At 33.0% G+C, this 49,392-nt stretch carries 54 protein-coding genes and 2 pseudogenes (1 of these 56 running past the window's edge); 31 read left to right on the top strand and 25 right to left on the bottom strand.

The features are described 5' to 3' along the window. Positions 1–250: 250 nt before the first annotated feature. Genes ACLHDF_RS26555 through ACLHDF_RS26540 form a run of 4 tightly spaced genes read right to left on the bottom strand, consistent with a single transcriptional unit; the run spans position 251 to position 4,224 of the window. Positions 251–1,471: an MFS transporter gene (locus ACLHDF_RS26555; RefSeq protein ID WP_413921530.1), complete on the bottom strand. Its 1,221-nt coding sequence runs from the start codon at positions 1,469–1,471 to the stop codon at positions 251–253. Further along, complete coding sequence (locus tag ACLHDF_RS26550) at positions 1,461–2,756, bottom strand: ATP-grasp domain-containing protein (protein WP_413921529.1); 1,296 nt, start codon at positions 2,754–2,756, stop codon at positions 1,461–1,463. Before ACLHDF_RS26550 ends, ACLHDF_RS26555 begins: the two co-directional genes overlap by 11 nt. Beyond that, a complete protein-coding gene (locus ACLHDF_RS26545; RefSeq protein WP_413921528.1) occupies positions 2,753–3,151 on the bottom strand; it encodes a cupin domain-containing protein in 399 nt (132 codons plus the stop codon). Before ACLHDF_RS26545 ends, ACLHDF_RS26550 begins: the two co-directional genes overlap by 4 nt. Beyond that, entirely contained in the window at positions 3,148–4,224 is a 1,077-nt protein-coding gene (locus ACLHDF_RS26540; RefSeq protein ID WP_413921527.1) for a YqcI/YcgG family protein, read from the bottom strand. The genes ACLHDF_RS26545 and ACLHDF_RS26540 overlap by 4 nt, the downstream gene beginning before the upstream one ends. 374 nt (positions 4,225–4,598) lie before the next feature. On the opposite strand from ACLHDF_RS26540, the gene ACLHDF_RS26535 reads away from it, so the two are divergent. The 6 genes from ACLHDF_RS26535 (at position 4,599) to ACLHDF_RS26510 (ending at position 10,978) form a co-directional block, all read left to right on the top strand. Further along, positions 4,599–5,081: an Lrp/AsnC family transcriptional regulator gene (locus ACLHDF_RS26535; protein WP_413921526.1), complete on the top strand. Its 483-nt coding sequence runs from the start codon at positions 4,599–4,601 to the stop codon at positions 5,079–5,081. Positions 5,082–5,654: 573 nt separating this feature from the next. Continuing rightward, positions 5,655–6,299 carry a LysE family transporter gene (locus tag ACLHDF_RS26530; RefSeq protein ID WP_413921537.1) on the top strand — a complete coding sequence of 215 codons (645 nt, stop codon included), beginning with the start codon at positions 5,655–5,657 and terminating at the stop codon, positions 6,297–6,299. A 273-nt stretch (positions 6,300–6,572) separates the two neighbouring features. Beyond that, the gene (locus ACLHDF_RS26525) at positions 6,573–7,817 is read left to right on the top strand and encodes a glutamate-5-semialdehyde dehydrogenase (RefSeq protein ID WP_413921525.1); all 1,245 of its coding nucleotides are present in this window, start codon (positions 6,573–6,575) and stop codon (positions 7,815–7,817) included. A 471-nt stretch (positions 7,818–8,288) separates the two neighbouring features. Next, entirely contained in the window at positions 8,289–8,792 is a 504-nt protein-coding gene (locus tag ACLHDF_RS26520; protein ID WP_413921524.1) for a DinB family protein, read from the top strand. Positions 8,793–9,044: 252 nt separating this feature from the next. Beyond that, a protein-coding gene (locus ACLHDF_RS26515; RefSeq protein WP_413921523.1) for an IS3 family transposase occupies positions 9,045–10,195 on the top strand; the annotation gives its coding sequence in 2 pieces (ribosomal slippage) (positions 9,045–9,285 and positions 9,285–10,195; 1,152 coding nt in all). Positions 10,196–10,780: 585 nt separating this feature from the next. Beyond that, positions 10,781–10,978, top strand: a complete 198-nt coding sequence (locus ACLHDF_RS26510) for an IDEAL domain-containing protein (protein WP_413921522.1) — start codon at positions 10,781–10,783, stop codon at positions 10,976–10,978. Positions 10,979–11,099: 121 nt separating this feature from the next. Here ACLHDF_RS26510 and ACLHDF_RS26505 read toward each other — a convergent pair whose 3' ends face one another. The 5 genes from ACLHDF_RS26505 to speB all read right to left on the bottom strand — a co-directional run bounded on the left by ACLHDF_RS26505 (position 11,100) and on the right by speB (position 16,382). After that, positions 11,100–11,264: a Spo0E family sporulation regulatory protein-aspartic acid phosphatase gene (locus ACLHDF_RS26505; protein WP_413921521.1), complete on the bottom strand. Its 165-nt coding sequence runs from the start codon at positions 11,262–11,264 to the stop codon at positions 11,100–11,102. Between the two features lie 357 nt (positions 11,265–11,621). Further along, the gene (locus tag ACLHDF_RS26500) at positions 11,622–12,200 is read right to left on the bottom strand and encodes a TetR/AcrR family transcriptional regulator (protein WP_413921520.1); all 579 of its coding nucleotides are present in this window, start codon (positions 12,198–12,200) and stop codon (positions 11,622–11,624) included. A 132-nt stretch (positions 12,201–12,332) separates the two neighbouring features. Further along, positions 12,333–13,979 carry an amidohydrolase gene (locus ACLHDF_RS26495; protein ID WP_413921519.1) on the bottom strand — a complete coding sequence of 549 codons (1,647 nt, stop codon included), beginning with the start codon at positions 13,977–13,979 and terminating at the stop codon, positions 12,333–12,335. Between the two features lie 43 nt (positions 13,980–14,022). Next, on the bottom strand, positions 14,023–15,390 hold the full coding sequence (locus ACLHDF_RS26490) for an APC family permease (RefSeq protein ID WP_413921518.1): 1,368 nt from the start codon (positions 15,388–15,390) through the stop codon (positions 14,023–14,025). Positions 15,391–15,455: 65 nt separating this feature from the next. Then, on the bottom strand, positions 15,456–16,382 hold the full coding sequence (speB, locus tag ACLHDF_RS26485) for an agmatinase (protein ID WP_413921517.1): 927 nt from the start codon (positions 16,380–16,382) through the stop codon (positions 15,456–15,458). A gap of 786 nt (positions 16,383–17,168) precedes the next feature. Here speB and ACLHDF_RS26480 point away from each other — a divergent pair. The 12 genes from ACLHDF_RS26480 (at position 17,169) to ACLHDF_RS26425 (ending at position 29,838) form a co-directional block, all read left to right on the top strand. Then, a complete protein-coding gene (locus tag ACLHDF_RS26480; RefSeq protein ID WP_413921516.1) occupies positions 17,169–17,840 on the top strand; it encodes a GntR family transcriptional regulator in 672 nt (223 codons plus the stop codon). 578 nt (positions 17,841–18,418) lie between these two features. Then, complete coding sequence (locus ACLHDF_RS26475) at positions 18,419–19,885, top strand: 4-hydroxyphenylacetate 3-hydroxylase family protein (protein ID WP_413921515.1); 1,467 nt, start codon at positions 18,419–18,421, stop codon at positions 19,883–19,885. Between the two features lie 28 nt (positions 19,886–19,913). Then, positions 19,914–20,705, top strand: a complete 792-nt coding sequence (locus tag ACLHDF_RS26470; protein WP_413921514.1) for a carbon-nitrogen family hydrolase — start codon at positions 19,914–19,916, stop codon at positions 20,703–20,705. Next, positions 20,702–21,379, top strand: coding sequence for a DUF2848 family protein (locus ACLHDF_RS26465; RefSeq protein ID WP_413921513.1), 678 nt, complete (start codon positions 20,702–20,704; stop codon positions 21,377–21,379). Before ACLHDF_RS26470 ends, ACLHDF_RS26465 begins: the two co-directional genes overlap by 4 nt. 1 nt (position 21,380) lies before the next feature. Continuing rightward, positions 21,381–22,097 (top strand): hypothetical protein, encoded by a 717-nt coding sequence (locus tag ACLHDF_RS26460; RefSeq protein WP_413921512.1) that lies wholly within the window; start codon positions 21,381–21,383, stop codon positions 22,095–22,097. 201 nt (positions 22,098–22,298) lie between these two features. Then, the gene (locus tag ACLHDF_RS26455; protein WP_413921511.1) at positions 22,299–23,186 is read left to right on the top strand and encodes an adenylyltransferase/cytidyltransferase family protein; all 888 of its coding nucleotides are present in this window, start codon (positions 22,299–22,301) and stop codon (positions 23,184–23,186) included. Between the two features lie 61 nt (positions 23,187–23,247). Further along, on the top strand, positions 23,248–24,573 hold the full coding sequence (locus tag ACLHDF_RS26450) for an MFS transporter (protein WP_413921510.1): 1,326 nt from the start codon (positions 23,248–23,250) through the stop codon (positions 24,571–24,573). A 186-nt stretch (positions 24,574–24,759) separates the two neighbouring features. After that, positions 24,760–25,221, top strand: coding sequence for a flavin reductase family protein (locus ACLHDF_RS26445; RefSeq protein WP_413921536.1), 462 nt, complete (start codon positions 24,760–24,762; stop codon positions 25,219–25,221). Between the two features lie 258 nt (positions 25,222–25,479). Further along, positions 25,480–26,250 (top strand): IclR family transcriptional regulator, encoded by a 771-nt coding sequence (locus ACLHDF_RS26440; protein ID WP_413921509.1) that lies wholly within the window; start codon positions 25,480–25,482, stop codon positions 26,248–26,250. Positions 26,251–26,365: 115 nt separating this feature from the next. Continuing rightward, positions 26,366–27,721, top strand: a complete 1,356-nt coding sequence (locus ACLHDF_RS26435; RefSeq protein ID WP_413921508.1) for an APC family permease — start codon at positions 26,366–26,368, stop codon at positions 27,719–27,721. Positions 27,722–27,838: 117 nt separating this feature from the next. Further along, a complete protein-coding gene (locus tag ACLHDF_RS26430; protein WP_413921507.1) occupies positions 27,839–29,476 on the top strand; it encodes an amidohydrolase in 1,638 nt (545 codons plus the stop codon). 179 nt (positions 29,477–29,655) lie between these two features. After that, positions 29,656–29,838, top strand: a complete 183-nt coding sequence (locus ACLHDF_RS26425) for a YolD-like family protein (RefSeq protein WP_410904841.1) — start codon at positions 29,656–29,658, stop codon at positions 29,836–29,838. A gap of 87 nt (positions 29,839–29,925) precedes the next feature. Here the strand turns inward: ACLHDF_RS26425 and ACLHDF_RS26420 are convergent. Together ACLHDF_RS26420 and ACLHDF_RS26415 are read right to left on the bottom strand one after the other, a co-directional pair. After that, positions 29,926–30,287: pseudogene (locus ACLHDF_RS26420) on the bottom strand (DDE-type integrase/transposase/recombinase); the annotation flags it as partial. Between the two features lie 875 nt (positions 30,288–31,162). After that, complete coding sequence (locus ACLHDF_RS26415; RefSeq protein ID WP_413921506.1) at positions 31,163–31,303, bottom strand: hypothetical protein; 141 nt, start codon at positions 31,301–31,303, stop codon at positions 31,163–31,165. A gap of 584 nt (positions 31,304–31,887) precedes the next feature. Between ACLHDF_RS26415 and ACLHDF_RS26410 the strand changes: the two genes are divergently transcribed. Continuing rightward, positions 31,888–32,715 carry an STAS domain-containing protein gene (locus ACLHDF_RS26410; RefSeq protein ID WP_413921505.1) on the top strand — a complete coding sequence of 276 codons (828 nt, stop codon included), beginning with the start codon at positions 31,888–31,890 and terminating at the stop codon, positions 32,713–32,715. 555 nt (positions 32,716–33,270) lie between these two features. On the opposite strand, the gene ACLHDF_RS26405 is transcribed toward ACLHDF_RS26410, so the two are convergent. Further along, on the bottom strand, positions 33,271–33,675 hold the full coding sequence (locus ACLHDF_RS26405; protein ID WP_413921504.1) for an NUDIX hydrolase: 405 nt from the start codon (positions 33,673–33,675) through the stop codon (positions 33,271–33,273). 133 nt (positions 33,676–33,808) lie between these two features. After that, on the bottom strand, positions 33,809–34,141 hold the full coding sequence (locus ACLHDF_RS26400) for a hypothetical protein (protein WP_413921503.1): 333 nt from the start codon (positions 34,139–34,141) through the stop codon (positions 33,809–33,811). Between the two features lie 207 nt (positions 34,142–34,348). On the opposite strand from ACLHDF_RS26400, the gene ACLHDF_RS26395 reads away from it, so the two are divergent. Next, on the top strand, positions 34,349–34,516 hold the full coding sequence (locus ACLHDF_RS26395) for a hypothetical protein (RefSeq protein WP_413921502.1): 168 nt from the start codon (positions 34,349–34,351) through the stop codon (positions 34,514–34,516). Between the two features lie 36 nt (positions 34,517–34,552). Next, a complete protein-coding gene (locus ACLHDF_RS26390) occupies positions 34,553–34,975 on the top strand; it encodes a hypothetical protein (protein ID WP_413921501.1) in 423 nt (140 codons plus the stop codon). A gap of 287 nt (positions 34,976–35,262) precedes the next feature. On the opposite strand, the gene ACLHDF_RS26385 is transcribed toward ACLHDF_RS26390, so the two are convergent. Beyond that, positions 35,263–35,751, bottom strand: coding sequence for a hypothetical protein (locus ACLHDF_RS26385; RefSeq protein WP_413921500.1), 489 nt, complete (start codon positions 35,749–35,751; stop codon positions 35,263–35,265). Positions 35,752–35,917: 166 nt separating this feature from the next. Further along, on the bottom strand, positions 35,918–36,295 hold the full coding sequence (locus ACLHDF_RS26380; protein WP_413921535.1) for a class I SAM-dependent methyltransferase: 378 nt from the start codon (positions 36,293–36,295) through the stop codon (positions 35,918–35,920). A gap of 66 nt (positions 36,296–36,361) precedes the next feature. On the opposite strand from ACLHDF_RS26380, the pseudogene ACLHDF_RS26375 reads away from it, so the two are divergent. The 3 genes and pseudogenes from ACLHDF_RS26375 to ACLHDF_RS26365 all read left to right on the top strand — a co-directional run. Beyond that, a pseudogene (locus ACLHDF_RS26375) lies at positions 36,362–36,655 on the top strand (NUDIX domain-containing protein); the annotation flags it as partial. 200 nt (positions 36,656–36,855) lie between these two features. Then, positions 36,856–37,245 carry a hypothetical protein gene (locus tag ACLHDF_RS26370; protein ID WP_413921499.1) on the top strand — a complete coding sequence of 130 codons (390 nt, stop codon included), beginning with the start codon at positions 36,856–36,858 and terminating at the stop codon, positions 37,243–37,245. 54 nt (positions 37,246–37,299) lie between these two features. Further along, on the top strand, positions 37,300–37,476 hold the full coding sequence (locus ACLHDF_RS26365; protein ID WP_413921498.1) for a hypothetical protein: 177 nt from the start codon (positions 37,300–37,302) through the stop codon (positions 37,474–37,476). 396 nt (positions 37,477–37,872) lie between these two features. Here ACLHDF_RS26365 and ACLHDF_RS26360 read toward each other — a convergent pair whose 3' ends face one another. Then, positions 37,873–38,409, bottom strand: coding sequence for a hypothetical protein (locus tag ACLHDF_RS26360; protein WP_413921497.1), 537 nt, complete (start codon positions 38,407–38,409; stop codon positions 37,873–37,875). 121 nt (positions 38,410–38,530) lie between these two features. On the opposite strand from ACLHDF_RS26360, the gene ACLHDF_RS26355 reads away from it, so the two are divergent. Then, the gene (locus ACLHDF_RS26355) at positions 38,531–38,899 is read left to right on the top strand and encodes a DUF3888 domain-containing protein (protein ID WP_413921496.1); all 369 of its coding nucleotides are present in this window, start codon (positions 38,531–38,533) and stop codon (positions 38,897–38,899) included. Positions 38,900–38,995: 96 nt separating this feature from the next. On the opposite strand, the gene ACLHDF_RS26350 is transcribed toward ACLHDF_RS26355, so the two are convergent. Both ACLHDF_RS26350 and ACLHDF_RS26345 read right to left on the bottom strand, forming a co-directional pair. Then, positions 38,996–39,529 carry a GNAT family N-acetyltransferase gene (locus ACLHDF_RS26350; RefSeq protein WP_413921495.1) on the bottom strand — a complete coding sequence of 178 codons (534 nt, stop codon included), beginning with the start codon at positions 39,527–39,529 and terminating at the stop codon, positions 38,996–38,998. 48 nt (positions 39,530–39,577) lie between these two features. Continuing rightward, entirely contained in the window at positions 39,578–40,342 is a 765-nt protein-coding gene (locus ACLHDF_RS26345) for a uridine phosphorylase (protein WP_413921494.1), read from the bottom strand. 269 nt (positions 40,343–40,611) lie between these two features. Here ACLHDF_RS26345 and ACLHDF_RS26340 point away from each other — a divergent pair, with 269 nt between their 5' ends. Next, a complete protein-coding gene (locus tag ACLHDF_RS26340) occupies positions 40,612–40,896 on the top strand; it encodes a YesK family protein (RefSeq protein ID WP_413921534.1) in 285 nt (94 codons plus the stop codon). Between the two features lie 85 nt (positions 40,897–40,981). Further along, positions 40,982–41,212 (top strand): cold-shock protein, encoded by a 231-nt coding sequence (locus ACLHDF_RS26335; protein WP_413921493.1) that lies wholly within the window; start codon positions 40,982–40,984, stop codon positions 41,210–41,212. Positions 41,213–41,452: 240 nt separating this feature from the next. Here the strand turns inward: ACLHDF_RS26335 and ACLHDF_RS26330 are convergent, their stop codons facing one another. The 4 genes from ACLHDF_RS26330 to ACLHDF_RS26315 form a co-directional block, all read right to left on the bottom strand. Continuing rightward, complete coding sequence (locus ACLHDF_RS26330) at positions 41,453–41,896, bottom strand: hypothetical protein (protein ID WP_413921492.1); 444 nt, start codon at positions 41,894–41,896, stop codon at positions 41,453–41,455. Positions 41,897–42,145: 249 nt separating this feature from the next. Further along, on the bottom strand, positions 42,146–42,412 hold the full coding sequence (locus ACLHDF_RS26325; protein WP_413921491.1) for a hypothetical protein: 267 nt from the start codon (positions 42,410–42,412) through the stop codon (positions 42,146–42,148). Positions 42,413–42,828: 416 nt separating this feature from the next. After that, on the bottom strand, positions 42,829–43,482 hold the full coding sequence (locus tag ACLHDF_RS26320; protein ID WP_413921490.1) for a class D sortase: 654 nt from the start codon (positions 43,480–43,482) through the stop codon (positions 42,829–42,831). A 67-nt stretch (positions 43,483–43,549) separates the two neighbouring features. Further along, positions 43,550–44,074 carry an LPXTG cell wall anchor domain-containing protein gene (locus ACLHDF_RS26315; protein ID WP_413921489.1) on the bottom strand — a complete coding sequence of 175 codons (525 nt, stop codon included), beginning with the start codon at positions 44,072–44,074 and terminating at the stop codon, positions 43,550–43,552. Positions 44,075–44,551: 477 nt separating this feature from the next. On the opposite strand from ACLHDF_RS26315, the gene mutT reads away from it, so the two are divergent. Genes mutT through ACLHDF_RS26295 form a run of 4 tightly spaced genes read left to right on the top strand, consistent with a single transcriptional unit; the run spans position 44,552 to position 45,758 of the window. Then, positions 44,552–44,938 carry an 8-oxo-dGTP diphosphatase MutT gene (mutT, locus tag ACLHDF_RS26310; RefSeq protein ID WP_413921488.1) on the top strand — a complete coding sequence of 129 codons (387 nt, stop codon included), beginning with the start codon at positions 44,552–44,554 and terminating at the stop codon, positions 44,936–44,938. Further along, positions 44,935–45,096 carry a hypothetical protein gene (locus ACLHDF_RS26305; protein WP_413921487.1) on the top strand — a complete coding sequence of 54 codons (162 nt, stop codon included), beginning with the start codon at positions 44,935–44,937 and terminating at the stop codon, positions 45,094–45,096. Before mutT ends, ACLHDF_RS26305 begins: the two co-directional genes overlap by 4 nt. A 27-nt stretch (positions 45,097–45,123) precedes the next feature. Beyond that, positions 45,124–45,423, top strand: coding sequence for a hypothetical protein (locus ACLHDF_RS26300; protein WP_413921486.1), 300 nt, complete (start codon positions 45,124–45,126; stop codon positions 45,421–45,423). Positions 45,424–45,437: 14 nt separating this feature from the next. Further along, positions 45,438–45,758, top strand: a complete 321-nt coding sequence (locus tag ACLHDF_RS26295) for an HNH endonuclease (protein WP_413921485.1) — start codon at positions 45,438–45,440, stop codon at positions 45,756–45,758. A 109-nt stretch (positions 45,759–45,867) separates the two neighbouring features. On the opposite strand, the gene ACLHDF_RS26290 is transcribed toward ACLHDF_RS26295, so the two are convergent. From ACLHDF_RS26290 to ACLHDF_RS26280, 3 genes are all read right to left on the bottom strand, one after another. After that, positions 45,868–47,088, bottom strand: coding sequence for an aspartate aminotransferase family protein (locus tag ACLHDF_RS26290; RefSeq protein ID WP_413921484.1), 1,221 nt, complete (start codon positions 47,086–47,088; stop codon positions 45,868–45,870). Positions 47,089–47,184: 96 nt separating this feature from the next. Then, positions 47,185–48,099, bottom strand: a complete 915-nt coding sequence (locus ACLHDF_RS26285) for a D-alanine--D-alanine ligase (protein WP_413921483.1) — start codon at positions 48,097–48,099, stop codon at positions 47,185–47,187. After that, a protein-coding gene (locus ACLHDF_RS26280) for a PLP-dependent aminotransferase family protein (protein ID WP_413921482.1) crosses the window boundary here: on the bottom strand, positions 48,096–49,392 show its 3' portion. The gene runs 161 nt beyond the window's last position; 1,297 of the gene's 1,458 nt are visible here — the last part of the coding sequence; its start codon lies off the right edge, out of view; the stop codon is at positions 48,096–48,098. Before ACLHDF_RS26280 ends, ACLHDF_RS26285 begins: the two co-directional genes overlap by 4 nt.

The raw sequence follows: 49,392 nt of genomic DNA, 5'->3' as shown, positions 1-49,392 counted from the left end.
ATCAGCATTTTAGAAACTTTTGTTTTCTTGCTATCATTGATTCTTATTGTAAAAAGAAAAATCGCTTTGTAGGCACATTCAATTTAAAACTAAGGAAAGTTCTTTTAAATAGATGTAGCCTTTGTACCATAACCTCCAGTATCTATCCAAAGTCAGTTACCACAATAGATCTTAAAGGAACCAAGCAAGCGAAAGAACTCTTATGAAATAAGAGTTCTCGGAAGGGTTTTTTTATTGGATATGAAGCTTTTTATACATTCTTTAAAATTTCTATTTTTTCTTCAGTAATTTTACTATTTTTTCTTTGATATAAATATATAATACTTAATGATATAACTACAATTACACCAATACTTCCCAATAAAGCACTAGAGTGAATGGTTCCAAACCACCCAATAGGAAAAGCTAGAACTAAAGGAGAGGCAGCTTTAGTAACCTGTAGTACAACTGTAGAACGGCTTGTCCAAATAGATGTCTCTTCTTTCCGGTATATATGATCAAACATAACTTGTCTCTGAAATATTCTAGAACGATTAAATACAAACCCTAAACATAAAGCGCAGAAGATTGCTATATACCAAGAATTGATAAACCCTAAGCCCAGATCAATAAAGGCAATTAATATAAATATACGTGCTGGAATATATTTTTCAAATTTCCCAATAAGAGTTGCAATTAATGCTCCCACCCCAGCAGCTGAACTTACAATACCATATTGAGAAGGTTCCCATTGATGAACATCATGGAATATAATAGGGATAAGAAAATTAAAAGCAGACAATTGGATAGTTAATATACCTACTGCTATTATACTTAATGTTAAAACAAAAGAATTATTTTTTAGTTTTTGATTTTGTATATCATGTGATTTTCTCTTAGAGTCATTATTTCCTTCTTCTCCTTCTTCATTTAACTTTTTAGTAAAGAAGGGTATTGATATTCCTATACTTAATGATAAGAGCAAAGCATATAGAACATATGTGAAACCACCTAAGTTAAGCATAAAACCTGCGATAGCATTTCCCCCAAATGCTCCAATTTGTATAGAAGTTTGTAATAAATTTGATGCTTTTTTCGAAGGCATTTTTCCTTCAAGAACCAATTGTGACATAAACGTTTCTAAACTTTGAGTAGATAAAAATAAAATAATGGAGAAAATACCTGCAAAAATATATAAACTATTAAGGCTTAAGCTATCAGAATTTATTAAACTATAAACAACTACTGCAATACCTATACTCCGACAGATACTGAAAACCGAAAGAGGTGAGTTGGTAATTAATTTCCTTAAATCGGATGAATATTTCTGCATAAGAAAAGGCAGTACACTCATAATACATAAAATCCCACCTAATTGTGCGACAGAACCACCTTCATCTAATATTGTCCAAGTAAGAGTTACAGTCAGCATACCCTCCCCACACAAAGTTAAGGCTAACACAATTATAAAAATAAAATTTCTAAAGTGCATTAACTACCTCTTTCTCCAGCCTAGCCGATACCTTCAAGTTTAATTTCTTTTCTAATTCTTTAGATATGTTAATAGCTTCTGAGATACTTTCTAAAGAATTATATTTACATCTTACTGAAAGCAAACCTACTATATCAAAGCCATTCGGAGCACAAGATATATACTCTCCAATAGAAGCAGTAGGATAATAAGCGCGAAAATAAGGAGAATCTAGAGCTTTTCCAACATTATTTTTTTCAATATGCCCTTCTCTATAAATAAATTTGATGCACGTACTAACTTTTGGGTTAGTGAATCTTCTGCTAAATAGATCTTTCCCCTGCTCATCATGAAAGATACTTGAGATATGAACTCCTATTAAATCAATACCATAAACGTCACGAATATTACGATATACATGTCCTCCACTAACCCTAACACTAAATTCTACAATTTTAAAAACACCATTTTTATCTTTTCTTAACTCGACATTAAATAAAGTTTCCTTTAATTTCAGACATTCGCAAACTTTATTTACAATAGATAATATTTCTTTTTCACTATCTAAGCTACCGTTATAAGGAAGAGTATATTCATCCTCTTCAAAATATGGTCCATTCATTCTCTTTTTATTATGAATACCACCTAGATAAAATTCACTGTTTGCAACTACTCCATCAACAGTCACTTCGTCTCCACATAAAAATTCTTCAATCAATGCAAGCGATTGAGAAGAGTTGTTATAATAATAACCTTTCTTTGAATTTCGAAGTTCTTCTAGTTTCTCAAAAGCTTTAATTAACTGTTGTTCATTTTTCACCAATGAGACATTCGAACTTGAAGCTGCCAAAGTTGGTTTTAAAATAAAGGGATAACTAATTTTTTCAGACACTTTTATTGCTTCTTCTATAGTATCTACTTTAAAATAAGAAGGGGTTGGTAAATTATATTTTGACATAAATTCTCTTTGCTTGGATTTATCACGTGATATTTCGGCCACTTCAACGGATAAAAATTGATTTCTTAAAAGGTTATTTATTTTTGCAGTAAGAATGATATCTGTTTCTTGAAAAGTAATAAATTTATTAATACCATGTTGTATCGCTTCTTTATATATTTTATTTACTAAAGTTTCTTCATTATCTTCCTGAACAATATGGACATATTGGAATCTAGGATCATTTACTGCTTCTTTAATATTTGTCCAAATGTGGATATGATCTACTAGGCGTCCTAATGTTTCAATATGGTCCTCCTGAATTTTATACCCTTTACGCATAATTAGTCCTAATTTACGATTATTCATATTCTAGCGCCTACCTTTTCAATTTCTGGATTAACAAATTCTAATGCAATAATATATAAACAGCCATTAGGTCCTGCAATAGATGAATGTTTTGTATTGGCAGGAAGTAGAATTCTATCTCCTGACTTACATGGTATCTTTTGATTCTCTGCGTAAAAAGTAATCTCTCCTTCAATAATTAAGAGAGTTTCATTTGTAGGATGGGTATGTGTCTTATGTTCCCTTAAAGGTGTATCTCGTTGTACCTCTACTGACCCTGTTTCTGGCAATAGTTCAAATACAGCTTGCTCTAAGCTAATATTTTTTCCACTTACATACTTCACTTGTTCCAGTTCCATACTATTCTGATTTAACATTTGATGAAATGGACATTTTTCAATATTTTCATTATTCACAGTGCAGCCCCCACTTTTTCTTTTGTTTTTTCAATTTCAGGGTTAACAAATTCTAATGCAATAATATATAAACAGCCATTAGGTCCTGCAATAGATGAATGTTTTGTATTGGCAGGAAGTAAAATTCTATCTCCTGACTTACATGATATCTTTTGATTCTCTGCGTAGAAAGTAATCTCTCCTTCAATAATTAAGAGAGTTTCATTTGTAGGATGGGTATGTGTCTTATGTTCCCTTAAAGGTGTATCTCGTTGTACCTCTACTGACCCTGTTTCTGGCAATAGTTCAAATACAGCTTGTTCTAAGCTAATATTTTTTCCACTTACATACTTCACTTGTTCCAGTTCCATACTATTCTGATTTAACATTTGATGAAATGGACATTTTTCAATATTTGAAACTTCGTTTGTTTCAGAAATAAAATACTGTAACCATTCTTTATTTTCTGGATCCCCGTAAGAACCTAGATATGGATATTCAGAAATATCATCATACTTTTTCAATAGTTCTCTTACAACTTTCTTAGATTTTTCTCCTTTAGGGGTTAATAGTCCAATTTCGTCAAATACCCATCGTGGTTGAAAGGTAATCATAAAAGTACTAGCACTACGGCTTTTTCTCAGTTTATGTGCTGGTGTATTACATACTACAAAAATAGGTTCTCCCCCAAATGAAAATTCCCATTGAGGATTATTTGTATCTTTCGATATATCTTCTGGCCACGGGGACTCATCTATTCTATGTAACATATTTAATACTTGCCAAAAGTCTTTTTCATATTCCTCGACATCCTTATTAGTTTCAATATTAAAAAAAGCGACAAAGGAAGTATAACTACCTAATTTTTTTGCGATTTTCAAATATTCAATCAAAGATTGTCCTAAGAGCTTAATTGATTCAATGTCAATTCTTTGAAAGAAATCAAATCTTAGTTCATTTTTCTGATATCCACTTGTTCCAAAGATACAAGGAAATTTAGGGTTTTTACCTGTAAGATCTTCAGTGAAATTAATAAAAGCCTTCTTTTTCCAATCATTTTCATTCCAATTTAAAATTTCATTCTTTTCAAACATAAAATTCTCCTATTCCGTTGGTTATTTTAGAATAACTATTTTTTATCTTTTTATAACTAATTATCCTAATTATGTTAATCAAACACATTTATACCAAACGAAAAAGGTTGAAGTCAACGGTATTTACAATAAATTAATTAATAATTTAAAATTATTTAAATTATTAGGAATTAATAAAAACGCTTTCAAGGTATAATATTTATGTTAAATATCACCTTTTTAATTCAAATAATTTTAGTTAAATCATACTGAATTTTTAATTACTTTATTATTACCTATGATAAAATATAAATTACATATTTGGTATTTCATGTAACATGAATTTTATGGCTTTTATTAGCATTTAAAATTAATCTAAAGGAGTTTCTTAGCAAATGAAAATCGATGATACAGATAGAAAAATATTAAAATTATTGACAGAAGATTCTCGCTTATCCATGCGAGAAGTAGCAAAGCGAGTTCATCTTTCAGCCCCTTCTGTTACTGAACGTGTAAGGAGGCTTGAATCTCAAGGGATAATAAAAAATTACTCTATTGAAATTGATTATAAAAAATTAGGCTATGATATTGAATGCTTTGTAGAAGTTACGTTACGATACGGAGACTATCAAAAATTCAGAAACTTTATCTCAGATTACCCAGCTGCAGAGTTTTGCTATCGAATTGCAGGGGAAGCCTGTTATATTGTAAAGTTACGTTTAAAGCATCTTTCTGATACAGAAGAATTTATTAATGCTGTAACATCTTTTGCTGGAACTGTAACACACATTGTGTTATCTGAAATTGAAACAAATAATGATTTTTTATTTGAATCTGAGAATGAACAAGAGACCTTGCTTCATAATCTACATAACTAAAAAGATATTAATTTTTATATAAAAAAACCTTTGCTTAAACTGCAAAGGTTTTTTTGTGAATTTTATTAGTTTAATCAGGGGAAAGCATTGTTAATATGTTCTAAATTTAATGATCAATTAATAAAACCTAGTATTTCTTAAAATTTTAGATTTTTTAGTATTACAAATTACATCGTTTCCAAGAAGTCGGGAAAGCCAAAAAGTCTATCTCAATATAGACAACAGGTTTATTTTTCAATTGAAAGACAAAAAAAATAAATAAATTACAATTGAATAATATAATCCCCGAAAAGGTTATTTATAGAATGTGAATTTGATAATTTAACTTTTAAAATAAATATAAGTTTAAAATTTTAAAAAACTATTATTGGTGGAGGTGTCAAGAATGAATAAAAAAACCATTGAAACATGGAAAAAGTATTATTATGAGATTATAAAAGCTCTTCTTTTATATAAATAAATCTGTATAATATATACATAAATGTAATAATAATAATCCGATTAGTTTAATAACCACTAACGTCTTTTTGATTAATAATATTAAGATGGTTTGACAAAGAAATGGAGGAGGATATTATAGCTATTTTCTTTAGTTATATCTTACTAGGAATTTCACTATCTGCCCCCGTAGGACCTATAAATGTAGCTCAAATTAATAAGGGAATTAAAAATGGTTTTTGGAATGCTTGGTTTGTAGGAATAGGAGCTATGTTTGCAGACATTATCATGATGCTTCTTATTTATTTAGGAGTTGCTACTTATCTAACACATCCAATGGCTAAATTAATAATGTGGACCTTTGGTTTTTTCACCTTGATTTACTTAGGATATGAAAGTATTAAAGATGCCTCTAACGTAAAGATAGAAGAGAAAAACGAAAAGTCAAAAGAAAGTCCTTTTCAGTCCTTATTTTCGGGATTTTTAATAGCTATGTCTAATCCCCTTAACATTATATTTTGGGTTGGCATTTATGGATCGGCTCTAACTCAATCAATAAATACAATAGGGAAACAACAAGCATTATGGTATAGTGGAGCTATTTTTTTAGGAATTATGTTATGGGATTTAACAGTTGCTACTACTGTTCATTTTGGACGAAAACGGCTTAATCCTCATGGTTTAAGGTGGATAATGATTATAGCTGGAATTTGTTTGATTGGTTTTGGCTTAAATTTTGGATATCAGGCTATGCAAAGCTTTCTATACTTATTCAGGTAAACAATTAAACTAAGATAATAATTTCATAAAAAACATTTTAAAAATTCGGGTATTAACTATCTATTATAATCTGTAAAAAATTGTCAGTGGATGGGTAAATTTGATCTAATTTTCTATAATCCCTTATACAAGAGTTATTTTTCCTATGATTACATATTCTTTTATGTTTAGTAAAACTATTGATTTAAAATAATCTTTAGTAAAACAATTTTAAAAATACTATTGAAAAAGAAAAAATATATTTTTCGTTCAACTTAAGGAGAGTACTTCACAATGAATGAGTTAAAAATTAAAGGACAGCAGGCAAAAAAGGCAGCATATATCTTAGGCAGCATAAACAGTGAATACAAACAAAAGGCTATAATTAAGATGGCTGATTATTTAATTCAACATACTGAAGAAATTTTACAAGCTAATCAATTGGATGTAAAAAGCGCTATAGAAAAAGGGACATCGAAAACAATGTTAGATCGTTTAATGCTAAATAGTGATCGTATTAAAGATATGGCTAATGGTTTACGTCAAGTAGCTAATTTACAAGATCCTATCGGTGAGATACAAAACTCTTTTAAACGTCCAAATGGATTACAAATTGGTCAGCAACGGGTACCATTAGGAGTAATTGGAATCATCTATGAAGCTAGACCAAATGTAACCTGTGATGCAGTAGGGCTATGTTTAAAGACGGGTAATGCAGTTATTTTGCGTGGAGGTAGTGAAGCGATTCACTCAAATAAAGCTATTGTACATATATTATCCAAAGCTATCGCTGATACAAACTTACCTTTAGGTTCAATTCAACTAATTGAAGATACAAGACGTGAAACTGCACTCTCTTTAATGAAACTTAATGAATATATTGATGTACTTATTCCACGTGGGGGTGTAGGGCTAATTAAGGCAGTTGTAAAAAATGCAACGGTGCCAGTTATTGAAACTGGGACAGGTAATTGTCACATTTATGTAGATGAAGTTTGTGATCTTAATATGGCAAAATCGATTGTTGTTAATGCAAAAACATCACGTCCATCTGCATGTAATGCAGCAGAAAAACTACTAGTAAATGAAAATGTGGCAAAAGAATTTTTACCAACTATAGTTGAAGCATTACATGAAAAAGGGGTTGAAGTACGAGGAAATGAAATGGTAACTAGAATTGTGGATAGTGTAATATTAGCATCAGAAGAGGACTGGGAAAAAGAATACTTAGACTATGTGATAGCAATTAAAGTTGTGAAAGATATTGATGAGGCTATTTCACATATTAATCGCTACAGTTCGAGTCATTCTGAGGCTATTGTAACAAAAGACTATGATCATGCGCAGCGTTTTTTAAAACATGTGAACTCTGTAGCTGTATATGTTAATGCATCCACTCGTTTTACTGATGGAGAAGAATTTGGATTCGGTGCTGAAATCGGTATTAGTACTCAAAAATTACATGCACGTGGACCAATGGGCTTAAAAGAATTAACAACTATCAAATATATTATACAAGGAAATGGACAAATTCGATAATAAGAGGAAATAATAAAACTTTACCTTTTATAAGTTAGTTTATAGAATTACTTCAATTTCATTAACTCTCTCTGGATTGATTGAAATTATGCTATAAAAGCTACCTCATAGAATGAGATAGCTATTGTAGTAAGTAGTGATTAACTTACTAATCGACTCGTAAGACATAAATAATTTGTTAATAAATTAAAGTGTTTTTATACTATTGCGTATTTATAAAAGGTGCACTTTTTATGCACCTAATTAACCCTTAACTTCTGATAAAGTGTTGATCTATCAAGGATGTATAAAAAGATGCATAAAGAAGAAACAAGGCCTCATTGAGAACCCTACTGCCACAGGGGTTCTTTTTTGTGATGTGTTCCGGAAAGAGACTTTATGTAAATTAGGAATGAACGTCTTATATATAATGTTTTATAATAAAACTATTGTTAAAATGGAATTAAAAGGATAAACAAAAGGGGGATTTTTATGTTTCAAAGTTTAGATAGTTTTTTGAAATCTTGGGAATATGAAGCAAATGCTACCCAGAGACTACTAAAAAATTTAACTGATGGGTCTCTTAAACAGGAAATTACTTCGCAGAATTGGACTCTAGGACGTATTGCTTGGCATACAGTAGCTGCCATTCACATAATTGCTTCAAATACTAACTTAACGTTTGAGGCACCGTCTGAAGATTGGCCTGTTCCTAATACGGCTCAGTTTATAGCAGACAGCTATCAGCAAGCAAGTGACGCATTTGTACAAGCATTAAAAACTCAATGGATCGACAAAACGTTAGAAGAACGAATAGACTTTTTGGGTCAGAAAATACCAAATGGGTCACTTTTAATGTTTTTAATACAACATCAAGCCCACCACCGGGGACAAATGACCGTTCTTATGAGGCAGGCAGGTTTACCCGTTCCAGGTATTTATGGGCCATCAAAAGAAGAATGGGCGAATTTTGGTATGGAAGCTCCCAAAATGTAACATTAAATATATAAGAGTAAACAAGTGAAAGCCCTTAATAAAAGGGCTTTTTTACATGTGATTTCCGATAAATCACATTATGGTAACTACAGGTGTATATGATATTCATGATCCCTTAACTCAATTCTGATATATAATCAGATAGAAATAAAACTATAATAGTCTATCTGGATAGGAGTTTGGAGTTAGTATAGTTTCATGGACACCATTTAATTAAGTCCTTACAATGACTTTTGAGAGGATGTGTCCGAAATGGAACGTAAACGTGCAGGCAAAACATACAATGATGAGTTTAAGAAAACGATTGTGGATTTATATCATGCAGGAAACTCGGTTAAAGATTTAAGCAGCGAATATGGCGTATCAGAAGTAACAATCTATAAATGGGTGAAGGCCTTTACACCTATCAACTCAGAGGAAGGCTCTCTAACACCCAAAGAATTAGCTGAAATTCAGAAGGAAAACCTTCGGTTAAAACAAGAACTAGATATTCTAAAAAAGGCTATGGCCATATTCGCGAAAAAGTGACAGAAGCAGAGCTCAACCATTTTATCGAGAAATATAAAGGGCAATACAGCGTTCAGAAAATGTGCGAAGTGTTAACGATTCCAAGAAGTAGCTACTACCACTCGTTCAAGAAGACGGTATCAAACCGCGAACAGGAAAACCAGAAGCTGACGAAAGAAATCCAACGAATTCATGTGAAAAGTAGAGCACGTTATGGTGTCCCAAAAATTCATCAGACCTTAGTAAATAATGGGTGTTATCTAAGCCTAAAACACGTTCAACGCTTAATGAAAAAGGCAGGAATTCGTTCGATCACAAAGAAAAAATACCGTCCTTATCCGTCAAAAGAAAAGGTTATACAGCTAGATAATCTGTTAAAACGAGATTTCTCTACACAGACCATTAACGAGAAATGGGTGGCAGATATTACGTATATCCCTACAGTAAGAGACGGTTGGTGCTATTTGGCATCTGTATTAGATTTGCATTCTAAAAAAATCGTTGGCTATTCTTTTTCCCGTTCCATGACATCCGAACTGGTTATAGAAGCACTTAGGAACGCTTACACTGCTCAAAAGCCCGAAAAGGGCTTACTTCTTCATACGGATCTTGGCTCACAATACACCAGTAGTGAGTTTACTCAGCATGTCCACGAATACGAGATGAAGCAGTCTTTCAGCCAGAAAGGCTGCCCTTATGATAATGCCTGCATAGAGTCATTTCATGCCATATTAAAGAAAGAAGAAGTGTATCATACGCAATACACAGATTATTCAGCTGCAAAATTAGCCATATTTCAGTTTATAGAAGGATGGTATAACCGAAACAGAATCCATAGTAGCCTCGACTATCAAACCCCTCAAGCAATTGAGGATCAAATGAGAAAAATAGCTTAAGACTTAACTTTTTTGTGTCCAAATTATTGACTCAAATCCAATACAACCATTAAAAAGTCACTGATTAATTCAAGTGTTTGAATACTTTTCCTTATAAATAAACAACATTTACTTTTATATTGTTCATTAAAGTAAGTTATCTTAGGGAAACCCAGCTTTCAAAAAAGCTTCATTAGCTTTACAGTTATTCCATTATAGGGGACTTTAATAGAATAAGAACGGGAACCTCCAAATCGGACGTTCCCATATTTTATACCTGAAAAAACAATACTACTTAACAAAGCCAATTTAAAAAAGCCCTTACTTAGTAAAGGCATATTTATTAAAGTTTCTTTAATTGAGATTTATTTATAATAAATTCCTTCAATGCATTAAATTTCAACTCCCTATTTCGTTCATGATACCTTATAAAAATCTTATTTTTATTTGTGTAATACACAGTAGATGCATCAAAAGGAAATAGGGGCGTAATCATGTATATTACATATTATTCTATGTCTCAATTCATCTATCAACTTTGCATAAAAAGGGTGTAAAAGGGAATACTGTTTGCAAAAGAGAAAAAGATAAAGGGGTTGACGGTTTATGGAAAATAATGCACTTAATGAAATGGATCGAGTTGATCCAAATTTACGTGATGAAATGTTAGCTGAATTGTTTCTAGATCAAATGATGAATAACTTCAAAAAAAGTAAGATCCTTGAGGAAATTGATCAGTCCTTAAAAAATAAAGATAAAGAAGCTTTTTTCCGTTTAACAGAGCAACTTAAATCCGTGTCTTAATAAAAACAATATAATATAGAAGAAACTCATTAAAAGGGGGAGGTTGCTTAATAGAAGCAAATCTCCCTTTTTATTTGTCTTACTGTATAGGGGCAGTCTCGCAATGTAAGGGATTGCATTTTTAATAAGTCTCTTCTAATTTATTTAACATTATATCCAATACCTGACTTACTTTTACTGTGTTTTCACTTACAAGTCCTTCTTCTAAAGCTGTATATATCATAATTTCTCTAATACGTTCTATTTCTTCTGATAGGAGCTCCTGTGTTGCATCTTTAGTTGCCATTCAGATTACCACCCAATTAAATTCCTTCTTGATTTTTAATGGATTTTACATTAACTTCTTATACAGCATTTTTTCAACACACACTTTTTCTGGCTATTGGAACCTGAGTGTTTTTTAATTTGTCATTTTGGGAATGCGAGTACTATGAATTTTATAACAGGTACAGTAATATGTAATAAATAATTAACTATATACCTATGTTTACAATTAGACTTATAATAATCTTACATAACCAAAATGTTTTTCATTTCTAATTAGTAAATCAGATAAAACACCAAATTTGCTTACAAAGAACAAGTGAAAATAAATCTTTCCAATATAAAAGGTTTATTAAGTTATAAGAAAGGTTTGTGATACTTACCTATTTAGACCAAACCAAAAATTTTCCCATATATTCTGAATTCTAGGTTCCATTTTCTCTTTTCCATAATAAGAAAATTCCATAAATACCCCATCAATTAAGCAGAAATAAGACATAATTAAGTTCTCGATTTTTCCTTCGCGTATTTCTTTTTTTTCAATTCCTTCTATGAAGATAGTACGTAAAATAGAGGAAAAAGATTTTTCAGATCTAAGGAATTTTTCATTCAGTATATGTTTCAAATGCTCTGGTGGGAAGATCATTGCTCTCTTTAAAAAAGTTGCTTTATCTTCATGGTTTTTATAATAGTTACAAGTATTAAGAAGGATATACTTTAATTTTTCTTCAGAAGAAAGTTTATTTATTTCTTCTACCAGTTTTTTAATCTGATGTATATGTTCTTCTAAAATCTCGTCAAACAGACACAAGAAAATATCATCCTTATTTTTGAAATGGTTGTATATTGATGGTTTTTGTATACCTACCCTTTTGGCAATTTCGGATAGAGTAGTCCCCTCGTATCCATAATTAGTGAAAAGTGTTAAGGAAATGATTTTAATTTCATCTTTTGTCATGATGAGCCTCCAAACTATCTAACGTTAGTTAATGTAATTATAAACTCATTTCCCTTTTTCAGCTAAATATTTAAATATTTTTTATAAAAATATAGTTCTACTTTTCCGATATATAGGTGGAGTGGAACTATATTATGAAGAGACCTTTGGTAAAGAAGTTTCTTTGTTTTTATACACAATTTCCCCATCGTTTATTGTAAGTTCTACTTTGGTTTTGAGGATTTCATTTACAGGAATATCGAAAAGATTTCTGTCTAAAACCACAATATCGGCAAGTTTTCCTTCTTCTATCGTACCTAGCTCGTACTCCCTAAAACATCCATAGGCTGAACCCAATGTGTATGCTTTTAAAGCCTCTGCTAAAGTAAGCTTTTGTTCAGGATGCCATGCGCTTTTCGGATTTCCACTACTATCAACTCTTGTAACTGCTGTATATATTTGTCGCATTGGATTTAATGAGATAGAAACCGGGAAATCTGTTCCCAAAGCCAAATGTGCACCCGATTTTAAAAACGACTTCGTTAAAAAAACATTTTTTTCTCTTTCAGGACCTATAATTGAAGAATATACCTCTCTTGATGAAGCAGCCATGTGATCAGGTTGCATAGAGACAGTAACTCCTAGTTTAGAAAAACGTTCAATGTCATCCGGGGCAATTACTTCAATGTGCTCTATGGTATGCCTTGAATCTCTTTTCCCATTTTTACGTATAGCTTCTTCAAAAGCATCTAAGGCTAATCGAATTGCCGCATCTCCAATAGCATGAAAGCGAATTCTAAATCCAAGTTTATCTGCTTTCACAACTCGATCAATTAAGACTTCACGATCAAAAGCTGGATGACCGCAGATATCTAATTGGTCCGAGTATGGTTCCAGGAAGTAAGCTGTATGCCCTGTAACTGTTCCGTCAATAAACTGTTTTAACCCTGAAAATTGAAACTTCTTTGATTGGTACTTATTTCTTAGTATTTGGGCTTTCTCTAAATCTCCATCTAATTCTGGAGTGACATGGAGTCTAGTTGTTAATTGACCTTGTTTATCTAATTTCTCATAAAGGTCATAGTCCTGAATAAAATCATCCAATGGAGCATACAAATCGTTTACAGAAGTTATTCCGTATTGGGATAACAATCCTAAAAATTTTTTTAAAATCGATTCCTTTTTGAACGATGTTAATCTTAAAGCCTTTTTTAAAACTATCTGTTGAGCTTGTTCATATAAAATCCCAGTCAGTAAACCATCTTTATCTCTCTCATAACGACCAAAATCTGGATCACATATACCTTCAGTAATCCCTGCTAAATTCATAGCTTTACTGTTTACCCATACATAATGACCTTCCGCGTGAAAAAGAACAACAGGTCGATCTGGAATAACAGAGTCAAGTATTTTATAATGTGGTTCTTCTTCATCGTGCCAATAACCTGCATCCCATTGCATACCTATAATCCATTCTCCCTCAGAACAACCTTTTGAAAATTCAAGTACTTTGGTAGCTACTTCTTGAGCTGATCTGGCCTCAAATAAATTAACACTGTCTATGCTTAGTGCACTGAACATAATATGGAGATGAAAATCATGAAATCCAGGCATAATTAATTGATTTCCATAGTTAAATACTTTTGTCTTGCTTCCTATAAAAGGTTCAATTTCTGTTTTTGATCCTACACTCATAATTTTATTATCTAAGATAGCAATTGCACCAGATGTTGGTTTATTTGCAAGCCCTGTGAAAATAGCATTACTTGAAATAACAATATCTGCTTTTTTAATAGCCATAGAAGTTACCTCTTTTCTTTAAAAATAATGGAATATTGGCTGATTATTGCACTAATTTTACATCGAATTCGTCTTTTTGCTCTTCAAAATTTAGCTCAGGAGGACGTTCTTTAAACATTTTTGTTAAGTACAATAAGTAAATGAATCCTACTAGCAGCCAAGTAATTCCCAATACTAAAGAATGAATATTTAACTTTGTAATAAATAATAAAGTTATGCCAGTTCCTATCAATGGAATAAGTAAATTCAAAATGATACTTTTAGATGATATCTGCTTCTTTCTTACGATATAATGAACAATCACAGAAAAGTTAACAAATGTAAAAGCAAACAGGGCCCCAAAATTAATAAAAGAAGTGGCTGTTTCTATATCCAGAAACACAGCACTCATAGCAATACAAGCGATGATTAAGATATTATATATAGGCGTTTGGAATCTGGGAGAAATACACCCAAAAATCTTCTTAGGTAGAACATTATCTCTGCCCATTGCATATAATATCCTTGCACCACTACCTCCTGAAGCTATAGCAGAAGCAGTAGAAGCTATCACTACTACAGAAATAAACAAACTATTAAGAAAGTTACCGCCGGTATATATCATAATTTCCACTATAGCTGTATCCGGATTCTTAAAAATATTAAAATTCTGAAAAATTAATTGGGCAAAATAGGTAGATATTACAAATAATAATCCCCCAATCAATGTCGTAGCATAAATAGCTCTAGGGAGTGTTTGTTTTGGATTCTTGGTTTCTTCAGCTAACGTAGTAACTGCATCAAACCCTAGAAAACTAAAACATAACAGGGGTACAATTGATATTAGATTATTAAGATTCACATCGGGACTAAAAAAAGGATCCTTAGTAAACAATTCTCCCGTGCCTTTTCCTGATAAAAGTCCATTTATACAAAAAAGACAGAAAACAATAATAAAGAGAACTTGAAATACTACTAAAAAGGTATTTACATTCGCAGCAACCTTAATCCCTAAAATATTAATAGCAGTCACAACTATAATAAAAGAAACAATACATACAACGACAGGAATACTTGGAAAATAAGCATTCACCATAATTCCAAAAAGTAAAGCACTAATCATAGGACTAAACAGATAGTCTAATAAAATTACCCATCCTACCAGAAAACCAAGATGTGAATTAATTCCTTTCTGAACAAAGGTATAGGCTGAACCAGTACTAGGATATACTTGGACCATTTTAGCGTAACTATATGAAGTAAATAGCATAACAATTAAAGCAATAATATATGCTGTTGGAATCATCCCATGAGTCTGCTCCATAGCAATACCGTATGTGCTAAAGACTGTTACAGGCGCCATAAAAGAAAGTCCAAATAAAATAACATACCTTATATTTAGTGAACGCCTAAGCTCCGGTAATCCTTTCATCGTAAAGAGCTACCTCCTTTATACGTAATGACCCTTTAAAAGTTAACGTCTTATTAGTTAGCTTCTTACGTACCTAATGCTGCAAGGCTAGCAAATTCATGTACAAGCGTTGCTGCTAAAAGGGAAGTGATTTGACTAGGGTCATAGGAAGGTAGTACTTCAACTACGTCATAACCTATAAAGTTAAAGTCAGTTAGAGAACGAATCATTTTTAGTGTTTCAAAACTGCTAAAACCACCTGCTTCAGGTGTACCTGTTCCTGGAGCACAAGAAGGATCAACGAAATCTATATCAAATGTTAAGAAGCAAGGAGTGTTACCAATAGTTTTTCTAATCTCTTTCAGAACATCTTCAAACCCACGATTATGAAGTTCACTAGTTGTAACCACACTATAACCTAAATCATGACTTGCTTGTATGTCTCCAGGGTGATTTAACGTACCTCGAATTCCAACTTGAAATACTTTATCAGCCTGTAATAGCCCTTCTTCCTGTGCTCGAATAAAAGGAGATCCATGCCAATATTTTTCTTCATAATATGTATCCCAAGTATCTGTATGGGAATCAAAATGAATCATAGCTACAGGCCCATATACTTTTGCTGCAGCACGTAAACTAGCTAAAGTGACGGAATGATCTCCGCCTAATCCAATAGGTATGATTCCTTTGGACATCAATTCATATATGGATTCCTTCATTAAATCATAACTTCGGTGAATATTATGAGGGATAACAGGAATATCTCCAATATCAATTGCATTCATTTGTTCAAATGGATACACTTTATGAATAGGATGATAAGGAAATAGAGTCATAGATGCTTGACGAATAGCTTGTGGAGCAAACCTAGCTCCTACTCGAAAAGAAGCAGCTGTGTCAAAAGGCATACCTACAATGGCTAACTGTGCATTATCCTTTTGAGAAGGTAAACGCATAAAAGTACCTGTTGCACAAAATTCAGGCTTTACATCAGGGGAAAGTGGATATTTCATAAATATCATCTCCTAGTTTTAAATTAAAATTTTTAATACAGGTTTTACAAAAGTGCAATGTAAGCACTTACAAAATGTGATTAATTAAATTTTTTTTATTATAATACCTGTTTTCTGCATTTATTAACTAACGTTAGTTAGTCATAAACCAAATATAAACATAGCTACAAAAAAAGTCAAATTATTTTTAATAGTAAAATTATAATGAATGATCATTGGTTATTAATTTTTTAAAAGATAATTTAAATATAACGCAAAGATATATTTTGTTACCCCTAAGATGATATATGAATGCGTTAAAATCAGATGAATCCGATACCTTAATAACAATGTAGTAGAACAAAATCATCGTTTCATTTAGAAGTAGGCTTTATATGTTAGAAGTCACTCCTTTTAATTTTGGTTTTATTTTTTGTGATTATAATAAAGATTACACTCCTCTAATTCTCGTTTGAAGCGTTCTAAATTTCCGAAATTTAATAGGTAAAGTAACTTTAATTTTAATAAACTAAAAAATTTCCAATAACGTCGTTATCAAGAAATTAATCTTAAGATACACATTCTGGTGTTATTGTACTCTTTCAATTAATGTTGATGTCTTGCAAAGGGATATAACAAAGGTTAAAGGGGAGATTAAGATTAAAAATAGTTTTTGTTGCAAAAATATTGTTGACTTATGTTTTAAGTGTTGTGTATTATGTATACATAGAACACATAGAGCTTTTTTAATTTTAAGATTCAGAATATTAATATTATAAAGAATTACCAAAAAGGTGGATTAATATGATGGATATCATTCAATTAAAACCAATCGAAAAGGAAAAAACAACTCAAGATAAAGTTTATAAGGAAATTAAGAAAGCGATTTTATTTGGTGGTATTACCAGGGATGAAATCTTTACAGAAGTTCAACTTGCAGAAAGGTTAAATACTTCAAGAACACCAGTAAGGGCAGCTATCCAAGATTTAGTGAAGGAAGGTTTACTTGTTTCTATTCCAAGGAAGGGATTAGCTATAAAAAAGATTACACCAGAGGAACATGATGAAATCTTTTTACTAAGAAGTGCAATTGAAGTTGAAACTGTAAGAAAGCTAACAGAAGTAATTACATCACCTGAACAAATGAGATTACTAAAATTAATTCTGAAGCAACAAGAAGAAGCATTGAATAATGATGATGCTATTAGATTTATCGAATTAGATCACGAATTTCATTTGTCTCTGGCAAGACTTGCGAATTTCACTATAATAGAGCGAGTACTAAAAAATCTTCATAACCTTACTCAGCTTATGGGTTTAAAAGCAGTCAGTAGACAAGGGAGAATGAAAGATGTTTTGATGGAACATAATCAGATTATCCAAAGTATAGAGAAAAAAGACTCTAAACTAGCTTCGCAGGTGATTTTGAATCATTTAGAAAAAACAAAAGAAACATTACGTATTGTTGACAATTCCTGATTTTCTTACAAATGATTGAAAGGGGGGATTGCATCTCTTGGTCTTTTTTCACCTTTATAGTAAAAACCTTAGTAAAATTCTTTCTAGTGTTTTATCCTAGGTTTTTGCTATAGAGAGTAAAATAATAAAACTTACGGTAGATTGTAAATCAAGGATTTTTGAAGTGATAAGAGATCAATCAGCACTATATTCTACCGATTAAATGAAAGCGTTTCCTATCCACCTGGATATTAAATTTATAAAAGTAATTATGATGGTTTAAGCATAAAATTTTGATATAAAGTGTTCATAACTCACTTTAATTACATGATTGGAATCGACTTCATAGAAACTCCATCACTTTCAATTTTATATTGATAAGTATTACATCGAATTACAATTATAATTTTCGAAACAATGTGATAGTTTCTAACAAAAATCATTACAAGAAAATTAATATGTAGTACAGTAAAAATACAAAATTTCTATGTATACATAACACATAATACACAACACAGAATACAAATCCTTAGTTCTTTGTTAAATCACTTCTTGATTTTAAAACATATACTTATTTAATGTATTAGGAGGAATTGGATATGGTTAGAACAGGCAAAGAATATTTACATGCATTGAAAGATGATAGAGCGATCTACATAAACGGACAAAGGGTTCAAGATGTAACCACTCATCCAGCTTTTAAAGGAATCACACAAACTATTGCAGGGTTATACGATTTAGCATCAGATGAATCTCAGAAGATGACATACGAAACTGAGGAGGGGACTCTAGCAAATAAAATTTATATGATCCCAAAAAGCCGTGAAGAGCTAAAAGAGAGAAGAATGGCAATTTCTAAATGGTCTGAAGCAACTTGTGGATTTGTTGGAAGAAGTCCTGATCATGTTGCTAGCTTTTTAGCTGCATTTGCAAGTTCACCCGAAGTGTTTGATCGTGGAGGAGAAGGTTTTGGAAATAACGTTTTGAATTTCTATAAATATGTGCGAGATGAGGATTTATATGTAACATACGTTATTATCCCACCACAAATTGATCGAAGTAAAGCAGCTCATGAGCTAGAAGATAAGTTCCTCCCAGTTGGAGTATACGAAGAAAGAGAAGATGGCATTGTTGTTCGAGGCTCTCAGATGCTTGGTACAGCATCAGCAGTGTCAGATTACTTATTTGTAAGTTGCCTTACTCCACTTCGACCTGGCGATGAAGATTATGCTCTATCTTTTGTACTACCAATTCATGCTAAGGGACTAAAATTCTATGCGAGACCTAGTTATGCTGAAAAATCCCCAAGCACATTTGATTATCCGTTATCCTCTCGTTTTGATGAAAGTGATTCACTAGTTGTTTTTGATGATGTATTTATTCCATGGAAAGATATTTTTGCTTATAAAAATATTGACATCTTGAGAGCTCAGTTCCATGAAACACCAGCTCATGTATGGGGCAACAATCAAGCGCAAATAAGGTTTAGCAATAAATTGAAATTTTTGATTGGTGCAGCTCGAAAAGTTACTGCTATGAATGGAATAGATAAAATCCCTTCCGTTCAAGAGAAATTGGGTGAACTTGCATCTATTGCAGCTTCTGTAGAAGGTAATCTTTTAGCTTCTGAATATAATTGTACTATTGACAAAAACGGTGTGGCACGGCCTGATCCACGTTTCCTTTATGGTGTAGTTGGTCAACAGGAAACTATTTATACTTCCACCATTAAAATTTTAAGAGAGCTATGCGGTGGAGGGGTATTACAATTACCATCTTCATACAAAGAACTTATCAATCCTGAAACGAAAGATGATATGTATCAATATATCCGTTCTACGAGTGTTGGGGCTGAGGAAAAGATTAAATTATTTAAGTTAGTATGGGATATCATTGGTTCAGAATTCGGGGGTAGACATCAACAGTATGAATTATTCTATAATGGCGCGCCTTTTGTAACCAAAGGGTATTCATTTAGGAACTACGGATATGATGAGCCTGTTCAAATGGTTGATAAATTTTTAGAAAGTTATTCTCTTCCTTCTCAGGTTGAGGAACTAGTTTAAGAAATATAAATAAAAGGATGGTGAGAAAATGAAGATTGCATCAATACAATTAGAGATTAAAGATAGTGAATCTAAAAATGCTCGTATAGAGCGTGTGGAAGCAATGATTGATGGATTAAAAGGACAAGATTTAATAGTTTTACCTGAAACGTGGGCAACCGGGTACTTCTCATTTGATCGTTACATTGATGAAGCAGAAGATCTAAATGGAAATTTTGTACAGAGGTTCTCTTCAAAAGCGAAAGAAATTCATTCATATATATTTGCAGGTAGTTTTATAGAAAAAAACAATGGAAAATACTACAACACTAGTGTTCTATTCTCCCCTGATGGAACACTTAAAGGAACCTATCGAAAAATGCATCTATTTCGCTACGGTTCAAAAGAGGGTCAAATATTAACGAGAGGAAATGAAACAACTGTAGCGGATACGGATTTTGGGAAAGTTGGCTTATCAACTTGCTATGATTTACGATTTCCTGAACTGTATCGTGCAGAAGTAGATTTAGGAGCAGAATTACTTCTTGTAACATCTGCTTGGCCACATAGAAGACTGGAACATTGGAAATTATTCAACTCAGTTCGGGCATTAGAAAATCAATGTTTCTTGATATCGAGTAATTGTGTTGGTAATACGCATAACGTCCTTTTAGGTGGTCATAGTCAAGTGGTTGATCCGTGGGGAATTGTTGTTGCAGCCGGCGGAGAGGAAGAAGCTATTATAAAAACAGAAATTGATCCATCTGAAATTACTTATATTCGTAATGTATTTCCTAATTTAAAACATCGAGTCATAGAAAGACAGGAGGAATTCATTTGATAAATATCAATGTTGGTGGAAGAAATATTGTGGCAGATCCTAAACGGTTACTTATTGCTGGCTATACAGGAAAAGATCAAGAATCTGTAAAAAAACATATTGAGGAATTGAGGGAAATTGGAGTTCCAGCTCCTCCACAAGTTCCAATGATCTATGACCTTTCAACAAATCTTATTACGACAAGCCAGTCTATTTCAGTTATTCAAGAAAGCAGTAGTGGAGAAGCAGAGGTAGTAATCATGAAAATTAAAGGGAAATGGTATTTAGGACTCGGAAGTGACCACACGGATCGTGAGCTTGAAACAGTGTCTATTCAGAAATCTAAACAAGTATGTAGCAAACCTATTTCAACACATTTTTGGCCGTTAGATGACGTAGAAGATCGATGGGATGAAATTGAAATGAGGAGTTGGATGATCGTTGATGGGGTTAAAAAAGAGTACCAAACAGGAAAGCTAGGGGAATTTTTACAACCTAAAGAATTGCTCAAAATCATAGAAGAACGTGGATATAATAGTGAAGATATGATTGTGTTTTGTGGGACCTTACCGATTAAAGGTGGTGAATTTATTTACGGAGAAGCATTTTCAGCAGAATTGTATGATCGTTTAACACATAACAAAATTGAATTAAATTATCAGGTTCATATTTTAGTAGATGCGGAGGTAGTATGAAATGAGAAAATCAGAAATGAAAACTGTTAGAAAACCAGAAATTGAATTTGTTGATTATAAAACCTTTGAGACTGTTGCTTCAAAAACGGTAGAGGGTGCATCCCAAAGAATTATCGCACAGGTTCCAGGTACTAATGTGGCAACTCGTATTCTTGAACTAGAGGCAGGGACTGATACATCCCCAGATGGAGTCCAAGTCCATGATTTCTGGGAAGAATTATATATTATAGAAGGATCTTTAATCGATTTACGTCTAAATGAGGAATTTACAGCAGGGATGGTTGCTTGTCGTCCTCCTGGAATGGAGCATGGGCCATGGAAATCACCAAATGGTTGCAAGATTTTCGAAGTTCGCTATTATGCAGATCAGAAAAAAGAAGAACATGAATTTGTTGATTATCAGACTTTTGAGAAGCAGCCTTTTAGTAAGGTTGAGAGTCTTTCTGAAAGAGTAATTGCTTCTGATCCTACTACAGGAGTAGCTACGAGAATTCTTCATAATGCTCCAGGGACTGACACTACCCCTAATGGAGTCCAAATTCATGATTTCTGGGAGGAATTATATATTATAGAGGGATCCTTAATTGATTTACGTCTAAATGAAGAATTTACAGCAGGGATGGTTGCTTGTCGTCCCCCTGGGATGGAGCATGGACCATGGAAGTCACCAGACGGATGTAAAATTTTCGAGGTTCGTTACTACTCCAAAGACCAATAAACAGGTAAAATGATTGAGATTAATTGATCAATAGAAAGGGCTTCTCGTAATGTAAAAAAACGAGAAGCCTTTCAAACAGCCCTGACTAAGCCAGAAAATATTTGCTACTAAGTTTTGATGTATACACAATACAGTATTCACATAATAAGAGAGTTATCCTCTTTAAGTATCTTGATCATATTGTAAGGAAGGTGAGGCATATTGGAAATTCTACATTTAACACATCCATTGGATAAAGGTCTTGCTATTCAAGAACCTCATGTAATGGCTTTAGGCTTTTTTGACGGTGTCCATTTAGGTCATCAATATTTATTACAACAAGCAAAGGATATCGCCAAAAAGAAAAACCTAAAATTTGCTGTTATGACTTTCGATCCACATCCAAATGAAGTTATCAAATCAGATAACGATTGGAGATATTTAACTCCTTTACCCTCAAAGATTGAAAAAATGGCAGCTATGGGAGTGGACAAACTTTTTGTTATAAAGTTTAATTTATCATTTGCTTCCCTTCCACCATCTGATTTTATTAAACAATATGTTATAGATCTTCAAGCTAAACACATAGTAGTAGGGTTTGACTTCACCTTTGGTTATAAAGCTCAGGGCAACGTAGATTATTTACGAGATATCAGCATAAACAGTCCTTTTGAAATGACAGTCATCTCAAAAAGGATAATGAATGACCACAAAATAGGTTCAACGTTAATAAGAAAACTAATAAAAGACGGAGACGTTCACCTTGTACCGTATTACTTAGGAAAACATTATGAAATCAATGGGTGTGTTCATTTTTCACCTGATTTATATACACAAAAGAAGCTGAATAATGTTGAGTTTCATATTCAAAGCAAGTATATTTTACCAAAATATGGTGTGTATAGAGTGGAAATATCAAACGGATGCAGAACCATTCAAGGTTTTTTTAAATATTCTAATGCTTATGAAAAAAAGTATGAACTGAGCAGTAATAAAATAGATTGGTTGAAAGAAGGAAAACAAAAGAAAGTTACAGTCAAATTTTTGAACAAATTAGCTTATGTGAATACTATCTCTCTTTCAACTAAAGAATTTGTATTACCTGGTTAAACAGATTATTAGATGTCTATTAGGCAATTTAAAAATACAAATAGTTGGGGGAATATAAATAATGGGAAGAGAGAAATCAAAAGCAAGTTCCCAAAAAGTATTATTCGCTAGTTTAGTTGGTAGCACAATCGAATTTTACGATTTCTTTCTTTATGGTACTGTAGCTTCGCTAGTGTTTAATAAGTTGTTTTTTCCTAGCAATGATCCATTTGTCAGTTTATTACTTGCTTATGCTTCTTTTGGGATTACTTTTTTTATTAGACCTCTTGGTGGTCTCATTTTTAGTCATATGGGAGATAAATTCGGCAGAAAAAATACTCTTGTAATTTCGCTTCTTTTGATGGGAATTTCAACAATATCGATTGGATTACTACCAACTTATAGCACAATCGGAATTTTAGCGCCAATTTTACTTGTAGCTTTACGCCTGGTTCAAGGAATTGCTGTTGGTGGAGAATGGGGTGGAGCTGTTCTCCTGGCGGTTGAGAATGCACCTAAAGAAAAACGAGGCTTTTATGGAAGCTTCCCCGCAATGGGAATCCCTCTAGGTATGTTACTTGGAACAACTGCTGTTTCATTAGTAAGTTTACTTCCAGAAGAACAATTTCTATCATGGGGATGGAGGATTCCTTTTATACTGAGTGCGATTTTGGTGATTACTGGTCTCTGGATACGTCGCGGAATTGAGGAAACATCAGTATTCAGTGAAGAAAAGCAAAAAGGCAATATTGTAAAAGTGCCTCTTTTTGAGACACTAAGACATCATTGGAAAGCTGTCTTAATTTCAATAGGGGCAAAATGTGTGGAAGTTGGTCCATTCTATATTTTCACAACGTTTTTTATCTCTTACGCTACAGATAATATTGGTTTCTCAAGGACGACAGTATTAACCATAATTACTATTGCAACTATTGTTACAACAGTGTGTATCCCAATTATGGGGAAATTATCTGACATAATCGGCCGTAAACGTGTTTTTATGATAGGTGCAGCAGGAATTGCTCTATTTTCTTTTCCTTACTATTATTTATTATCAACACAATCAACATTTTGGGCATACTTCGTTTCAATTGTGGGTTTAGGAATTCTATGGTCTACCATTGCAAGTATAATTGGTACAATGTTTACCGAAATGTTTAGTACAAATGTGGGATACACGGGAATAACACTTGGCTATCAAGCTGGTTCTGCCTTATTTGGAGGGACTGCTCCAATGATTGCGACTATTTTGTTAAGTACTTATGATAATTCCTGGATTCCTCTTGCTATTTTTATCACTACTCTTTCTGTAATTTCATTTATTTCTGTTACATTCTTAAGTAGAGCCCAAGTAGTAACTACTTATAAAGATAATTCATTATCCCAGAAAGACACAGTTGCCGAATAACACAAATTTAAAAAGTTTAAAAAATTCATTTTTAACATTTGTAACCAGGTATTAACTAATCAATTCCTTTCCAGGTACTATGTATACAGAGTACAGAGTTCATAATGCGAAACAGGTAAATTATTGAATCAAGTACCTTTTATAATGCTGTCTCAGTAAGTTTAAATTTTAGGAGGCTATAAAATGATGGATGATAGAGCTTTTAGAAATGCGATGGGGAAATTTGCTACAGGAGTAACAGTTATAACAACAGTTTTAGAAGATGAGGCCCACGGTATGACGGCAAATGCATTTATGTCAGTGTCCCTTAATCCAAGATTAGTCTTAATATCTATAGGAGAAAAAGCTAAAATGCTAGATAAGATCAATGAGTCTGGAAAATTTGCTGTTAATATATTATCCGATGATCAAAAAGATTTATCGATGCATTTTGCGGGACAAATTAAAGAAAAACGTCAAATCGAATTTGATTGGATAAATGAACTACCAGTAATAAAGAATGCTTTAACAAACATTGTATGTAAGGTTCATAGTAAACAAATAGTCGGCGATCATACACTCTTTATTGGGGAGGTAACTGATATCGTCACTTGCGAAGGGGCACCACTAGCCTTCTACGAAGGAAAATACAGCAAAGTATTTAGCTAATCAGATTATAAATAAGAATTATTAAAGTAGAGATATTATTTAAGGTAGATAATTAGAATTGTATGTTACAGAGGGTTCTAGTGTAAACGTAAAAATATTCACTAGAACCCTAAATCTATACATTTTGACGAACTTCAACTCAAAATATATTGATAATTATTTTTTGACTCATTCCAATTACATAACCGTGATCCACTTTTAATCTTGAAAACAGAGAACCTATAATGTCTTGATATAGTTGGAAAAGGAGGGGAAATCGTGCAAAGCATAAACAAGACAGTCGTCAGATCAATGGATATTCTTAATCTTTTCTTAACATATTCAAAGCTTAGTTTTAATGAAATTGTACAATTTTCAGGGATACCGAGAACATCTATTTATAGAATGGTGACAACGCTTGAAGAGATGGGACTTCTTGATAAAGATGATAATGGAAAATATTCACTGGGTCTATTATTTCTTCAGTTTGGCCATTTAGTAGCAGAACGTTTAGATATCCGGCAGGTAGCTTTACCGATTATGCAAAAGCTTCATGATGAAGTAGGTGAATCTGTTAATCTCAGTGTTCAAGATGGCGAAGAAGCACTCTACGTCGAAAGACTAAATACAAATCAGTATGTAAGACTTCACATGTCAATTGGCCAGAGAACACCACTTTATGCTGGGGCTTGTTCTCGTGTTATTCTTGCTTTTCTGCCCCATGATAAGAGGGAGAAATATTTGGAGAAGATCGTGATGAAGTCGATTGCACCTGGAACGATTACAGACAAAGAGAAACTTCGCCTTATTCTGGAAGAATCCCAACAAATAGGATACACAGTTAGTCACTCAGAACTGGAAAACTATATAGCTGAGATAGCTGCCCCTATTTTCAATTACAAAGGTCATGTTATAGCAAGTATTAGTATTGAGGGTCTTGAGGTGAATTATCAGAAGATGATGCTACCTCCATTGATTGAAAAGGTTAAGAATGCAGCGCTTGAGATTTCACAAAAATTCGGATATACCCAAACCATGTCATATAGATAAAAGACATGTATTAAAGCATCTGTGTCTTTTTATAATAGGAACTTGCTGAGTAAACACTCTAAATTTTAAGGGTGCAATCTTCGAGATTAAATAATATTTAAAGGTGGAGTGATATATGCAGGATGTAAAACTCAAACGTTCATTAACAGTATTTCCTTTAGTACTATTTGGTTTAGCCTATATGGCACCAACTACAGTATTTACAGGTTATGGAATTGTTGCGGAAATAACGAAAGGGATGGTACCAGCAGCTTATATAGTAGCTTTAATTGGCTTATTGTTTACAGCCCATAGCTACGGTCAAATGGTTAAAGCTTACCCTGTTGCTGGTTCTGCATATACATATACTCAAAGGGCTCTTAATCCTCATATTGGGTTCTTAACAGGTTGGGTTATATTATTAGACTATTTATTTTTACCGATGATTAATGCCTTATTAATCGCTCTCTACTTAAATTCATACTTTCCAACTGTTCCTTTTTCTGTTTGGTTAATTGTTTTCCTAATTTTAATTACCACTGTAAATGTAATCGGAGTAAAAATAGCAACAAAGATGAATCTCTTATTGATTGGAAGTCAATTCCTGATAATAGCTATATTCATAGTCCTTTCAATTAAAGGTTTGCTTAACGGAATGGGTTCAGGAACATTATTTATGAGTTCTCCATTTGTGAATGGGGAAACTTCACTATCTTTGGTATTAGCAGGCTCTTCTATATTGTGTTTGTCTTTTTTAGGTTTTGATTCTGTTACTACATTCTCAGAGGAAACCATTAACGCTAAAAAAGTAATACCAAAGGCTATTTTTCTCATTGTATTAATAGGAGGAGGTTTGTTTGTTACCATCTCATATCTCATTCACCTTGTTTACCCAAACTTCCAATCTTTTAAAAATCCAGATTCTGCTGCCTTAGAAATTGCCGTGTACGTTGGTGGTAATTTATTTCAATCCATTTTTTTAGTGGGATGTATTATTGGAACCCTAGCATCTGGCTTATCTTCACAAGCAAGCGTTTCACGCCTTTTGTATGCAATGGGAAGGGATGGAGTTCTTCCTAAGCAAATATTTGGTTATCTACATCCAAAATTTCGAACACCAATATATAGTATTATCTTAGTTGGTATTTTTGCTTTATCTGCCTTATTTGTTGATTTAGTAACAGCATCATCTTTTATTAATTTTGGAGCTCTTGTTGCATTTACCTTTGTTAATTTTTCGGTTATATCTCATTATTTTATTAGAGAAAAACAGAGAAACGGAATTAACATTTTAAAATATCTAATCTTTCCACTTGTGGGTGCAGGTTTCGCAATTTGGTTATGGGCTAGCCTTGATTCAAGGGCACTTTTACTCGGGATAGGATGGTTGGGACTTGGCTTCCTCGTCCTCATTTCCACTACGAAAATGTTTAGTGAACAGCCACCAGAGATCTCCGTGGAAAATGCCGAGGTAAATGAAATTCAAACATAAAAGCTTGGTTTATCTTTGTATTCCTCAATATACTTGTTCTAACAAAATACTCTAAGTAGCAACTACTAGAGAGTAACCAAAAAACTGAAAATTCATAAATCTAGGGAGATGAAAATGATGACAAAAGCAGATTTAATTATCATAAGTGAAGCTATTTTTACTGGATTGAGTGATGGGCCGGAGCCATTGGCCTTAGCAGTAAAAGATAACCGAATTTTAGAGGTTGGACCAAAGGAAAAGGTTTTAGCGTTAAAAGGTGATGATACCGAGATTATGGATGTGGGAGAAAAACTAGTTATGCCAGGATTCCACGATGCACATTTGCATATTATGCTGGGGAGTTTATTCAGTTATTATTGTGTACCGTTATCAGATACGAACTCTGCTGATGAGGCGGCTGCGAGAGTACGAGCATATGCGGATAAGCATCCTAATGATGCTTGGATTATTGGCACAGGGTGGGATCACACAGCATGGGGGGAAAAGGAATTTCCTGATCGTTATGTATTAGACAAAGTGTTGGCTGATCGACCAGTAGTACTTTTGCATGCAGAGGGACATTACGGCTGGGTGAATTCGAAAGCACTTACGGTGTCTGGGATCACAGGATCGACAGAAAACCCTGAATATGGAGTAATTTATAAGGATGACAAAGGGGAACCGACAGGTATTCTAATTGAAACGGCAATTTCATTGGCTACAGACTTTGCTTATGATTTTTCGAAAGAACAGCTCCGGGACATGGTGATGAAATTCTTAGATCAGGCAGCTGCTCTTGGAATCACCTCCGTAAATGACTTGTATGGAAGCCGTGCTCACGAAAAGCTTGAAGCTTATTCCATTTATAAAGAGTTTGATGACGAGGATCGCTTAACTGCTAGATTTCACCTTTATCCTCCATTGAATAGTCAAATCGAACGATCCAAAGAGCTGCGTGAAACCTATTCTTCAGGTAAATTGCGGGTGGCAGGATTGAAGCAGTTTATCGATGGGGTAGTGACTGGCTATACGGCTTATATGCTGGATCCTTATACAGACCAGCCGGAGACAAAAGGAGAAATTGCTTATACGACGGAGCAACTGGAAAAGTGGGTAGTGGAAGCAGATAAGGAAGGCTTTCAAATTCGTTTTCACTCCATAGGTGACGGAGCAGTCCGGCTCGGTCTGGACCTATATGAAAAGGCTCAAAAAATTAATGGCAAGCGCGATGCCCGTCATGCTTTAGAGCATATTGAAGTGGTTGCGCCAGAAGATATTCCACGTTTTGAAAAACTTGGCGTCATGCCATCGATCCAGCCGTATCATATGGCACTTATGCCTAAAGAAAGCCATACAACGCGTGTCAGCGACGAGAAATATCCTTATCTTTATCCTAACGCCTCCTTGGTTAGATCCGGAGCAGTGGTCTCATACAGCAGCGACTATCCCATCGCTTCACTTTCACCAATGCTGGAAATTTATCATGCTATCACCCGTAAGGATAGTACGTTAAAAGATACATGGAATGAACAGGAAAAAGTAACACTTGCGGAAGCATTAAAAGCTTACACTATCAACTCTGCCTATAGTGTTTTTAGAGAAGACGAGCTTGGAACACTAGAAGCAGGCAAGCTTGCAGACCTCATTGTCCTAGATTGTAATCTCTTTACTGTACCAGAAGAAGACATTTTGCAAACCAAAGTAGAACTTACCTTAATGGACGGGAAAAAAGTCTGGGAGAAGGCTCCTGCTGAAATGACAGGTTCGAAGAGTTGAGAGTAGAAAGATATAAACATTGAAGTGCTTTTACGAGAATTGACTACATTCGGTTCTGGTGTAAAGGTTACATCTATTTGAAAAAGGTATATAGATTCCTAATAGAATGTGTTCTTATGCAGCCAATCCAAATAGTTGATGAATAAACTTCAATTAACCTACAGAAAGGGGACCCTCAGATGATATTGAAGGCATTAAGAAAGAAAGGTGTAATTACTATTAATTATTATCACAACGGTTTATTACAAACATGTAAAGGCCGTGTAAGTAACCTTAATCTTCATGATCAAACTCTTTCTCTAGAAGATGAACAACACAATATATTCTCTATTCGTTTATCAGGCATTACTGAAATTCATTAATCCTATCATCAAATAGGTACATTATTTGGTTCTGGTGCAAAGATTACATCCATGTCAAAAGGGTATATAGATTCGTGGAATTCGTTTTTATACAGCTAGTCCAAATAGTTGGCTAATGAACATCACTTGATTTTGGACAGACTTGTCCAGTAAAGCAAATTATTCTTTTTTAATGATATGCATCGCTTCTGTTCCCGAAAGAATAGATTTGGCTGTAAGAAAAGATTTCAACCCCAACATCGGACAAACTCGCTTTTTAATAAAACGATGATTTTGTGCCACAATGTTATTAAGATATTTTATCTGCCTTATTTGGATGCCTACGGGCATCTTTTTTTCTTTTGTCAATTCTTCAATCGCCATAGGGTAGGTTAGATTCTTGTCTACTGTGATAACATGGAGCTTTGAAACATGGAAGAGCGCAAGGATTTCTTGAAAAAGTGTTTTGACAGACACGTTCTCCACGAGAAGCCTCTTACCTTAATCGGTAAGAGGTCTTTTCTTATATTTAATCAATTTATGTAATCGCTTCCTATAAAATGAATGCCATGCTATACTGATAGTGCTTATTAAAACTAAATTCCAACTAGTCCGCCATTCTTTCTAGGGTTGCGGATCTTTTTATATGTTAAGGGTAAAATTGTAAGTGATTTCTTCAGTAAATTGTTGTAGAATAAAAAAGCATATTGGAGATTGTTTTTAACGTTTCATGTCATCTAGCCTATTCCCGAAGCACAGGGAGTAGGTTTTTTATGTTTATAGGGAAACTATGGTGTAATAAGTAAGGTGGTAGTATGTGAATATAAGTTTAATTTGTTTGTATCGCTTGGTAAAAACATAATTATATATAAAGCATGAAAAGAAAAACACATGACAAACCTATACCTTATAGTAAGTGGTAAAATACTTTTGTTATAGAACCTTTATCATTTAAATAGAATGTAAAAAAACACGCTATTTGTCGCCATACAGAGTAAATGGTAAAATTTTAGTTTTTATAATAGAGTTTATTCATTTAATTCTTTATATAAAAGAATTTATTTATGTATTTTTAATTAAAATCATCTTGTTAAAAAGAATATAAAGTTAAATGCTTATATGTTTTCTATTTACTTATTGTATATATTATAATTTTTTAAAAGGTAAGTGAAAGATAGATTGGTAGGTGATAAGAAATGGGAAATTGTAATTTTTTTCAGTGCAAGTGAATATTTAAAAGCAATACCAATAGGCGACCTATTCCTTCTGTTCAGAAAGATAAAGTCACCTACACAATTTTTCCATTCATTATTATTTATCCTTTCACTTTTTCTTATTTATCAATTTATTGATTTACATGTTCCTGTTCTAACTGATTTACTACATCCTCCTGACATTCATTGATAAATAGATACGTAAGGTATGAATGTAAGTCAAATCGTTCACCGTTAATAAACGTAGAGAAAACCTGTTCATGTTTGCTCAATAGTTTGACCTCCTTTATGTAAGCTTCCTATTTTTCATTGTTGCCGCACCTAGCAATCTCTTATACATACAAATTAGCAACGTATTTTGTATGATAAGCTATTTTTATCTTGTACTTGTACTGGCCCTGCCTACGCCATATACAATGACAGCCATGCTTGCTATCCAACCTAATTATCATTATAATTGAAATCGCTTACAATTTAAATTAAAATAATAGAATATTCTGATTTTATAACAATAATAGGGAAATCATAAAAAATTCTAATAAATAGCTAAAAAAATTAAATAATTAGAATGAGACTTTATATGTTAAAGTATTGGACCAAAATCAAATTAGCTGTCCGAAAAAGTATACATTTTTAGTTACCATAATGGATTTTATCGGAAACAAAATATATTTTGTGAAAAATACTGTATTTTATGTTTCATTTTAAATTAGATAGGTAGAGTATTTAGATGGATTGGAATTTTACAAGAAGCAGTCTTTTTTAGATCTGTTTCTTTTTTTTATTTAATAACTATAAATGAATAATGAATTGTTATGCTTTTGCTACATAATTATGATGTTTAGTAGGTGAAAAAATGGAAGATGTATTGCTGAATAAAAAATTACAACAGATTACTGCTGTAATTTTACATAAAAAAGAAGAATTAGCTGAACAAAAAAGACACTATCATTTTTATAATCATGATGTTTATGTTCAACTAGTTCCCTGGCGAGAGAAGTTAATTAAAATTTATGCAGAATCTATATCTATCGATGAAGAGCTTACTTTCCAAATATTAGAAAAGTGGGGAACGGAAGTAGCAAATGTATTAACAACTCTTCAACTTCCTTTAGATATTGCTTTAGAAGAAATTAGTTATTATCGAAATCAAATTGGAGAAGTCATTACAGAAGAAGCAAAGAAAGAAAAGTTTTCTTTTGATTTGTTCTCTAAAGTGATATCTAGATACAATTTAGTTGTAGATAAAGCTGTACATTGGGTAAGTAAATCCTATATGAAAGATTATACAGATAAAATTCAATCTGCTCAGTACGCTATAGATGAATTGTCTATACCTGTAGTGCGTATAACAAAAGAAATTGGTGTAATTCCTCTTGTAGGAGAAATCGATACACATAGAGCTCAAATTTTAATGGAAAATGCATTGAAACAAGGTGATGCTTACAAACTACGTTGGTTGATTATTGATCTATCTGCCGTACCTATTATTGATACAATGGTTGCAGATCAACTCTTCAAAGTAGTTGCGGCTTTGAAACTTATAGGAATAGGTGTTGTATTAAGTGGCATTCGTCCTGAAATTTCCCTTACAATGGTTCAACTAGGTGTAAAATTAAACGATATTGTTACATTCCACAGCCTTTATCGAGCATTAGATTACGCAAACTCTCAAATGCAATAGATATGAATAAGTTTTTTACATATCAAAAAATGAGTTTAGGCCGGATAATTTTAATCATTATGGGCTTAAATCGTTCACTTTATAATTAACTTTATCATGTTAATAGTTAATTTATATAAACTAAACGAAGTAAATCCTTTGCTATGATTAGCAAAGGATGTTTTTGATTTTTTGCATAATCTTTTATCTAGTGAACAAACTAATTAAGACGCCGTGAGGCATCATAATGCTAATTCTCTAGTTTCCTTACGAGAACAGAAAAGCTACTGTCGAGGCCAGTAGCTTTTTTGTTAACCAGATAAATTATCTTGGAGGAAATAAATAATATATTTTATGGTCTTTTAGATCTAGATAACAAAATGTCCCTCGAATTGAGGTAATGATTCATAAAGACTAAGTTATTCCTCATAGTAGTATGCATGACAATTCTCATTAAATTAATGGTTGTATTAATCAATTATTTAACTTCCTCTCTATAATATTTTCGTAGTTTTTTCAAAAGACAACGAATTTCCATACATGTGTATAGAGGTAAAATAATATCCTTGAGCAAGATTAAATGAACTGTTTTCTCTTTTTTATATAATTTAGTACAACCTCACGTTCATCTTCAAATAACATGTTCAAATGATTAATTTTAGATATCGGTTGCCAGCAATAGGAGTCTACAATCTGAACTTTCTTCTCTCCAGCTAATACCTTAACTTCAAAATAGGTCATGTGGACATCAACATTATAAGTAGTTGTCCTATTTGCGTGTATTTTTTTTACTATCTCTACTTGATAGCCTGTTTGATTCCATACTTCTCGAACACAACAATCTTCGAGCCTTTCATGTCCTTCGATAGCACCAGAAGGAACAGACCAACGCTTTGGCGTGTTGGTTTTCTCTTGGGAGACCATTAATAATTCATCTTTATCATTTAAGCAAATTATTGCAAAACCACTACACGTATTCACTAAGATCTCCCCTTAAAAAAATATTATAGGCGTACAGGTGTTTCTGATAAATAGAACTTAATCAAACTCGATGATATTCATAAGCAAGTCCTTTAAAAAAAATACACTGTGAGCTTAAATATAGGCGATTCCTTTATTTGGTAAGCGCAACTTTAAATACCACTTCTGTGTCATCTACTACTTCAGCTCCTTGATAAAATGTACTATGCGAAAAACTGTGAGCTATAAATCTTTCACTCGTTTCAGGAATCACGACAGTATAATGAGTGCTCTCAAAAAAGGAATCATATAATTGATAATCTTGTTTACCTAAAACAGAAAATGAAAACTTAATTTGATCTCTTCCCTTAGTCATTTTTCCATTATTAATAATTCTTTTTTCAAGTCCCACTTCTTCTTTGCTGATTGTAGACGCAGTAAGGTATTTTACATCAAATACAACATCATTAATGACTAATTCTTTCATTATTAAGTCCTCCTTCTCTATTTGTTTTCTTTCCTTAATTCGCCAAAGCTTAACAGGTCACCTCCTTTTATATATATAACATATCTCTTTCTATAACCCATCTTAAAAAAGAACTCTTGTCTTTGAACCCCAAATATTTTTGTAATGAATCCATAAATATCTAACTAACTGACTAGCTAAGTTGTTTTATATGAGCATGCACAAAAGGTGAAAAAAGAAGGAATTCCAGGAACAAAAATACAGTATGAAGGTCGTATAGACGAATTAAAGAATATTTTGGAAAATGGAAAGAAGGAAAGATATTTAAAAACAAAAAACCCCTTAGTAAAAACTATAGGAGATAAACACGATTATTTTATTAGTAACCGAGAGTAAAACCTAATATCCAGAAAAAAGGGAGTTGACAAGGTAATGAAGAAAATAGGTGTAATTTTGGCTTTTTTCTCACTTTTATTGGTAATTATTCCAGTCGATTCATATGCAAACCCTGTTCAGCAATATGGTAGTGGCGGGTGGGATCCTCAAGGGAGCGATGAATTTACCAATCAAAGTGAAATATTTCTATCGGGTGGAGGAGATTTCAAAATTTGTCTCAGTTCTGATAGTCAATCAGGTTATTATGAACTATATGAAGAAGATCCATATAATACAGATGATGTAGTATATTCTAATGGTATTAGAGGTCTCTACTTTAAAACAGCAGGTAGTAATGATTTTGATTCAAATGGTTGTCATGTCTTTAAAAATATCGGTGGATATGTTGATGGTGACCAAGCCGAATTTTATTTAGCAAAATACTCCGGTGGAAATTCGACTGTATATGCCTACGATTAATTCCATCTTGATGAAAAAGCACTCCAATATTGGAGTGCTTTTGACTTAAGGATTTATATATAAATGAATAATTTTACTCAAATACAAAGAATTTGATCATGTATAGCCTATACATCTTTAGTTACCATAATGTAGGTTATAGGTACTGAAAAAAGGATCTTCAATAAAGATCCTCTTAACTACTTATTTAAAGTAAAACAACAATCAGCTTAATAATACAGTGAGTTTAATGTAAATAAATAGTGTAATTCAATATAGGACAAGACCAATAATTAAGTGAAAAGTACTTACCGCTTGGATTGAGAACTACTTGTTTCCCTAATCGACTGTTCTACTAGATATTGAAACCCGTAAATAAAAACTGAAAGGCCTACACATATAAAATACCATGTGACATGTTTCATTTTTTGAAATTTAAATATTCCAACCTTTTCCCAAATAGAACCAAGAGGAAAAGCGTTAACTAAATCTAACATCATATTGGTAATCAAGTATTTCGGGAAATTTCCATATGTTAGTTTAAATATCCATAGTGTAGCTACATAATAGGGCCCTAATATATACGAGAAATCAACAGAACCAGGAGAGAGAGGATTTTTATTTACCCACCATTTTTTCTTATTAGCTGTAAGACTAAACACGCTTAAGAATAAATTAATAAAACTTGCGACAGGTAAAAATCTAAGAAATGATTTCTTCCCCATAAAAGGAACAGTTAACCAAGGAATTATTATCATAGCTAAAGAAAATCCCTTTTTCTTATTATATTTATACATAAAATACCTTCCTTAAATTATATTGTTAAACATATTATTACCTGTTCTTTTGAATTGATGAATTATTTATACGAATAACATATAAAAACTTGAACAAACTACCCAAGACACTGTAAGGTGTTAAATACATCTATTTAGAGCATTCACCAGAAGAACTACCTTACTCTCATGGGGTAGTTTTTTCTGTTTTTACGCTGTCTATCATATACAAAGCTCCCTCATTTTTTGTTACACGGTACAGTTCTTTAACAGCTGCATCACGACCATGTTCATTCCGTAGATGATACATTGGCCCCATCATTAAGGCAGCATCGAATTCTTTGTTTTTTAATAATTTTAAATCATTTGCATCCATAATATGAAATCCACTAAACTGATTAAAAAGCTGAAGCTCTTCTGCTTTATCTTCAGCTATATTTACTAATCTAGGCGTCAGGTCAGTTAGCGTTACCTGAAATCCTTTCTCTGCTAGTTTCATAGCATATTTACCAGGGCCAGCTCCATTATCTAACACACTTCCGTGTTCTGGTAAGTACTTTTGTATATAATGCCAGTTAATTTGAAACTCTAATGGTTCTCTATCTAGACGAACAGAAATAATACATGGTCCCTTCCAGGTGGAGGAGTAGAGAAAGGAGAAACTTTAAAACAAGAAACAGGTTATGACATTGATATAGATGGTATTGTAAGTTTAAATGAAGCATTTATTGACAATAATCATGTCTTCTTTGTTTTCTTTAAAGCTCGTCTTATACAAGAACCAAATCAAATTCCCAAAGAAGAAAATATTCTAAAAGTAGAATGGATTGATTTAAAAACAGCAGATAGATTAATGCCTTGTTACCCTAATGGTATTAACAGCTTAATTAATGATTCAAATGCTCAGTATATAATTCAAAGATAACTTTGAGTATATATCATATACAAAGATCAAGTGTAGGTTTTCGCCAAGAAGAGGGAAAGTTAAATCTTATAAAACGAATAGTGAAAGAAATGCAACAAAAGCAACCTAAATAATTGTGGTTGCTCTTTTTTTTACCTAGATCATTTCCTCATAATCCCTCTTATTTTCTTCAAAACATATTCAAATAATACAACTGGGAGGTGATTTTTACGCCAATAAATGAAGGTAATGCACCAGAGAAAACAGCGGGTGATAAAGATCCTTTTGATAGCATTGAAGAACTAGACACAGATCGTGAGATCATTAACGTTCCACAACATGCCACAGGTTTTCATACACCAAATCCAGTTGCTGATGATCAAACTGGAGGAAGAATAAATTCATCAATAGGATTAAACCAACTTGGTGGATTTAATCGTTATGAAGGTAACTTAAATCATACAAATTTAGGTAACATGAACGAATTGAATAATATAGATTCAATGACGAATATGCGTAACACTATAAACAATTTGAACAGTACGCGTAATACTATAAATAACATAAATAGTATGCGTGAAAATATGAGTATTATGAATCGTTATCGATAAACCAATAAACATATCACCATCATTGCTGTTTTTTTACAACTAGGAGGTATTTTTATGCCAGAACACGGTCCAACACATAAAAATAACAATCATAGTAATAGTTATGATACTAATGGTGGAAATATCCAACCAGTAGATGTACCGAAATCAAATAGTAAAAAGATTCCTGCTAATAATGATGGTCTAACTGGAAAAGTAAATGCAAACCTCGGCTATCATCCCGAAAGATAACATGAAAAAACCGCCCTACAGAAGTAAGGCGGTCTTTCATAGATTCATTCTACCTTTTTTTGGAGATTATAGCGTGTAATAAAAAAGAGCGTAACCACGGAAAAACCACCCTACAGAAGTAAGGTGGTTCTCCGATAAGTTTTATCCTATGCAAAAACTATCTCTATAAGTGTTTCTTTTTTTGTATATTATACCATTTAATAAAAAAAAGAGCAACCCTAAAGTTATTCTTTCACTCAGCAAAAACTAACACAAAATGTGTGTGTGGTGATGTTTAGTATACCGTCTTTGTACACTTGTTGGATGCCCTTCTATCTGTATCATGCTATCATATAGAAGAGCATTCACGTGAACTATCCTCAGAAGGTATAACAACATTATTCCTTTTTATTCCTTTTATATTTCAGATTTAAGCACTTCTTTAAAATACCTTTGTAATTCCCCATTCCCTTTAAACCTTATAGATAAAGCTTCATTTACAGTTCGTTCTAATTCTTTAATTCCAGGTGCTACAGAGGAAGGTAAACCACGTATATAAACGAGCTTTATAACAGAATCTTGTGGCTTTAATTGATAAGCCTTATAAATCATTTGTTGGCCCTTCTCTTCCCATTCTTCATATTCTCCAAAATAGTAAGGGAATAGAGATACCATATAACCATAAATCCATAAGAATTCAGAGTCTTGGCCAAAATGCTTAAAACCAAAATCTTTAATTTCTAGCAATATATTTTCATATTCTTCATCGTTGATGTTAGGATCATTAAGGCAGCCTGATTCGACAACTATATACCAACACAAAAAACTTAATCGAAGATATTTCTTTAAGTTAAGAGAGTCTTTTTTCCATTCTTCATACATGTAATCCTTTGCTTCATTCCATTTTTCTTGACGTTCTAAGATATCAACTTTCTCCCAATACCAATTAATCATTTTCGCACCTACCTCATACATTTACCTCTAAAATATCATGAAATATTAAATTACATAATCACCGTTATCTACATGTTTTTTTGCAGATACTAACCCTTAACATATTTATGGAGGTAATAAGATGTTAAAGGTTAAATATTGCTTCATTTCTTGCTTTTTCATAGTAATGCTTTCAATTATTTCACCAATACAAATAAATGCAGTGACTATTAAAGATAAAGATTTTTATGACTCATATAATACCTTATTAGCATCTTATGCGAGTGAGGTCATTCGAAGTAAATTAGGACCAAATCGTTCATATAGCTTAACAGATGCAAAAATTTTAAAAATTCAACGTCAAAATGAAGGAGAATTTAATTTTAAAGTTACAGTGAGGTATAGAAGCTTTACTAATGCTCACAATCCTCCAGAAGGTATTGAAACAATTACTTATCAAATAGATGCAGGTAATGTAAAAGTTATCAAATACCAGCATAAACCGTTGTAAACTCAGTATTCTAGAATGAATATTCTATACATTTTTAGCTAATATAACCGCCATTCTCGGAATTAAAAAGTGTATGGAATAGTAATTCCATACACTTTATTTACTATACTCCATTAACCAACAGTCTCTAAGTTCCCCCTCATGATATTCATGTTTGGAAAGGTATTTAACCTTTTTAAAACCACATTTTTCGTAACATGCTATTGCTCTTTGGTTCCATGCCTGTGGGTCCAGCACAATTTTTTCTGAATGCTGCTTATACATTAAGTGACCAATCATTAATTTCATTAAACGTGTTCCAATTCCTTTGTCCCGATAATCTATCTCCCCGATAAACTGATCCGTTCCATATATATTATCTAAGTCGCCATATCCATATTCTTTTTTCTCTTGAGAATCTAAGGGATAGAATTGAATATAACCAATAGCCTTTTGTTCAAACTCTATGATGCAACATGTAACATTATCCTCTTGTTGATAGAAATTTTGATTAACCATTTCAGTATCATGAGGATTGTCACGTCCTTCGTAATATTGAAGGATCAGAGGGTCGTTTAGCCACTTTACCCAAAAAAATTTATCCGATTCCAGAAGTTCTCGAATCTCTAACTTTTCATCGCCTATTATCATTTTTCCCTCCTTTGTCTTTAGTAAAAATATATCCTTTGGAAAACTTATTTAGAGTGTCTGTCTGCCTTTAAATTTTTTACTTAAGTATAAAGCAACATTCCGAATAGCCTTGTCCGTTTCAGCCTCTATCAACTCTCTATCCTTGGTGTATGAGTATAACGTATCCCCGTTTATAATATGATCCGATAAATTCAATAAACCAATAGCTTTTTTATTGAATTTATGGGCAATTGCTAAGGTAGTAGCTGTTTCCATATCTACTCCATCATAACCTTTTAAAGCCCACTCTTTTACCATCTCATGGGTTTCAAGAAGCATAGCACTCATACTGATAACGGTGCCTGTAACATATCCATAGTTTTTCCTCTCACAGTATTCACAAGCAGCTTCCACTAATTCTCTATTAGACTCTACAACTATTTGTTCCGGCAAGTACCATTGAGAGACACCATCCTTCATTTCTGCAGCTGTAACAATTAGGATGTCCCCATATCTAACTTTTGAAGATAGTCCACCAAAGTAGCCAGTTTGTATAAATATTTCAGTACCACTACAGGCAAACTGATGTACAATATTAGACGCCATAGGGCTTCCGTATACATTTGCATATCCTATATTTAAGTTTTTATATTTTCCAACTAAAGTGTTCCATTTAGGTACAAGAAGCTCTTCAGATAAGATCTCTCTCCATAAGTTTAAGTTATCTTCAAATCCCCATTCTCCATGAATAATAAATGAGCCAGGCATGTTTTTCTCTGGTATACCAAGTACTTTCAACCAATCTTTTTTTTTAAAATCACCATAGAGCTTCATATTTTTCTCCTTATCATCTAATTTAAGATTACTTATAAGGAAAATTCTTGCTTGTAAGTCTTAAACCTTTTAGTTCATAAAAAATTCACTTTACGCAATGGATTTTTCTAGAACAAATTAAAAAAGCACTCCATTGGTGCTTAAGGAGTGTTCAATAAAGTATACATTTTTAGTTACCATAATGTTCATTATCGGAAATAAATCAGTTATTCATTCCATAAGCCTTAGAAGTTTATGATAATATGTATATCGTAAACTAAAGTAGGTTAATAATAGATGATTTTCACATAATTTCTATAATCATGATCGCTATCTTAATCATACTGTCATATGTAATTGGCAGAAAGAACTCTACCCTAAAATATGTAGTACCTCTAATTGTAGGAATACTGAATGTTATTGTTTTTATAGTAAGTTTCTTTATCGGAGGATGGACTGGTATGGAAGTAGGAGCAATCAGTTTTACTGCTTTCATCTCATCACTTATCTCCCTAATAATCATATCTGTAGTGGAAGCTTTAAAGGGAAAAGGTAATAAGAATATTCACCAATAGAGCATGTATATAATATATAAATTCAGTTAACATAATCACCATTATCGAAACAAAAAAATACTGATACTTTAGGAGGAAGATTTATATGACAGAAAGACAGGTTGGGACAGTTAAGTGGTTCAATGATGAGAAAGGATTTGGCTTTATTACACCAGAAAGTGGACCTGATCTTTTTGTCCATTTTACAGCTATTGAACGCACTAAAGGGACTGAAGGGGTTGTTATTAAAAGCTTAAAAGAAGGACAAAAGGTTACTTTTGTAGTAGTGAATGGCCAAAGAGGTATGCAAGCAGAGATGGTACGGGTCCTAGGCTAATATCCTAAAGGAATTATTACACAGTAAAAAATGAGGTAAAAAATGTATATCACATGCAAAATTAGTTAACATAATCACCGTTTCCGGAACACATCATCAAAAAGAACCCTTCTAGGAATAAGGGCTCAATATAGAATGTCATTCTTTTTTATGTAGCTTTCTGTACATCCTTTATATGACTAGATTTTCTCGTTTGTCAGTTGAGAGGAGAATGTATAAAAAGCTGCCTTTGATCTCTTCCTACTTACTATGACGACTTTGTTCTATTACAGCCCTAAATGAGCCAAATGCTTGCTGACTGACATAGTTATCCTTACTTACTTGATATGGATAAGGAAAAGCTATTAATTGAAAATTGCTATCATCTTTTACAGTAGGTAACGTAAAACTAAAAAGCTTGCGCTGTAGCCCTGGTACTGTTGTATATAATACCTCTTGATTATCAATAACTTTGGTCTGCTTCCAATCCTTAAGGGCTATAATTGCATATTTCAATGATTTGCTTGTATCATTTCCAGTAGAGAACCATAGCTTTTCACCTTCTTTTCCAACCATTACAGATTGCAGCTTATGTATATCGTTTGTAATAAACATACCTTCGTTCAGTCCATCTTTTACTGTGGCATCGGGTTCTATCTGTTTTGAATTATCCAATTTATTCTTATGATTAATTGGATAACGCATGCTTAAAACCTCTTCTAGTATGGATGCTTTGTTAAGATCCATCTCTTTTAATTTGTAGCTAGGTTTTTTTATCAATAAAATTGTAAGCTCTTGCGTGTTTGACTTAATAGGAATTCTTACACCTATATCTTTAGATGAGTACGGATTCATAGTAAAAAGATATTTTGTAAATTCTTTCTTATTTTTAAGTTTAAAGGAGACTTGTTTAAAGTCTTCTAGTACGATTAAACCGTATTCTCTTTGTTCATTTCAATTATGATTTATAGAGATATTTACATTTGCTTCATCATTTTCGGGAGAAATGGTACTTCCATTATCAATATATTTCCCATTCGAACTATATAAGCCATATTCAATAGTATTCACTTTCTGCTCCTCACGATCACCACTATCAGGACTTTTTCCAACTTGTGAGATTGTAGTTGAGTTATCGTCTCTTATAAATTTATGAAAAATGAAATAAGACGTAAATACAAAAAACATTATCATGATAGTAGTAATAAAATACTTCTTCATAGCAGCACCTCTCATTCTAGATAAATAAAAACGATATGCTTTAAGCATATCGTTTATTCTATATTTTACCACTTCACTTTAGTTTATTTTAAGACATCTATATTTTTTTAACGTTTTGAAATAAAATCAAATGCCTCGTCCGTAAAACTATACGTTTACGGACTTTTCTTATATATAAGAAATCTATCATTTTTAACGTTCAGTTTTGTTGTAAAATAAATTACGAACGTCTTACTGAATTCACGCACTTTTATGAACGGTTTTTAATGAGATAATAGAAAAAGAAACACATAAAAGAGGACTGATTTAAGTCTTCCTTTATTAGATTTCTAGTTTTTTACCAGGGATTTTTGGAGATTCGGAAAAAACTTTTAAACACAATAAAAAGCAACATACCTAGTATTCGTAAGTCGCTTTTAGTTATTTATCATTTCAGCTTGAATAATGTAGCGATCAGGTGCTTTTCCAATCATATCAAATGGATAACAAGTTGTTAGTGTAAGCGTAGGCTTATCTTTAGGAACAATTACTGTCCGATCTTCTTTATTTGTAATCCAAATCTTTTTAATTTGGTATTCATAAAGCTTATTATCAAATTCTACAATTAGATTGTCACCCGTTTTAAGTTCACCTAGCCTTGTAAATACGGTGTCGCGGTGCCCACTTAGTACTGTATGCCCTATTCCCTTTGGAGTAGTAGTTAAATCACTAACAAACATCCCTATGCCTCTTTTCAAGGTATCAGCATCTGTTCCCCAATACACTGAGTATTTTAATTCGAGTTTAGGAATAACAAGATTCGCTACTTTTTGACCCTTGTTATAATTATAATCCTCCATTTTCTCTGGAGACTTTGTCTCTACTTCCTCTAGATCCACATCGCTAGCTGAATCTTCTTGTTTCGCTTTAGTACTTTGTCGGTCAACATCTTCTTTTTCCTTTAATTCATAATGGTTTATTTCCTTCTGAGATAGAGTTTCTGAAGATGATCTTCCTAAATTCCACTCAAAAAATGAATAGCCGGCTAGGGAAATACCTATCAAAAATAGACAAATACCTAATATTCTCATAAAACTGCACCTCTATAAAAAAGAGACAGGAATAATCCCGCCCCTTTTATTTTATATATCTATTATATTATGCTTTTGAATTCTTGCGACGAGTAAATACTACCACACCAGCCGCCGCAACAGCTAAACCAGCCGCTACACCAAGTGGATTATTACTTGCTGTTTCAGGAAGCTCTTCGCCTTCTTTTTTGTCAGAAGTAGCTTTTTGCTCTGAAGAAGAATTGTCTTCTTTAGTAGCAGTTTCTTCTTTTGCTGGTTGCTCTTCAGTAGCAGTTTCTTCTTTAGTTGTTTCTTCTGAAGTAGCTTCTTCTTTCTTACCAATCCCGTTAATCTTAGAAGTATCATAGTCGGATGGAGCTTCACAAGGAATACCATCATCTACTTTATTACCCCAGCCATCTAATCTCTCAGGATCGTTTGTTGCTGTGTATCCTTTTGAATTCCAGTAGTCTACTACTGCTTGATATGGTTGACCTTTGAAATCAGAACAGTCTTTGTCTAAACCGTTTGATTCTGCTGATGCTGTAGTTGCTATGGTACCAATTCCCCCAAATGTTAACGCTGCCGCCAAAGCAAATGTTACTTTTTTCATTTCTCCTACCCCCAATAATTGTGTGTCAGATTTGCTAACAATTTCATATTAAACTCTTTTTCTGGCAACTTCAACAATAATCTGGGGCATTAGCTATATTTTCCCTTTATTCGTCAATTTCTTCTGTTTTATATGACAATATTATTACTTTTATCCGTTTTATTGAATTAAACTAGTTTTAAATGAGTGCTGTTTTCCCGTTTTTTTCTTCAATTAAACCTCTTAATTTTTTATTTGCAATTTGAATTCTTGCTTCTTTTTTCTAACCGGCTTATACTTGGTTTATTTTCTCGTTAATTCTTTACATATCCATTTGATACACTTCTTTCTGAAAGATTAAAAAGATATCCTTCGTTATGAAACAATAAGATCATTACAAGTAATAGCAATTAATAAAATGTCCCACATTGAGAATGAACACTCTATTCAGGTAAAATAAAGGAAAAACCATACAGAAAATTTAAAGAAGGTGTTCTTATGAAGAAAGTTATGGCTGCAATTATAAAAGAGAAAGATCAAATATTAATCGCTCAAAGGCATTCAAAAGACCCTTTGGCCGGCAAATGGGAATTTCCTGGCGGCAAGTTGGAACCTGGTGAGACACCTGAAGAGTGTCTAGTAAGGGAGATAAGAGAAGAGTTACGAGTAGAAGTAGAAATTGGCTCTTTTTATGACGACAATGTATATGGCTTCAAAGATCAGGCTATTCATCTATTATTCTATTGGGCAGAGATCATGAATGGCGAGATCACGCCAGTTGTCCATGATGATGTAAAATGGATCACTATAAAAGAATTAGCAAGGTTTGATTTTGCTCCTGCTGATATTCCCATAGTAAAAAGACTGAGGGGAGAGAATATATGAGTTTCGAACACGGATTACAACCTTCTGATGTTTTAACAAATCAAGAACTAATGAGCACATTTAAATGTGCAATGGTTGGGGGAATGAGGTATTCACACCGTACAAATGCTTTAGTTCTCAGTTCTGACCATACGAAGTCTTTGTATGATGATCGTTAGATTAGCAATGTGTTTCACTATACAGGGATGGGGCAAGTAGGGCATCAGAGCTTAGATTATAGTCAAAACAAAAAGCTATATCAATCAATTCATACGAATGTAACTGTATATTTATTTGAAGTATTTAAGCAGAATCAATATGTTTTCCAAGGTGAGGTTTACCTGTCAGATGATCCTTATCAGGAGAAACAACTCGACAGAAATAACGAACTCCGACTTGTTTGGGTATTTCCTTTAAGTTTAAAGAATGAACACAATGAGGTATTGATTCCAACAGAATTTTTTAAATCCAGAGAGAAAATTCAGGGGAAAAAGCAAAAAAGCTGACGCAAGAGGAGTTAATGAAAAGAGCATCACGCGCTTCCTATACACCGGGTTCTCGAATGGTTGTTACAAAGGGATATGAAAGAGATGTGTACGTTTCAGAGTATGCTAAGAGAAGAGCAAATGGCGTTTGTCAATTATGTGAAGAACCTGCTCTATTTCATACTAAGAAGGGCGAGCCTTATTTAGAAACCCATCACATTGAATGGTTATCTAAAGGTGGCGAAGATACGACTGAAAACACAGTTGCTTTATGCCCAAACTGTCATCGCAGGATGCATTCTTTAAATGCAAAAAAGGACGTAGAAAAGTTAAAAATAGTGGCATCTAAGAATTAAATACAAAGAGCAAACTCTGATAGCAGTGAGTTTGCTCGTTTCACTCCTTAATACTCTCTTTTACAAATAATTTTACGTTTATACTCCAAATAATCAAAGACCTCACATATCACAATCTGCTTGTCGAGGTTACTGGTTTGGGGATACAGGAAATAAATTGATTAATAAATTCATCGATTTCTGCCTTTGTAATAATATAAGGGGGGAGTAAACGAATAGTGTTTCCGTTTGTAGTGTCCACTAGTATGCCCTTATTCAGTAATTCTAACTGTAGTTTCTCTGCGTTTTTATGAGTGCCATGAATACTGATCCCAAACATCATTCCACAATGACGTACTTCTCCGATAAAAGAAGAGTTCTCCTCCTGGATTTTTTGAAGTTTTTCATTTAAATATAAGGACATTTCAAAAGACTTTTGCATTAAACCCTCATCAATTAATGTGTTTAATACAGTTAATCCTAAAGCCGTACCAATTGGAGAATGTGCGAATGTTGTTCCATGATCACCTGGTGAAAATATATCATAAAGCAGTGAACCTACGATTATTCCTCCTAAGGGTGTACCGCCTCCTGCGCCTTTACCAAATTGAATAATATCAGGTGTAATATCAAAATGTTGATAAGCAAATAATTTTCCAGTTCTCCCTATGCCACTTTGCACCTCGTCAACAATAAATAACATATTATACTGTCTACAAAGCTCTTCGACACCCTTTAAATATTCCTTCGATAAAGGGTATATCCCTCCACTTCCTAATATTGGTTCTAGCATAATAGCAATCGGATTTTCCTTGAGTATGGTTCTTTCTAATTCCTTTAAATTCTCTCTTTCCACTTCATATACAGGAATAGACGTATGAGGAAAGTTCTGATATACGCTTTCCTGTCTTGTAAAATGAAGGGCACCTAATGTACGTCCATGAAAACTTTCTTTGAGTACAATTACTCCATCACGTTTTTGACCTGTTATATACCTGTACTTGTGGATTAGTTTTAAGGTTGTCTCAGTAGCTTCCGCACCAGAATTTGTAAAATAAACTTTCCCATCCTTTAATGAATAATCAACTAATTTTTTTGCATATTCAATAGCAACTGGGTTTAAGAAATGAAATGGAAGATGTAAGCAGTTTTTAACTTGTTCATAGCCCACCTTTACAATATTAGGATGGTTGTAGCCTAATATATTCACTCCTACACCAGAGAATAAATCAAGATATTCCTTCCCATTTACATCATAAAGCTTACAACCTTCTCCTTTTTTTACAGCCACCGGCATTCGCCGATACGTAGACATTAAATATTCTTTATCTAATTGAAACCAATCAGTCACGAAGTATTCCCCCTATATGTAATAACATTGACTTCATATTATTTATCAAAATTTTCTAAATATTGAATGCAATCCAGCACTTCATTTTCTATTCTATTAGAAATCTTCGCTTTTCCTAACCTGTAAAGAGGTTTCAATAATCATATCTAATAGCTTGTTGTAGGGAATTCCCGCAGCATGAGCACTTTTGGGCAGTAAGCTATTTTTCGTCATCCCCGGCAATGTATTCACTTCCATAACATAAGGAACTTCATCTTTTATAATCATATCTACTCTGGCATAAACACTGCATTTTAGCGCTCTATAACAGGCTATTGCAGCTTCAGCGACACGTTCATGAGTCGTAGCCGGAAGTCCTACAACCTCTTCAATTGTAGCGCTATCATCATATTTCGCATGATAATCAAAAAAATCAGCCGTATGTTGAATTGAAATGATCGGTAAAAGCTTTCCGTTCAAAATAGAACATGTAATTTCTTCACCCTTTACATATTTTTCGATTACTACCTCAGAATCCCATTTGAATACATCCTCAAGAGAGGAAAATAAAGAATCCTTATCGTATACAATCTTTACCCCTACACTAGAACCACCTGAATTTGGTTTTACTACTAACGGATACTCCATTTTATCTATTTTATCAAACTGAAGCTCTTCCATTCTTGAAAGATGAATCCAATCAGGTGTTTGAATGCCTTCATAACGAATCATTTTTTTCGACATATTTTTATCCATGCAAATACTGCTTGATAGCATGCCGCTTCCAGTATATAGGACACCTAGGGTTTCTAGGGTACCTTGAATCGTACCGTCTTCCCCGTATTGTCCGTGAAGAGCTAATAAGGCAATATCAAGATCCTTTGCCTTTTCAATAAGTTCTTTTTTGCTATTTAATTTAATAGGCACGACTTTGTACTTACTCTTATCCAAATGTGCAATCATTTCTTCCCCTGTCATAAGAGAAACCTGTTTTTCGGAGGATACTCCTCCCATAATAACGCCTACTTTCATTTTTCCAACTCCCAATTTGTATTTTTCACTGTCTCACCAATTATCCTAATTCCACGTACAATATCTTCTTCTGTTAATCTAGAAAACCCTAATCGAAACGTATTACTTCCTCTTCCATCTATATAAAAAACATCCCCAGGAGAAAAAACAACTCCCTTTTCGTAGCATTTTTTCAAAAGTGGACGCGAATTAATTCCTTTTTCTAATTCTATAAAAAGATGAAGTCCTCCATCCCCAGTCATTCTATTTAATGGAATATACTTATTACAAGCATGACGGGCTAATTCGTATTTTTTCTTATAAACTGACTTGGTCTTTTTTAAGTATTTTTCAAAATAGCCATCATGTAAATATTGAAAAAGTACTGCCTGATCCAGTGTAGATGTGTGAATGGTTCGTGCCCTTTTCATACTTTCCAACCAGTGAATTAATTCCTTATCTGCTAAAATCCAACCAACACGTAATCCTGGAAAAAGAATTTTTGAAAAGCTGCTGATATAGATAACATTGTTTCCAGATCCGGCAAAAGTCAATAAAGGTGCTAAATGGGAACCTGAATAACGTAACTCCTCATTAAAACCATCTTCCACGATAGGAATTTGATATTTTGAAAAGAGTTTTATGATTTCAGTCCTTTTTTCAGAGGAGGTGACAATCCCGGTTGGATTATGATAGGAGGGGATTAGATATGCAAAATCAAAATCCGATTCGGATAAGCTTTTTTCCAATTGATTAATATCGATACCATCATCCTTCATTTCTATACCATGGATATCAAGTCCGTGTAACCGAAAAAGCTTTAATGCAGAATGATGGGTAGGATTTTCACATATAATACGCCCAGATTTTTTAGTTAAAGAAGACAATAAAATATCTAGGCCCTCAGTGAAGCCATTTGTGATAAGAATATCCTTATTAGAAATATCTATCCCTTTCATTTCCATATAGTGAAGAAGGTAATTAATTAGAGGTTTATAACCTTTTGCGTATCCGTAGTTCAAAAGGATATCTCCTTCAATGGACATCCTGTTCAGAAAAGCCCTTTTAAAGTTTTCGACGTCAAAAAGCTTTTCGTCTGGGGCAATGCTATTGAATGAAATCATGCCTTTTTCCCAGCGAACACCGTGCTTCATTAAATCTAATTCATCAGCTAACAAGATACCTTCATTAAGCTTTTCTTTCCAGTTAATCTCGATAGATAGAGTTTTGGATGTATCGACTTTCCCTATAAAATTTCCTTTTCCCTTTATTGCATAGATTAGGCCTTCTTGTTCCAAATCCGCATAGGCAGTG

It is taken from the genome of Priestia megaterium (assembly GCF_046599315.1).
Classification (GTDB): domain Bacteria; phylum Bacillota; class Bacilli; order Bacillales; family Bacillaceae_H; genus Priestia; species Priestia megaterium_F.
This window is presented reverse-complemented; position numbering and strand designations above follow the sequence as displayed.

What these genes read in the sequence shown, in the direction of transcription:
- ACLHDF_RS26365 (WP_413921498.1), top strand. Translation starts at nt 37,300, where the DNA reads ATGCCAGAACACGGTCCAACACATAAAAATAACAATCATAGTAATAGT.
- ACLHDF_RS26320 (WP_413921490.1), bottom strand. Translation starts at nt 43,482, where the DNA reads ATGAGAATATTAGGTATTTGTCTATTTTTGATAGGTATTTCCCTAGCC.
- ACLHDF_RS26305 (WP_413921487.1), top strand. Translation starts at nt 44,935, where the DNA reads ATGAGTTTCGAACACGGATTACAACCTTCTGATGTTTTAACAAATCAA.
- ACLHDF_RS26505 (WP_413921521.1), bottom strand. Translation starts at nt 11,264, where the DNA reads ATGGCAACTAAAGATGCAACACAGGAGCTCCTATCAGAAGAAATAGAA.
- ACLHDF_RS26520 (WP_413921524.1), top strand. Translation starts at nt 8,289, where the DNA reads ATGTTTCAAAGTTTAGATAGTTTTTTGAAATCTTGGGAATATGAAGCA.
- ACLHDF_RS26295 (WP_413921485.1), top strand. Translation starts at nt 45,438, where the DNA reads ATGAAAAGAGCATCACGCGCTTCCTATACACCGGGTTCTCGAATGGTT.
- ACLHDF_RS26550 (WP_413921529.1), bottom strand. Translation starts at nt 2,756, where the DNA reads ATGAATAATCGTAAATTAGGACTAATTATGCGTAAAGGGTATAAAATT.
- ACLHDF_RS26525 (WP_413921525.1), top strand. Translation starts at nt 6,573, where the DNA reads ATGAATGAGTTAAAAATTAAAGGACAGCAGGCAAAAAAGGCAGCATAT.
- ACLHDF_RS26460 (WP_413921512.1), top strand. Translation starts at nt 21,381, where the DNA reads ATGAGAAAATCAGAAATGAAAACTGTTAGAAAACCAGAAATTGAATTT.
- ACLHDF_RS26490 (WP_413921518.1), bottom strand. Translation starts at nt 15,390, where the DNA reads ATGAAAGGATTACCGGAGCTTAGGCGTTCACTAAATATAAGGTATGTT.
- ACLHDF_RS26450 (WP_413921510.1), top strand. Translation starts at nt 23,248, where the DNA reads ATGGGAAGAGAGAAATCAAAAGCAAGTTCCCAAAAAGTATTATTCGCT.
- ACLHDF_RS26475 (WP_413921515.1), top strand. Translation starts at nt 18,419, where the DNA reads ATGGTTAGAACAGGCAAAGAATATTTACATGCATTGAAAGATGATAGA.
- mutT (WP_413921488.1), top strand. Translation starts at nt 44,552, where the DNA reads ATGAAGAAAGTTATGGCTGCAATTATAAAAGAGAAAGATCAAATATTA.
- ACLHDF_RS26425 (WP_410904841.1), top strand. Translation starts at nt 29,656, where the DNA reads ATGATATTGAAGGCATTAAGAAAGAAAGGTGTAATTACTATTAATTAT.
- ACLHDF_RS26495 (WP_413921519.1), bottom strand. Translation starts at nt 13,979, where the DNA reads ATGGCTATTAAAAAAGCAGATATTGTTATTTCAAGTAATGCTATTTTC.
- ACLHDF_RS26535 (WP_413921526.1), top strand. Translation starts at nt 4,599, where the DNA reads ATGAAAATCGATGATACAGATAGAAAAATATTAAAATTATTGACAGAA.
- ACLHDF_RS26435 (WP_413921508.1), top strand. Translation starts at nt 26,366, where the DNA reads ATGCAGGATGTAAAACTCAAACGTTCATTAACAGTATTTCCTTTAGTA.
- ACLHDF_RS26335 (WP_413921493.1), top strand. Translation starts at nt 40,982, where the DNA reads ATGACAGAAAGACAGGTTGGGACAGTTAAGTGGTTCAATGATGAGAAA.
- ACLHDF_RS26325 (WP_413921491.1), bottom strand. Translation starts at nt 42,412, where the DNA reads ATGAAGAAGTATTTTATTACTACTATCATGATAATGTTTTTTGTATTT.
- ACLHDF_RS26470 (WP_413921514.1), top strand. Translation starts at nt 19,914, where the DNA reads ATGAAGATTGCATCAATACAATTAGAGATTAAAGATAGTGAATCTAAA.
- ACLHDF_RS26330 (WP_413921492.1), bottom strand. Translation starts at nt 41,896, where the DNA reads ATGCGTTATCCAATTAATCATAAGAATAAATTGGATAATTCAAAACAG.
- ACLHDF_RS26410 (WP_413921505.1), top strand. Translation starts at nt 31,888, where the DNA reads ATGGAAGATGTATTGCTGAATAAAAAATTACAACAGATTACTGCTGTA.
- ACLHDF_RS26430 (WP_413921507.1), top strand. Translation starts at nt 27,839, where the DNA reads ATGACAAAAGCAGATTTAATTATCATAAGTGAAGCTATTTTTACTGGA.
- ACLHDF_RS26285 (WP_413921483.1), bottom strand. Translation starts at nt 48,099, where the DNA reads ATGAAAGTAGGCGTTATTATGGGAGGAGTATCCTCCGAAAAACAGGTT.
- speB (WP_413921517.1), bottom strand. Translation starts at nt 16,382, where the DNA reads ATGAAATATCCACTTTCCCCTGATGTAAAGCCTGAATTTTGTGCAACA.
- ACLHDF_RS26510 (WP_413921522.1), top strand. Translation starts at nt 10,781, where the DNA reads ATGGAAAATAATGCACTTAATGAAATGGATCGAGTTGATCCAAATTTA.
- ACLHDF_RS26360 (WP_413921497.1), bottom strand. Translation starts at nt 38,409, where the DNA reads ATGATTAATTGGTATTGGGAGAAAGTTGATATCTTAGAACGTCAAGAA.
- ACLHDF_RS26345 (WP_413921494.1), bottom strand. Translation starts at nt 40,342, where the DNA reads ATGAAGCTCTATGGTGATTTTAAAAAAAAAGATTGGTTGAAAGTACTT.
- ACLHDF_RS26300 (WP_413921486.1), top strand. Translation starts at nt 45,124, where the DNA reads ATGGGGCAAGTAGGGCATCAGAGCTTAGATTATAGTCAAAACAAAAAG.
- ACLHDF_RS26390 (WP_413921501.1), top strand. Translation starts at nt 34,553, where the DNA reads ATGAAGAAAATAGGTGTAATTTTGGCTTTTTTCTCACTTTTATTGGTA.
- ACLHDF_RS26540 (WP_413921527.1), bottom strand. Translation starts at nt 4,224, where the DNA reads ATGTTTGAAAAGAATGAAATTTTAAATTGGAATGAAAATGATTGGAAA.
- ACLHDF_RS26445 (WP_413921536.1), top strand. Translation starts at nt 24,760, where the DNA reads ATGGATGATAGAGCTTTTAGAAATGCGATGGGGAAATTTGCTACAGGA.
- ACLHDF_RS26385 (WP_413921500.1), bottom strand. Translation starts at nt 35,751, where the DNA reads ATGTATAAATATAATAAGAAAAAGGGATTTTCTTTAGCTATGATAATA.
- ACLHDF_RS26500 (WP_413921520.1), bottom strand. Translation starts at nt 12,200, where the DNA reads ATGACAAAAGATGAAATTAAAATCATTTCCTTAACACTTTTCACTAAT.
- ACLHDF_RS26355 (WP_413921496.1), top strand. Translation starts at nt 38,531, where the DNA reads ATGTTAAAGGTTAAATATTGCTTCATTTCTTGCTTTTTCATAGTAATG.
- ACLHDF_RS26480 (WP_413921516.1), top strand. Translation starts at nt 17,169, where the DNA reads ATGGATATCATTCAATTAAAACCAATCGAAAAGGAAAAAACAACTCAA.
- ACLHDF_RS26400 (WP_413921503.1), bottom strand. Translation starts at nt 34,141, where the DNA reads ATGAAAGAATTAGTCATTAATGATGTTGTATTTGATGTAAAATACCTT.
- ACLHDF_RS26315 (WP_413921489.1), bottom strand. Translation starts at nt 44,074, where the DNA reads ATGAAAAAAGTAACATTTGCTTTGGCGGCAGCGTTAACATTTGGGGGA.
- ACLHDF_RS26350 (WP_413921495.1), bottom strand. Translation starts at nt 39,529, where the DNA reads ATGATAATAGGCGATGAAAAGTTAGAGATTCGAGAACTTCTGGAATCG.
- ACLHDF_RS26555 (WP_413921530.1), bottom strand. Translation starts at nt 1,471, where the DNA reads ATGCACTTTAGAAATTTTATTTTTATAATTGTGTTAGCCTTAACTTTG.